This window comes from Streptomyces sp. SID12501 (assembly GCF_010550245.1).
Classification (GTDB): Bacteria; Actinomycetota; Actinomycetes; order Streptomycetales; family Streptomycetaceae; genus Streptomyces.
In genome coordinates this window covers 56746-112884 of sequence record NZ_JAAGLU010000002.1, presented here as the reverse complement: position 1 = coordinate 112884, position 56139 = coordinate 56746, and the positions used below count along the sequence as shown (strand labels likewise).

General features: G+C 69.9%; 53 protein-coding genes and 2 pseudogenes (2 of these 55 cut by a window edge). 26 read left to right on the top strand and 29 right to left on the bottom strand.

The window, feature by feature from the left end; translation table 11 throughout:
* The 5 genes from G3I71_RS02205 to G3I71_RS02185 form a co-directional block, all read right to left on the bottom strand.
* A protein-coding gene (locus G3I71_RS02205; RefSeq protein WP_164312163.1) for a hypothetical protein crosses the window boundary here: on the bottom strand, window positions 1-621 show its 5' portion. The gene continues 78 nt to the left of window position 1, outside the view; 621 of the gene's 699 nt are visible here — the first part of the coding sequence; its start codon is at window positions 619-621; its stop codon lies beyond the left edge, outside the window.
* Window positions 618-1232: an RNA polymerase sigma factor gene (locus G3I71_RS02200; protein WP_203729107.1), complete on the bottom strand. Its 615-nt coding sequence runs from the start codon at window positions 1230-1232 to the stop codon at window positions 618-620. Before G3I71_RS02200 ends, G3I71_RS02205 begins: the two co-directional genes overlap by 4 nt.
* Window positions 1233-1307: 75 nt before the next feature.
* The gene (locus G3I71_RS02195; RefSeq protein WP_164312161.1) at window positions 1308-2102 is read right to left on the bottom strand and encodes a TIGR03943 family protein; all 795 of its coding nucleotides are present in this window, start codon (window positions 2100-2102) and stop codon (window positions 1308-1310) included.
* Window positions 2099-3094: a permease gene (locus G3I71_RS02190; RefSeq protein ID WP_343242812.1), complete on the bottom strand. Its 996-nt coding sequence runs from the start codon at window positions 3092-3094 to the stop codon at window positions 2099-2101. Before G3I71_RS02190 ends, G3I71_RS02195 begins: the two co-directional genes overlap by 4 nt.
* Before the next feature lie 141 nt (window positions 3095-3235).
* A complete protein-coding gene (locus G3I71_RS02185) occupies window positions 3236-4579 on the bottom strand; it encodes a helix-turn-helix transcriptional regulator (RefSeq protein WP_164312160.1) in 1344 nt (447 codons plus the stop codon).
* A gap of 102 nt (window positions 4580-4681) precedes the next feature.
* Between G3I71_RS02185 and G3I71_RS02180 the strand changes: the two genes are divergently transcribed.
* Window positions 4682-4846: a hypothetical protein gene (locus G3I71_RS02180; protein ID WP_164312073.1), complete on the top strand. Its 165-nt coding sequence runs from the start codon at window positions 4682-4684 to the stop codon at window positions 4844-4846.
* A 51-nt stretch (window positions 4847-4897) separates the two neighbouring features.
* Here the strand turns inward: G3I71_RS02180 and G3I71_RS02175 are convergent, their stop codons facing one another.
* Window positions 4898-5458: a Uma2 family endonuclease gene (locus G3I71_RS02175; protein ID WP_164312373.1), complete on the bottom strand. Its 561-nt coding sequence runs from the start codon at window positions 5456-5458 to the stop codon at window positions 4898-4900.
* Window positions 5459-5683: 225 nt separating this feature from the next.
* Window positions 5684-7189, bottom strand: a complete 1506-nt coding sequence (locus tag G3I71_RS02170) for an NCS1 family nucleobase:cation symporter-1 (RefSeq protein WP_164312159.1) — start codon at window positions 7187-7189, stop codon at window positions 5684-5686.
* A 359-nt stretch (window positions 7190-7548) separates the two neighbouring features.
* Here G3I71_RS02170 and G3I71_RS02165 point away from each other — a divergent pair, with 359 nt between their 5' ends.
* The 3 genes and pseudogenes from G3I71_RS02165 (at window position 7549) to helR (ending at window position 10271) form a co-directional block, all read left to right on the top strand.
* On the top strand, window positions 7549-7725 hold the full coding sequence (locus G3I71_RS02165) for a hypothetical protein (RefSeq protein ID WP_164312158.1): 177 nt from the start codon (window positions 7549-7551) through the stop codon (window positions 7723-7725).
* Window positions 7726-7884: 159 nt separating this feature from the next.
* Window positions 7885-7992, top strand: a pseudogene (locus G3I71_RS02160) (glycosyltransferase); the annotation flags it as partial.
* Between the two features lie 59 nt (window positions 7993-8051).
* Window positions 8052-10271: an RNA polymerase recycling motor ATPase HelR gene (gene helR, locus G3I71_RS02155; RefSeq protein ID WP_164312157.1), complete on the top strand. Its 2220-nt coding sequence runs from the start codon at window positions 8052-8054 to the stop codon at window positions 10269-10271.
* A gap of 210 nt (window positions 10272-10481) precedes the next feature.
* On the opposite strand, the gene G3I71_RS02150 is transcribed toward helR, so the two are convergent.
* Complete coding sequence (locus G3I71_RS02150; RefSeq protein ID WP_203729103.1) at window positions 10482-11372, bottom strand: NAD-dependent epimerase/dehydratase family protein; 891 nt, start codon at window positions 11370-11372, stop codon at window positions 10482-10484.
* A gap of 71 nt (window positions 11373-11443) precedes the next feature.
* Here G3I71_RS02150 and G3I71_RS02145 point away from each other — a divergent pair, with 71 nt between their 5' ends.
* Window positions 11444-12385, top strand: a complete 942-nt coding sequence (locus tag G3I71_RS02145) for a GlxA family transcriptional regulator (protein ID WP_164312156.1) — start codon at window positions 11444-11446, stop codon at window positions 12383-12385.
* A 235-nt stretch (window positions 12386-12620) separates the two neighbouring features.
* On the opposite strand, the gene G3I71_RS02140 is transcribed toward G3I71_RS02145, so the two are convergent.
* From G3I71_RS02140 to G3I71_RS02130, 4 genes and pseudogenes are all read right to left on the bottom strand, one after another.
* A complete protein-coding gene (locus tag G3I71_RS02140) occupies window positions 12621-12872 on the bottom strand; it encodes a CPCC family cysteine-rich protein (RefSeq protein ID WP_343242811.1) in 252 nt (83 codons plus the stop codon).
* A 79-nt stretch (window positions 12873-12951) separates the two neighbouring features.
* Window positions 12952-13101: pseudogene (locus G3I71_RS52180) on the bottom strand (hydrolase); the annotation flags it as partial.
* Between the two features lie 61 nt (window positions 13102-13162).
* Window positions 13163-13441, bottom strand: a complete 279-nt coding sequence (locus tag G3I71_RS02135; protein ID WP_164312155.1) for a DUF397 domain-containing protein — start codon at window positions 13439-13441, stop codon at window positions 13163-13165.
* Window positions 13416-14249 (bottom strand): helix-turn-helix transcriptional regulator, encoded by an 834-nt coding sequence (locus G3I71_RS02130; protein WP_164312154.1) that lies wholly within the window; start codon window positions 14247-14249, stop codon window positions 13416-13418. Before G3I71_RS02130 ends, G3I71_RS02135 begins: the two co-directional genes overlap by 26 nt.
* An 83-nt stretch (window positions 14250-14332) precedes the next feature.
* Here G3I71_RS02130 and G3I71_RS02125 point away from each other — a divergent pair, with 83 nt between their 5' ends.
* The 3 genes from G3I71_RS02125 (at window position 14333) to G3I71_RS02115 (ending at window position 15806) form a co-directional block, all read left to right on the top strand.
* Entirely contained in the window at window positions 14333-14785 is a 453-nt protein-coding gene (locus G3I71_RS02125) for an ATP-binding protein (RefSeq protein WP_343242810.1), read from the top strand.
* Between the two features lie 57 nt (window positions 14786-14842).
* The gene (locus G3I71_RS02120) at window positions 14843-15154 is read left to right on the top strand and encodes a DUF6401 family natural product biosynthesis protein (protein WP_164312153.1); all 312 of its coding nucleotides are present in this window, start codon (window positions 14843-14845) and stop codon (window positions 15152-15154) included.
* A gap of 100 nt (window positions 15155-15254) precedes the next feature.
* On the top strand, window positions 15255-15806 hold the full coding sequence (locus G3I71_RS02115; protein WP_164312152.1) for a DinB family protein: 552 nt from the start codon (window positions 15255-15257) through the stop codon (window positions 15804-15806).
* Between the two features lie 15 nt (window positions 15807-15821).
* On the opposite strand, the gene G3I71_RS02110 is transcribed toward G3I71_RS02115, so the two are convergent.
* Complete coding sequence (locus tag G3I71_RS02110; RefSeq protein ID WP_164312151.1) at window positions 15822-16193, bottom strand: VOC family protein; 372 nt, start codon at window positions 16191-16193, stop codon at window positions 15822-15824.
* 332 nt (window positions 16194-16525) lie between these two features.
* Between G3I71_RS02110 and G3I71_RS02105 the strand changes: the two genes are divergently transcribed.
* Entirely contained in the window at window positions 16526-17734 is a 1209-nt protein-coding gene (locus G3I71_RS02105) for a glycoside hydrolase family 64 protein (protein WP_164312150.1), read from the top strand.
* A gap of 1 nt (window position 17735) precedes the next feature.
* Here G3I71_RS02105 and G3I71_RS02100 read toward each other — a convergent pair whose 3' ends face one another.
* Window positions 17736-21533: a hypothetical protein gene (locus G3I71_RS02100; RefSeq protein WP_164312149.1), complete on the bottom strand. Its 3798-nt coding sequence runs from the start codon at window positions 21531-21533 to the stop codon at window positions 17736-17738.
* Window positions 21534-21806: 273 nt separating this feature from the next.
* On the opposite strand from G3I71_RS02100, the gene G3I71_RS02095 reads away from it, so the two are divergent.
* Window positions 21807-22619, top strand: a complete 813-nt coding sequence (locus G3I71_RS02095) for an NPP1 family protein (protein WP_164312148.1) — start codon at window positions 21807-21809, stop codon at window positions 22617-22619.
* A 112-nt stretch (window positions 22620-22731) separates the two neighbouring features.
* On the opposite strand, the gene G3I71_RS02090 is transcribed toward G3I71_RS02095, so the two are convergent.
* A complete protein-coding gene (locus G3I71_RS02090) occupies window positions 22732-23535 on the bottom strand; it encodes a hypothetical protein (protein WP_164312147.1) in 804 nt (267 codons plus the stop codon).
* Window positions 23536-23676: 141 nt separating this feature from the next.
* On the opposite strand from G3I71_RS02090, the gene G3I71_RS02085 reads away from it, so the two are divergent.
* From G3I71_RS02085 to G3I71_RS02075, 3 genes are all read left to right on the top strand, one after another.
* Window positions 23677-24966 carry an amidohydrolase gene (locus tag G3I71_RS02085; protein ID WP_164312146.1) on the top strand — a complete coding sequence of 430 codons (1290 nt, stop codon included), beginning with the start codon at window positions 23677-23679 and terminating at the stop codon, window positions 24964-24966.
* 185 nt (window positions 24967-25151) lie between these two features.
* Entirely contained in the window at window positions 25152-25661 is a 510-nt protein-coding gene (locus G3I71_RS02080; protein ID WP_164312145.1) for a hypothetical protein, read from the top strand.
* A 23-nt stretch (window positions 25662-25684) separates the two neighbouring features.
* Complete coding sequence (locus G3I71_RS02075; RefSeq protein WP_239148807.1) at window positions 25685-27739, top strand: tetratricopeptide repeat protein; 2055 nt, start codon at window positions 25685-25687, stop codon at window positions 27737-27739.
* Between the two features lie 196 nt (window positions 27740-27935).
* On the opposite strand, the gene G3I71_RS02070 is transcribed toward G3I71_RS02075, so the two are convergent.
* Together G3I71_RS02070 and G3I71_RS02065 are read right to left on the bottom strand one after the other, a co-directional pair.
* Window positions 27936-28160 (bottom strand): DUF397 domain-containing protein, encoded by a 225-nt coding sequence (locus G3I71_RS02070; protein ID WP_164312144.1) that lies wholly within the window; start codon window positions 28158-28160, stop codon window positions 27936-27938.
* Window positions 28160-29026: a helix-turn-helix transcriptional regulator gene (locus G3I71_RS02065; protein ID WP_164312143.1), complete on the bottom strand. Its 867-nt coding sequence runs from the start codon at window positions 29024-29026 to the stop codon at window positions 28160-28162. The genes G3I71_RS02070 and G3I71_RS02065 overlap by 1 nt, the downstream gene beginning before the upstream one ends.
* Window positions 29027-29235: 209 nt before the next feature.
* On the opposite strand from G3I71_RS02065, the gene G3I71_RS02060 reads away from it, so the two are divergent.
* From G3I71_RS02060 to G3I71_RS02050, 3 genes are read left to right on the top strand one after another with little or no spacing between them, the layout of a single operon-like run.
* On the top strand, window positions 29236-29670 hold the full coding sequence (locus G3I71_RS02060) for an ATP-binding protein (RefSeq protein ID WP_164312142.1): 435 nt from the start codon (window positions 29236-29238) through the stop codon (window positions 29668-29670).
* Window positions 29667-30053 (top strand): hypothetical protein, encoded by a 387-nt coding sequence (locus G3I71_RS02055; protein WP_164312141.1) that lies wholly within the window; start codon window positions 29667-29669, stop codon window positions 30051-30053. Before G3I71_RS02060 ends, G3I71_RS02055 begins: the two co-directional genes overlap by 4 nt.
* Complete coding sequence (locus G3I71_RS02050) at window positions 30017-30655, top strand: ATP-binding protein (protein WP_239148804.1); 639 nt, start codon at window positions 30017-30019, stop codon at window positions 30653-30655. Before G3I71_RS02055 ends, G3I71_RS02050 begins: the two co-directional genes overlap by 37 nt.
* Here G3I71_RS02050 and G3I71_RS02045 read toward each other — a convergent pair whose 3' ends face one another.
* The gene (locus G3I71_RS02045; RefSeq protein WP_164312140.1) at window positions 30656-32089 is read right to left on the bottom strand and encodes a hypothetical protein; all 1434 of its coding nucleotides are present in this window, start codon (window positions 32087-32089) and stop codon (window positions 30656-30658) included.
* Between the two features lie 96 nt (window positions 32090-32185).
* Complete coding sequence (locus G3I71_RS02040) at window positions 32186-33439, bottom strand: PP2C family protein-serine/threonine phosphatase (protein WP_164312139.1); 1254 nt, start codon at window positions 33437-33439, stop codon at window positions 32186-32188.
* A gap of 99 nt (window positions 33440-33538) precedes the next feature.
* On the opposite strand from G3I71_RS02040, the gene G3I71_RS02035 reads away from it, so the two are divergent.
* Complete coding sequence (locus G3I71_RS02035; RefSeq protein ID WP_164312138.1) at window positions 33539-33979, top strand: hypothetical protein; 441 nt, start codon at window positions 33539-33541, stop codon at window positions 33977-33979.
* A 44-nt stretch (window positions 33980-34023) separates the two neighbouring features.
* On the opposite strand, the gene G3I71_RS02030 is transcribed toward G3I71_RS02035, so the two are convergent.
* Window positions 34024-34500 carry an SH3 domain-containing protein gene (locus G3I71_RS02030; RefSeq protein ID WP_164312137.1) on the bottom strand — a complete coding sequence of 159 codons (477 nt, stop codon included), beginning with the start codon at window positions 34498-34500 and terminating at the stop codon, window positions 34024-34026.
* Between the two features lie 165 nt (window positions 34501-34665).
* Between G3I71_RS02030 and G3I71_RS02025 the strand changes: the two genes are divergently transcribed.
* Window positions 34666-35613 (top strand): hypothetical protein, encoded by a 948-nt coding sequence (locus G3I71_RS02025; RefSeq protein ID WP_164312136.1) that lies wholly within the window; start codon window positions 34666-34668, stop codon window positions 35611-35613.
* Here G3I71_RS02025 and G3I71_RS02020 read toward each other — a convergent pair.
* Window positions 35519-36898: a PLP-dependent aminotransferase family protein gene (locus tag G3I71_RS02020; RefSeq protein WP_164312368.1), complete on the bottom strand. Its 1380-nt coding sequence runs from the start codon at window positions 36896-36898 to the stop codon at window positions 35519-35521. The genes G3I71_RS02025 and G3I71_RS02020 overlap by 95 nt on opposite strands.
* A gap of 86 nt (window positions 36899-36984) precedes the next feature.
* Here G3I71_RS02020 and G3I71_RS02015 point away from each other — a divergent pair, with 86 nt between their 5' ends.
* The 3 genes from G3I71_RS02015 to G3I71_RS02005 all read left to right on the top strand — a co-directional run bounded on the left by G3I71_RS02015 (window position 36985) and on the right by G3I71_RS02005 (window position 41602).
* Window positions 36985-37767, top strand: a complete 783-nt coding sequence (locus G3I71_RS02015; RefSeq protein ID WP_164312135.1) for an alpha/beta fold hydrolase — start codon at window positions 36985-36987, stop codon at window positions 37765-37767.
* Between the two features lie 63 nt (window positions 37768-37830).
* Window positions 37831-39780, top strand: coding sequence for an FUSC family protein (locus G3I71_RS02010; protein WP_164312134.1), 1950 nt, complete (start codon window positions 37831-37833; stop codon window positions 39778-39780).
* Window positions 39781-40651: 871 nt separating this feature from the next.
* Window positions 40652-41602, top strand: a complete 951-nt coding sequence (locus G3I71_RS02005; RefSeq protein WP_164312133.1) for a LysR family transcriptional regulator — start codon at window positions 40652-40654, stop codon at window positions 41600-41602.
* 23 nt (window positions 41603-41625) lie between these two features.
* On the opposite strand, the gene G3I71_RS02000 is transcribed toward G3I71_RS02005, so the two are convergent.
* A complete protein-coding gene (locus G3I71_RS02000) occupies window positions 41626-43716 on the bottom strand; it encodes a PhoX family protein (protein WP_164312132.1) in 2091 nt (696 codons plus the stop codon).
* 332 nt (window positions 43717-44048) lie between these two features.
* On the opposite strand from G3I71_RS02000, the gene G3I71_RS01995 reads away from it, so the two are divergent.
* The 3 genes from G3I71_RS01995 (at window position 44049) to G3I71_RS01985 (ending at window position 47824) form a co-directional block, all read left to right on the top strand.
* On the top strand, window positions 44049-45677 hold the full coding sequence (locus G3I71_RS01995; RefSeq protein WP_164312131.1) for a VWA domain-containing protein: 1629 nt from the start codon (window positions 44049-44051) through the stop codon (window positions 45675-45677).
* A gap of 133 nt (window positions 45678-45810) precedes the next feature.
* On the top strand, window positions 45811-47418 hold the full coding sequence (metG, locus tag G3I71_RS01990) for a methionine--tRNA ligase (RefSeq protein WP_164312130.1): 1608 nt from the start codon (window positions 45811-45813) through the stop codon (window positions 47416-47418).
* Window positions 47419-47545: 127 nt separating this feature from the next.
* Window positions 47546-47824 carry a hypothetical protein gene (locus G3I71_RS01985; RefSeq protein WP_164312129.1) on the top strand — a complete coding sequence of 93 codons (279 nt, stop codon included), beginning with the start codon at window positions 47546-47548 and terminating at the stop codon, window positions 47822-47824.
* Window positions 47825-47854: 30 nt separating this feature from the next.
* On the opposite strand, the gene G3I71_RS01980 is transcribed toward G3I71_RS01985, so the two are convergent.
* Both G3I71_RS01980 and G3I71_RS01975 read right to left on the bottom strand, forming a co-directional pair.
* A complete protein-coding gene (locus G3I71_RS01980) occupies window positions 47855-48310 on the bottom strand; it encodes a PIN domain nuclease (protein WP_164312128.1) in 456 nt (151 codons plus the stop codon).
* The gene (locus G3I71_RS01975) at window positions 48307-48516 is read right to left on the bottom strand and encodes a type II toxin-antitoxin system VapB family antitoxin (protein WP_164312127.1); all 210 of its coding nucleotides are present in this window, start codon (window positions 48514-48516) and stop codon (window positions 48307-48309) included. Before G3I71_RS01975 ends, G3I71_RS01980 begins: the two co-directional genes overlap by 4 nt.
* Window positions 48517-48639: 123 nt before the next feature.
* Between G3I71_RS01975 and metG (G3I71_RS01970) the strand changes: the two genes are divergently transcribed.
* Window positions 48640-50364 carry a methionine--tRNA ligase gene (gene metG, locus G3I71_RS01970; RefSeq protein ID WP_164312126.1) on the top strand — a complete coding sequence of 575 codons (1725 nt, stop codon included), beginning with the start codon at window positions 48640-48642 and terminating at the stop codon, window positions 50362-50364.
* Between the two features lie 21 nt (window positions 50365-50385).
* Here metG (G3I71_RS01970) and G3I71_RS01965 read toward each other — a convergent pair whose 3' ends face one another.
* Window positions 50386-50841 carry a hypothetical protein gene (locus G3I71_RS01965; RefSeq protein WP_203729101.1) on the bottom strand — a complete coding sequence of 152 codons (456 nt, stop codon included), beginning with the start codon at window positions 50839-50841 and terminating at the stop codon, window positions 50386-50388.
* Between the two features lie 226 nt (window positions 50842-51067).
* On the opposite strand from G3I71_RS01965, the gene G3I71_RS01960 reads away from it, so the two are divergent.
* On the top strand, window positions 51068-51802 hold the full coding sequence (locus G3I71_RS01960; protein ID WP_239148800.1) for a VCBS repeat-containing protein: 735 nt from the start codon (window positions 51068-51070) through the stop codon (window positions 51800-51802).
* On the opposite strand, the gene G3I71_RS01955 is transcribed toward G3I71_RS01960, so the two are convergent.
* The 4 genes from G3I71_RS01955 to aspS all read right to left on the bottom strand — a co-directional run.
* Complete coding sequence (locus tag G3I71_RS01955) at window positions 51792-52964, bottom strand: RNA-guided endonuclease TnpB family protein (RefSeq protein WP_164312124.1); 1173 nt, start codon at window positions 52962-52964, stop codon at window positions 51792-51794. The two genes, G3I71_RS01960 and G3I71_RS01955, sit on opposite strands and share 11 nt — an antisense overlap.
* Window positions 52965-53361: 397 nt before the next feature.
* Window positions 53362-54348, bottom strand: a complete 987-nt coding sequence (locus G3I71_RS01950; protein WP_164312123.1) for an intradiol ring-cleavage dioxygenase — start codon at window positions 54346-54348, stop codon at window positions 53362-53364.
* 172 nt (window positions 54349-54520) lie between these two features.
* Window positions 54521-55471 (bottom strand): intradiol ring-cleavage dioxygenase, encoded by a 951-nt coding sequence (locus G3I71_RS01945; RefSeq protein ID WP_239148799.1) that lies wholly within the window; start codon window positions 55469-55471, stop codon window positions 54521-54523.
* Window positions 55472-55590: 119 nt separating this feature from the next.
* Window positions 55591-56139 carry the end of an aspartate--tRNA ligase gene (aspS, locus tag G3I71_RS01940; protein ID WP_164312122.1) on the bottom strand. It continues 1215 nt past the right edge of the window, so the window shows 549 of its 1764 coding nt (coding positions 1216-1764); the start codon falls outside the window, past its right edge; its stop codon occupies window positions 55591-55593.

Genomic DNA, 56139 nt, shown 5'->3' with positions numbered 1-56139 from the left:
CGGGACGATGCCGCCGTCGGCGGTGACGAGGTAGTGGACGCCGATCCGGAAGTCCGGGGCCTCCGAGAACGCCCCGCTGTTGCTGAGGCGGACTTGGTCGGAAGGGTTGGCCAGGTTGGGGTCGAGCCGGTACCAGTGGTCGACCCGGAGAATCACGCGGTCGTCGCCCTCTTCGGCCGTCACCGTGCCCTCGAAGGCCATTTCGTGGCCGCGCAGGAGGTCGGGCGTGGGTGCCACGCACTTCGCCGTCCCCGGGTTTCCCTCCGGGAGCATCAGGGTCAGGGGCCCAAGCTGGGGCACCCGACCGACTCCCGCCGCACCTGCCCCCGCTTTGTCCGCCGGACCCTCTCCGCCCCGTGCGACACCCCAGCTGACACCACCTCCCACCAGCAGCAGTGCCGTGAAGGCCAGTGCCGGTACGAGGCGGCGACGCGGCCGTGCGCCCTGAGTGGCTTTGGTTGTGGCTGCGGCTGTGGCTGTGGCTGTTTTTGTGGTTGTGGCTGTGTTCGTGTTCGTGTTCATCGTGGCCTCCACAAGACGGGTGACGTCGGGTCGCGGAGCCTTCGAGGTCAGTGCCGGGTCCGTGGCCTTCAGGTGGGCCAGCAACTCGTCGTCGTTCATCGACTGCTCCTTCCGTTTCCGTTTCCGGTACCGGTTCCTTGTCCTTCGTCTGTCTCATGTCCGGGGCGCGGGCCGGTCTTTCGCTCCAGCTGGGCCGCCAGTCTCTTCTTCGCCCGGTGCAGCCGGATGCTCACGGCGTTCGCGCTCAGCCCGGTCACCTCGGCGATCCGGCTCGGGGTCAGTTCCTCGTACGCCCACAGGAGCACCACCTCGCGGTCCAGCGCGCGGAGTTGGGCGAGCGCCGAGTGCAGGGCGGTGTGGTCGGGGTCCTCCGTCTCCCGCGTCGGGCCCGCCGCCGTCCACGTCAGGCGTTCGAACAGCGAGCGTCTACGCCGGTCCGCGCGACGGGCGTTGGCCAGGCAGCCACGGGCCACGCCGTAGCACCAGGGCAGTACGGCGTCGGGGTCGGGGATGTCTTCCGACGCCTCCAGGCCCGGTACGTCCTCGATACGGCGCCACAGCACCAGCAGCGTCTCCGAGAGGATGTCGTCGACCTGGTCGGGCTCGGCGCGCCGCAGCAGATAGCGGTGCAGCGGCTCCGTCACGACGTGCGCCAGTGCCTCGAAGCGGGCCCGCTGATCCCGGGTGGCCCTCTGTTCCGTCTCCGTCATGGATTCCACGCCCTGCCTTGTCCGGCACCCGTGGAATCCTTTCACCCTCGCTCAGTTACGAGTGCCCGTCACCGTTCAACGTTTCTCGTACGGATTCGACGGCTCCGCGACCTTCTTCACCGACCGCGCGTCCAGCACGGGCGGCCAGGCCGCGTCCGAGCCCAGCTTCCCCTTCGGCACCCAGGTTCCGGTGACCGTGATCCAGGTGTCCGTGACCGGGGCGTCGGCGTCGCGGATCTCGACCTTGCTCGTCGAGGCGTCGGCCGCGCAGCAGGAGACGAGGAGGCGGGTGACGTACCAGGCGCCGTCGTCCCCGTGGGTGACGAAGCCGGTCAGCCGGACGGTACGGCCCTTCAGGGACCGCCCGCTGTCGAAGATCGCGCGCGAGCTGAACTCGCCGACCGTCAGCTCCAGCGGATTCCCGGCGGCCAGCGCGGGGAACGTACCCACGCCCTGCGCGGCCCGCTGAGCCGCCTCCCGGTCGGCGCTGTACGAGCCCAGGGCGGGCGGCGGGAAGAGGAGCAGCGCGAGGGCGGGGAGCGTGAGCAGCCAGGCGACCCGGGGCCCATGCCCATGCCCATGCCCATGCCCATGGCTGTGACCATGACCGTCATCGCCACCGTCGTAGTCGTCACCGTCGTGGTAGCCACCGTCGTGGTCGTCACCGTCGTATTCGTGGTCGTCCGTCTCGCCCCGCCCCCGCGCCACGGCGGCCACCACCCCCAGCAGCACCAGCACCACCCCGGACACCACCAGGTACGGCCGCAGCCCCTCCTGCACGTACCGCAGATACAGCTCGCTGAACAGCGCGATGCGCAGCACCGCCCCGCCCGTCAGCAGCAACAGCACGGCAGGCCCGTAGCGCCTCACAACAACCACCACCCGACGACGACGCTGCTGCTCACCGCGACCACCCATGTCACCGACGAGAACCGGACGGCGAAGGACCGGCCGAAGGTGCCCGCCTGGAGGGCGATCAGCTTCAGGTCGACCATCGGGCCGACCACCATGAAGGCGAGCCGGGCCGTGGGGGAGAAGCCGCTGAGCGAGGCCGCGACGAAGGCGTCCGCCTCGCTGCACACGCACAGTACGACCGCCAGTACGGCGAGCAGCAGCACCGACAGCCACGCCGAGCCGGTGAACACGTCGAGCACGGACCTCGGTACGACGATGTTGAAGGTCGCCGCAGCCCCCGCACCCAGCACCAGGAAACCGCCCGCGTGCAGGAAGTCGTGCTGGAGCCCGGCCGTGAACCCGCGCCAGCCGGAGGACTCGGAGGCCGACGACCCGCTCCCCGACGTGGGCTTCCGCATCCATTCCTCCCGCCCGAACCGTGCCCACAGCCAGCCCATGACCACCGCCGTGGCCAGGGACGCCACCAGCCGGCCGAGCACCATCTTCGGCTGGCCGGGGAAAGCGATCGAGGTCGCCACCAGCACCACAGGATTGATGGCCGGAGCAGAGAGCAGGAAAGCGAGCGCGGCGGCCGGGGCCACTCCCCGCCGCATCAGACTCCCCGCGACCGGCACGGACGCGCACTCGCACCCCGGGAGGACGACCCCCGCCGCGCCCGCGATCGGCACGGCGAGCGCCTGGTTGCGCGGGAGCAGCCGGGTGAACACCCTCTCCGGTACGAACGCCCCGATCGCCGCCGACACCACCGTGCCCAGCAGCAGAAACGGCACCCCTTGCACCACCACCGCCGTGAACACCGTCCACCAGGCGGCCACGGCGGGCGTGTACAGGTCCAGGGCGACGGTCGGCCCGAGTACGGAGGCGACGGTGACGATCGCGATCAGCGCGACGCCCCCGACGACGACGTACACGAACGCGCGTACGACGAGCCTCAGCCCGTCGGCCACACTCCGCCCGCCACCGCCGTACTCTCCCCTGTACTCTCCGCCGTGCTCGCCGTCCAAGCGCCCGTACCGTTCCGATCCGGTCAAATGTTCATAGTTCCGGCCGAAGGCTAACCGCCCGTACTGTGCGCCGCCTCCGAATCGTCAAAGAGGAGGCTGTGCGGGCGCAGGGCCCAGGGTGGTCGTCCCAGGGGCCGTACGATGCCCCAGCCCCGTCCGGTAGGCGTCGAGCGCGGCCTCCACCCGGCCCGTCCGGCGCAGCAGATCGCCGAGCAGCCGGCACAGGTCGGCGAGGTCGCCGGCGGCGCCCGCGCGCTCCAGGACGCTGAGGGCGCGGACGTAGTGCTCCTCCGCCCGCTCCGTGTCGCGGGCGTCCTCGGCGATGATGCCGAGCAGGCGGTGGGCGGCTGCCGAGTGGACGGCGCCGCGCTCCGAGGACAGGTCCCCGAGTACGTCGTGCAGCAGGGCCGCCGCCTCGTCCGACTTGCCGCGCCGGTGCAGTACGTCGGCCAGCTCGACCGTGACCTGGCTGCTGTAGAGGGCGGCGCGCTTGGCGGACAGCATGGCGTGCGCCTCCCGCAACTCGGCTTCCGCGCGCGCGAGTTCGTTCTGCTGGGCGTACAGATAGCCGCGCATCCAGTGGCAGTTGGCCAGCTCGGTACGGATCTGCAGCTGCCGGTAGAGCTCGGCGGCCTTCGCCAGTGAGGCGTCGGCATCCGCGTACCGCCCCTCGGCGAGCATCGTCCGGGCCACCTGCCGGTGCATCCGGGCGACCAGCGCCGGATCGCTCACCTGCGGGGCGAGCGCGAGGGCGAGTTCGGCCGCCTGGGCCGCGCGCGCGTGGGCGCCCATGTCCATGTAGGGGGCGATGGAACTGGCGTAGAGGGGGAGAAGAGCGTCCGGGTCGTGCAGCCCGCTGCGGTTCAGCTCGTCGATCGTGGACTCGAGAAGGTATACGGAGTAACGGAGTTCACCGGCGAGATAGTGCGCGACGGCCCGCCCGCGCAGGGCGGGAACCCGGCCGGTCAGGGGCTCGTCGGCCAGGCACCGCTCGGCGAGCTCGAAGTACTCCTGGGCGGCGGCGAGATCCCCGGTGTCCACCCCGCACTCGCCGAGCCCGAGCAGTGCGGCGGCCTCCTCCGCGAGGAACCCGAGCCGCGCGGCCTCCTCCCGCAACTCCCCGTACTGCTTGGCCGCCGCCTCGGTCTCGCCGGTGGCGAGGGTGCGCTGGGCGTCGGTGAGGCGCAGCCGGAGGCTGGTGGCCAGATGGGCCGGCCGTCCGGTCACCACCTCCTCGTACGCCACCCCGAGCCGCTCGGCGATGTGTCGCAGCGCCTCGTCGGAGGCCCGTACGCGTCCCGCCTCCAGGGTGGATATGTAGGCGGGGGTGTAGGCGGGCTCCGCCAACTGCCGCTGTGTCAGCCCCTGCTCGATACGCAGCCGTTGCACCCTGCGCCCGATGACTTCCGGGTCGTCCCGCTCAGCCATCGCCCAACTCCCCTGTGCCTACTTGCCGTTGAGGTGCGTCAACCTCTACGTTAAGCCACGGGTTAAGCGTGCTTAATACGTCGCTGTTGTTGCGAGGTTGCCGTGCTCTCACACTTCAGAGCGGTCTGCGCGGCGATCGTCGCCGCCGCCACCCTCATCATCGCAGCGAACACGGGCCCGGCACGGGCGGCGGAGCCGCATCATGCCGGGCCGATGAGCCAGGAGACGAGCCAGGAACTGGGGCAGGCTCAGGGCCGGCCGGGGTAGGGAAGCGTCAGTTCCCGTGGACCATCAGAACCGCCGGAACCTCGCCCGCGCTCAGAACTCCGCCGTGTCCAGCTCGAACCCCAGGGGCGCGGGCAAGGGCACAGTCAGGCCCAGTTTGTGCTTCAGGCTCTTGGCGTAGTCGTCGCCCGACGGTTCGGAGTACACCAGCACCTCACCCTCCTCCCGGTCGATCAGCAGATAGACGGGGATGTCGGCACGGGCGTAACCGCGGATCTTCTTGTCACGGTCGCGGGCGGCGGTCGACTCGGAGGTGACCTCGGCCACCAGGAGTACGGGGGCCGAATCGTGCCACTCCTCCTGGTCGTCGAAACTGCCCTTGGGCGCGACGACCAGGTCGGGGATGACATGGCCGGTCTCGGATGCTCCGGGAACGTTCAGGCCGATGCCCGTGTAACTGCGCAAGGCACGATCGGTGCGGCGCGCGGCCACCTGATCCACGACCTCCGACACGATCTCCTCGTGCTCCCCATTCGCCGGTGGCACCACGTAGATCTCCCCTTCGACCAGCTCTACGCGCCAGCCCTCGGGGGCCGCCGCACTGAACAGCTCGAAGGCCTGCTCGACGCTCGCGCCGCCCAGGTACTCGCGCATACGCCTCTCGTAGCGCTCGCCATCGGGATCGTCAGGATCGTCGTACGGGCCGTGAATGGCCTCGCCCTGGTAACCCGGCATGATGATCGGCTCCGCCGTCGCCATGTCAGACCTCCTTCGCTCAGCGCGACAGGACCAGAGTAGACCGGCGGCCCGAATACGGAATCCTGAACCATTCACTCGAACGAGCGTGCTGTTACGTTTCCGCACGCCGCCCACCCACTGTCAGGCTGCGGGCTCCGCTGAACCCACCAGCCGGCTCTTCCCCCCGCTCACCCCGAAGTAGATCGTCCCGGCGACCAGCACCCCGACGAACCACGAGTACGGCCCCATCGCGGCCCCGTACCCCGAAGGCCCGTACGTCGGGAGGATGCTGGAGAAGATCGCGCCGACTGCCGCCGCCGCGAAGGCCCGTATGTTCCAGCCGCCCTGGAAGCGGAACTCGCCGTCCTCCTTGTAGAGGTCGGAGACGTTCAGCTGGGCCTTGCGGAGAAGGTAGTAGTCGACGACCACCACGCCGAAGATCGGGCCCATCGTCGAGCCGATGGCGTTGACGAAGCTCGGGGCGTTGTCCCAGGGGTGGAGGGGGTAGAGGAGCAGCGCGATGACCGCCGCGATCAGGCCGCCCCGCTTGAACGAGATGTGCTTCGGGGCCATGTTCGCGAAGTCGAAGGCCGGGCTGACGAAGTTGGCGACGACGTTGATGCCGAGGGTCGCGACGGCGAACGTCAGGGCGGCCAGCAGGACGAGGAACGCGCTGTCGAACTTCGCCGAGATCGCCGCCGGTTCGAGGATGACCTCGCCGTACACCTTGCTGGCGGAGGCAGTTGTCATCGCCGCCACCAGCGAGAACAGGATCAGGTTGACGGGCAGACCCCAGACGTTGCCCTTCTTCAGGGTCTTCTCGTCCGGCGCGAAGCGGGCGAAGTCTCCGAAGTTCAGGAACAGCGCGGCGAAGTACGTCACCCAGGTCGCCGCGATGGCCGCTATCGCGGCGAACGAACCCGGCGTCACGTCCAGGCCGGTCGCGTTCTTCGCCAGCGCGGCCAGGTCCTTGGCCGGCATGTCCACCGCGAAGGACAGCGTGCCCGCCTTCACGGACAGGGCGACTGCCAGCACCAGCATCATCAGCCACACCGCCGGACCGGCGAAGTCCTGGAACCGGCGGACCGTCTCCATCCCCTTGCTGATGATCAGCAGTTGGGCCGCCCACACGGCGAGGTAGCAGATGACCTCCAGGCCGCTGTGGTCGAAGAGGTGGGTCGTCTCGTGCAGTTTCTTCGGGCCGTCGTAGCGGATCAGGAAGGCCACGATCGCACCCGCCGCCGCGCTGGTCTGGGCGCCGTACCAGAACGTGGCGACGATCGCCCGGACCAGCGCCGGTACGTTCGCGCCGAACGTGCCGAAGGAGGCGCGGGCCAGGACGGGGTACGGGACACCGGTCCGCACGCCCGCCTTTCCGATCAGCGTCATCAGGTAGTAGATGATCAGCGATCCGACGCCGATGCCGATCAGGAACTTGAAGGTGTTGCCGGCGACCAGGAACAGGCTGGCGGCGAGGAAGTAGCCGTACAGACTGTGTACGTCCGAGGTCCACACGTTGAAGATGCTGAACGCGCCCCACTTGCGCTCGGTGGCCGGGGCGAGGTCCTCGTTGTAGAGGCGGGGGGAGTAGCCCTCCCCTCCTGCGATCTCCGTATCTCCGCCTGGGTCTCTGGCCGTGTCCGTCATCGCGTTCTCTTCCTGCGCGGGTCGCCACGATGGCGCCGGATGGCGTAAAGAGAACGTGCAGGATGTTTCTCCCAAATGCCGCATGCGTAACCGGCCCGTCAACGGAAGTTCCCTTCCACTGAGCGAAACCGGGCCGTATCGATCAGCCCCCTGGAGGTCACGGATCGGCACAGAGCCTTTTCCACTCGCCTTTGCCTGGTCTTGGCGAAATACGCAGCTTCCCCATGTATGGCTATAGGGCTGCTGTACAGATCTGCTGGGACCGAGAGACGAGCGAAGAGATGCATGACGGAGAACGAGACGGAAAGCGGGAGCGGGCCAGGAAGAAGCTCAGTATTCCCCTGACCCTTGTTGCCCTCATGCTCTATGCCAAGGCCCTCACCGACTTCCTGACCAGGCTGATCTTCCACTTCTCCGTCGACAACCTGATCGACGCCCTGTTGGACCTGGTCATCAGCACAGGGATGACCACCGCCCTCGTCCTGATCGTCGTCATGGTCAGGGAGAGAAGGAAGCGGAAGAGCACGGAGGCCTGAGCTTCGCCGTCCGGGCCCCCACAAAAAACAAAGGCAAGGAGTTCTGCACCCCTTGCCATGCTCAAGATATAGCGCACCGGGGGGCTTGCGGCAAGGCCCCCGTCGTGCCGCAGAATCTCCGGCCTAGGGCCTGGAACTGCGGAAACGGGGAGTCTCGAAGTGCGTGTTCTGTTGTCGGCCTACGGGTCGCGCGGGGATGTCCGGCCGATGGCCGCCCTCGCGGTGGCATTGCGGGAACTCGGGGCCGAGGTGCGGGTGTGCGCGCCGTCGCCCGGACGGGAGTTGACGCATTGAACCCCCGGACCACCACCACGTCCATCACCGCCATGTCCACCACCAGCGCGTCCACCGCCAGTACATCCATCACCAGCGCCTTCGACCTCCCCGACCGTCTCTCCGCCAAGGCCGACCCGAGGCTGATCGGCCGCGACGAGCAGCACTTCGCCGCCCTCGCGGAGTGCCTGGAGCAGTCGATCGCCGAACTGACCGACCGTCTCGACGCCGAGCGCAAGGCACCCGGTGGCACCGGCCGGGAGGCCATGGACCGGGACACCGAGATCCATCGGCTGACCGCCCGCCTGCGCGCACTGCGCCGCTTCGGGCTCGACCTGTGTCTCGGGCACATGGTCAGCGCGGACGACCCCGAGCAGGCCGTGTACGTCGGGCGGCTCGGCCTCACCGACTCCACGGGCCGTCGGCTGCTGCTCGACTGGCGTTCCCCCGCCGCCGAGCCGTTCTTCGGCGCCACCCACGGCAACCCGATGGGCCTGGCCAGCCGCCGCCGGTACCGCTGGACCGACGGCCGGATCAGCGACTACTGGGACGAGGTGTTCGCCTCGGACGGGTTCGACGGGCACGCCGCCGCCCTCGACGACCAGTCCGCCTTCATCGCCAGCCTGGGCAGCAACCGCTCGCCACGCATGCGGGACGTGCTCGGCACCATCCAGGCCGACCAGGACGCCATCATCCGCGCGGGTTCGCGCGGCGCGCTCGTTGTGGACGGCGGTCCGGGCACTGGCAAGACCGTCGTCGCCCTGCACCGCTCCGCCTACCTCCTCTACGCCGACCCCCGCCTCGGTCACCGCCGTGGCGCCATCCTGTTCGTCGGCCCGCACCGGCCCTACCTGGCGTACGTCGCCGATGTCCTGCCCAGTCTCGGCGAGGAGGGCGTGCAGACCTGCACCCTGCGGGACCTCGTCGACGAGGGTGCCTCGGCGGCTGTCGAGGCCGACTCTGACGTGGCCCGTCTGAAGTCGTCCGCGGACCTGGTGAAGGCGGTCGAGAAGGCCGTCGCGTTCTACGAGGAGCCGCCCACCCAGGGGATCACGGTCTCGACCCCCTGGTCCGACGTCCGGCTGACCGCCGGCGACTGGGCCGTCGCCTTCGAAGCGGCACCCGGTGTGCCCCACAACGAGGCCCGCGACCAGGTCTGGGAGGAACTCCTCACGATCCTCGCGGACAAACACGACAGCGACGACCATGACGGCGACCGCGGTGTCTCACCCGCCCGGCTCCGCAAGTCCCTTGTGCAGGACCGGGAGTTGGTCACCGCCTTCAACCGCGCGTGGCCGTTGCTCGAAGCGGCCGACCTCGTCGGAGACCTGTGGTCCGTGCCCGCCTACCTGCGGATGTGCGCGCCCTGGCTGAACCCCGACGAGGTACGGAAGCTGCAGCGCGCGGACGACGTTCACGCCTGGACCGTGTCCGACCTGCCGATCCTCGACGCGGCACGCCAGCGGCTCGGCGACCCGGAGGCCGCCCGACGCAGGCGCCGGCACGAGAACGTCCTCGCGGCCCAGCGCGAGCGGATGACCCAGGTCGTGGACAACCTGATCGACGCCGTACGCGACTCCGGCGCCGACGGTGACGAAGGCGAGGGCCTGGTGCGGATGCTGCGCGGCCAGGACGCCAAGGTCAGTCTGGTCGACGAGTCCGAACTGACCGTCGCCGAGCCCGACTTGCTCGCCGGGCCGTTCGCGCACATCGTCGTGGACGAGGCCCAGGAACTGACCGACGCGGAGTGGCAGATGCTGCTGCTGCGGTGCCCGTCCCGGAGTTTCACCATCGTCGGGGACCGTGCCCAGGCCCGGCACGGGTTCACGGAGTCATGGGAGGAACGGTTGCAGCGGATCGGGCTCGACCGGATCAACCTGGCCTCCCTCAGCATCAACTACCGCACGCCGGAGGAGATCATGGCCGAGGCCGAGCCGGTCATCCGGGCCGCCCTCCCCGACGCCAACGTGCCGACCTCGATCCGCAGCGGCGGGGTTCCTGTTGTCCACGGTTCGGTGTCGGAGCTGGATGCCGTCCTCGACACCTGGCTCGCCTCACACGCCGACGGCGTCGCCTGCGTCATCGGCGACCCCGGGTTCCGGGCGACGACGTCACGCGTCCGGTCGTTGACCCCGGAACTGTCCAAGGGGCTCGAATTCGACCTGGTCATCGTCATCGACCCGGAGTCGTTCGGCGAGGGTGTCGAGGGGGCGGTGGATCGCTACGTCGCGATGACTCGGGCGACCCAGCAACTCGTCGTCCTCGCCGGCTAGTGGCTTGTCACGTGGCCTTGGCCAGGTAATCGACCTCCTGGTCGTTGGGGGCAGCAGACTGCCCCCAACATCTTCGGCCTCCTCAAGGCCGCCATCGCCGCCTACGTCCGCTGGCGCAATGCCCGCGCCAGCCCGAAGACGAACTTCGCACCCGCCTCGCCGATCCGTTCGTGGACCGAATACCCGGCCAAGGCCGCATGACGAGCCGCTCTAGATCACTTCCCGGAGCACGTCGTCCACCGGAGTGGCGCTCATGCCGAGGATCTTCTCGGTCTCGGAGTAGTCGATGACGAACGGGTCACCCGGCTTGGTGAGCACTTCGTGCATTTCTGCCCAGAACGGCTCGGTGAACGCAAGCAGGGTCAGATCGCGTTCGGTCATCTCTTCCATCCGCGGTTCCGGTGCCCCTGCGAGTTCGGCGAGTCGCACGGCCAGTTCCCGCACCGGCAGGGTCGAGGTGGGTACGTGCCAGGCGCGGCCGTACGCCTGCTCGTTGCGGCTCGCGGCGACCAGCGTGCGCGCGGTGTCGCTGATCGCCGAGTAACTGTGCGGCACGTCGAGTTCTTGTGGCACCAGGACCAGCGTGCCTTCCATGACCTGCCGCTGCACCATGAGACTGAACACCGAGACGGCGCCGGAGCCGTAGAACTGGGCAGCCCGCACCTCGGTGACCTTCATCCCTGAGGCGGCGGCCTCCTCCCATACCCGCGCCCTGGCCCGCCCCTTGGGGCCGGTCGCGGCCAGGGGGAGGGCCGGCGTTATCGGCCCGCTCACCGGCCCATACGCGTAGTGGTTTCCGAGCATCACGTACGCGACACCGGTCCGCCTTACCGCGCTGAGGAGCGACGCCGACAAGACCGGAAACTGCTCGGGCCAGAGGTGGTACGGCGGCGCGGCGGTGGTGAACAGCGTGTCCGCCCCCTCCGTCAGGTCGGTGAGCCGATCGGTGTCGGTCGCGTCAGCGGCGACCTTGTCGATGAGCGGGTGCTCGGGCCCACCGCCGGTCCGGCTGATCATTCGAACCCGCTCGCCATCCTCAGCCAGCAGTAGAGCGGTCTTCGACGCAGCGGCCCCGCGACCGACGATCACATGAGATTTCATGCCGACAACGCTGCCGTTCCGTGTCCTCGTAGGATAGTGGCCTGATTGACACCCTTCCGGAGGTTCTGGCCATGCACCGTGTCACCTCAGTCATCGTGCCGCCCGTGCTGAGCTTTGACGTCTCGATCCCGCTGATGGTGTTCAACAGCGTCCCGCACTACGACGTGCGCATCTGCGCGGCGCGGCCCGGCCCGATGCCTACCGTCGGCGGCCCCGACATCGTGGTGCTGGACGGCCTGGACGCGGTCGAGGGCGCCGACACGGTGATCGCCGTCGGCAGCGGCGGCGAGCAGGCGCCCACGGAGGTCCTCGACGCCCTGCGGAAAGCCGCGGCCGCCGGCGCGCGGATCGCCTCCCTGTGTACGGGTGCTTTCGTACTGGCCCAGACCGGCCTGCTCGACGGGCTCCGCGCCACGACCCACTGGGGGCTGGCCGACGACCTCGCCACTCGCTTCCCGTCCATCGATGTGCAGCCCGACCTCCTCTTCGTCGAGGACGGCGGCATCTTCACCTCTGCGGGCGCAGCCGCCGCCATCGACCTGTGCCTGCATCTGGTCAGAATCGACTACGGCGCGGCGGTCGCCAACACGGCCGCGCGGCTCGCGGTCGTCCCTCCCGTACGGCCGGGCGGCCAGTCCCAGTTCATCCAGACACCGCTACCGCCGGAACGCGGCACCTCGCTCGCCCCCACACGCGTCTGGGCGCTCGAACACCTCGATCGCCCGCTCACCCTCACCGACCTGGCCGGTCACGCCAGGACGAGCGTGCGCACCCTCACCCGGCGCTTCCACGCAGAGACCGGGCTGAGCCCGCTCCAATGGTTGCTCCACCGGCGCATCGACCGGGCCAAAGAACTGCTGGAGACGACCGAACTGCCCATGAACCAGGTAGCCCAGAACAGCGGCCTGGGCAGCGCGGACTCCCTCCGCAAGCACATGGCCGGCCGGGTCGGACTCACTCCCACGGCCTATCGCGCGAGCTTCAACCGAGCGCCCACTGGTGCCTCCTGCTGAGACTGGCAGCATGACCACGCCGCCACGCCGCGGTAGGGCACCCCGTCTGCACTACGACGGCCACAATCTGTTGCACCGTCCGCCTTCTGGATCCGTCGACCAGAGCAGTCCTGCCGAGGGTCAACGTCCCACGCCCGTCTCCGAGATCAGACCTTGAAGACCGTCTGCTGGCCGACGCGCAGCAGGTCGATTACCCGGCCAAGGCCGCGTGACAAGCCACTAGTTCGCGGGTGACTCAGTCCTGCAGTGCGGAAGGGGGTGCCGCAGGACGCTCGTCGGCCCGCCAGTACGATGCGCGCCACCAGTACAGAAGTGTCGGATCCACTTGCCATTCGCCATCACTTCCCGGCTCGGCGAAGGAGTCTCGCGACGGATCGATCGGGCGCCACCCGGGATCCAGCGGCTCGTTGCTCGCCGGAGGCCGTACGTCCTTGAGGAAGCGCTCTTCCATAGCCCCGAAACGCTGGTAGTTGACCTGCGCCTCCACCAGGCACACCGCGTTGGCGCCCCAGCCCCCACGGCCACCGCAGCTGGGACAGATCGTCCTCCCAGAAGCAGACGTCGCAGACCTCATAGCCTCCCTGCTCGCCGAAGGTCTGATGCCCGCAGCAGGGGCACGGGAACCAGCCCCCGGGAGGCGGCGGGACAGTACTCGCGGGCCTCACCAGTGACTCCCCTCGCGCCTCGGCTGCCTCCAACCTCTTCAGTTCAGCCATCTCGGCCCGAAAATGCCGCTGCCGCCAATACGAGAGGAGGCGACCGACAAATCGCATGCGCTCAGGCCAAGCCGGTACGCGCCGTCGCCCCCACGAACGCGGCGAAGGCCTCCGGCGTGAGCGTGAGAGCGCCCAGGTCGGGGGCCTTTGAGTCGCGGATTGCGATGTGGGGGGTGAGGGGGGCGACTTCGACGCACTCGCCGCCGTTGGAGCCGCTGTACGACGACTTACGCCAGGCGGCGGTGCCGAGGGGGGCACACTCGACGCACTCGCCGCCTGTGTTGCCGCTGTAACTGGACTTACGCCAAAGGGCGTTAGCCAGTCCCGGGGTGCTGCCCATAGCGTTCCTCCAGTACGTGCTTGATCAGTTCCGCCGAATCCTCCACTGCGAGAGCGGCGGCCTGCAAGCTAGCGTAACGAAGGGTGGCCTCACGGATGGTTTCCGTGTCGGCGGTCATATGGCCCGAGATCAGGTCCTCCGTATAGACGATGTCCGGGTCGTCGTCGAAGCGCAGCAGGCTGAACGAGCCTGCCAAGTTCGCGTGTTCACCCACCCCGAAGGGGAGCACCTGGAGGCGGACGCACCGAGCGTCCCGGAAACTCAACAAGTGCTGGAGTTGCTTTCGCATCACCTGCCGGCCACCCACCGAGCGGTGCAGCGCCGCCTCGTCGAGCACCACCAGGCTCACCGGCGGCTGGTCCCTGCGCAGGATGCGCTGACGTTCCATGCGCGCGGCGACCTGGTCATCGAGGTTGTCCGGCTTGCCTGTTGCCAGGACCGCCCGGGCGTACGCCTCCGTCTGGAGCAGGCCGTACACCATCTGACACTGGAACGTGGAGATGTACGTGGCCTTGGCCTCCATCTCCGCGAACGGCTGAAACCAGTGCGGAAGTTGGCTTCGCAGTACCAGTCCCACCAAGCGCGAGAACGTCCCGCCCGTTCCCAGCGCAGCATCCACCCGTTCCGCGAACTCCCTGGTGGGAACCTTCCTCGCCGTCTCGACCTGGCCCACCAGTGATCCCGTACAGAAGATGCACGCACCCAACTCCCCCTGGGTGAGCCCCGCTTCCTCTCTCTTTCTCCGCAGCTCGAAGCCGAAGTAGTCCAGCGGCGACGCACTCGGGTCGAGTTCGCGGATGTTGGGCACGGCGGGCCACCCCCAAGCTGACGCTTCGCGTCGTTGGATTCGTTCTGTAGCCCAGCGTAATCACGCGACTCCACCCTGGTGACGTGAATCACGCAACTGACGCAACCGACCTGGACGAAAGCCCACTCGGCCCGAGGTACGGCTTGAACTTCACCCTCGGTGACCATTCCGCCCGACACCTGCGCCGCATCCTCAGGGCGTACCTCAACTGCTGGGGCATGCCCGACCTCGCCGACTCCGCCACCCTCGCCCTGACCGAGCTGGTGTCGAACGTCGTACGGCATGTCCCCGACCGGCGCGCCACCGTACTGCTGCTGCGGCAGCCCGCCGGGGTCCGCGTCGAGGTCGCCGACACGGAACCGCGGGTCCCCGAGTTTTCCACAGCCGTGGACGGAGAAGGCGGGCGCGGACTCCTGATCGTCGAGGCCGTCACCGACCGCTGGGGCTGGCACCGCACACCCACGCACCCCACGCACACCGGAAAGACCGTCTGGTTCGAGTGTGACGCCAAGAACGACAACGAAGGCTCAGTGTGATGGAAACCATGACATACACCCCTCCTCTCGCCCCCGCGCCCCACATACCGTGGGGGAATGTCCCTCTTGGTCAGAATCAGCAGCGCGTTCGCGCCCCGTTTCGCGGAGTTCGCGTTCGAGCCTGCCTTCACGGCCGCCGTGGACCAGCACGTCGCCGAGATCAGGGAACGCATCGCGGCCGGTGGCCCCGGGCTCATCCCCCGGCAGCCGCACCGCGAAGACCTCGCCGACTACGCCCTCGGGTTCCTCGACGCGCTCGACGAACTCGACTGGCGCGAACCCGTCGGGCACGACTACGCGGTGTGCCGCCTCACCGCCATCAGCTGGCTGGCCCATCGGCACGACCTCCTCACCGAGCGCGCCGACTAGGACCTGACCTGTCCGGCGGATCCTGTGGTTCGAGGGACCGGTTCGTCGCGGTTCACCCGCCAGGCCGCGCTGTCGGAGCCGTTCGCTAAGGTCTGCGGCCATGACTGAGATCACTGCGGAACCGTGGCCCGAACCTCCACTCGCCGGTACCGAGGCAGCAGCCGTCCTCGGTGCCCTCGAGCGCCAGCGGGCCACGTTGGGCTGGAAGTGCTCCGGCCTGGACTCAGTTGGCCTGCAAGCCACCGTCGGCGTATCCACCATGACTCTGGGCGGCCTGCTCAAGCACCTGGCGCACGTGGAAGACAGCCACTTCGCCCGCCTGTGGCTCGGCTCTGCTGTCGGCGCACCCTGGAACGCCATCGACTGGGACAGCGACCCCGACTGGGACTACCGCTCCGCCGCCGAGGACACCCCCGAGCAACTACTCGCCCTTTGGCGGGAGTCAGTCGCCCGCTCCCGTGCCATCGTCGACGAAGCACTCGGCGCGGGCGGGCTGGACCAACTCGGCGCCTACATCACCCGTAGCGGCGAACACCCCAATCTCCGCCGCATTCTTCTGGACCTCGTCGAGGAGTACGCCCGCCACGCCGGTCACGCCGACCTCATCCGTGAATCCGTCGACGGCCTCACGGGCGAGGACCCACCGAAGTGAACAGGGGTTAGGCGACTAGCCGACCAGCGTCTTCTTCGGGCGGACCACGCAGAACTCGTTCCCCTCCGGATCGGACAGCACGGTCCACGACTCGCTGCCGCTCTGTCCGACGTCCGTCCTGCGGGCGCCGAGTGTGAGGAGGCGCTCGATCTCCGCCTCCCGGTCCTCCGGAGCGGACGTCAGATCGAGGTGCAGGCGGTTCTTGACGGTCTTACCGTCCGCCACGGGCATGAAGCAGATGCCCACCGGCGCGGTCTCGTCCGGCCCGATCACCACCTCCCGCTCCCGCTCGGAAAGGATCCGCCAGCCCAGCGCCTCGGCCCAGAACCGGGCCAGCGCGGGGAGGTCGTGGGCGTCGATGACGATGTGATGCAGCGATAAGGGCATGCCGGCCAGTGTGCCCGGTGATCGCCCGAACAGATCCTGGCCGCCAGCGCCCTGGCAGATCCTGACCACCAGCGCCCGAGCAGATCCTGGTCACCGCCACCGGGCAGGTCCCTGCCACCAACCCCGACCCCGGCCTCACCCCTCACCCCGGGCACTCAGCCTGCGCATCCCCGCCGCAACCCATCTTGGTCTAGACCTTGACGTGTCCCGTTCACGAGAGCAGCCTGAGAGCGCTCTCAGGGAAACGACGAGCAAGGCAACGAGCAAGCGACTCGAGGAGGACCAACGTGTTTGCCAAACGGAAAGTGCGGCGGGTTCTGAAGGCGCGGACGGTGCGGAAGGTGCAGGGGGTACGGCAGGTACTGGTGCCCCTGGTCGCCGCCGCGGTCGTCGCCACGGGGCTGACGGTCGCGGGCCCGGCGTCGTCCCGCGCCGAAGCAGCCGTGCCCACCACCATCCCGCTGGAGTTCAGGAACAACTCCGGGCGCGCCGACGAGATCTACGTCTACAACATCGGGACCCTGCTCTCGACCGGTCAGCAGGGCTGGGCGGACGCGAACGGCACGTTCCACGCCTGGCCCGCCGGTGGCAACCCGCCGAGCCCGGCGCCCGACGCGTCGATCGCCGGGCCGGGCAACGGGCAGTCGATGACGCTCCGGATGCCGAAGTTCTCCGGCCGCGTCTACTTCTCCTACGGCGAGAAGCTCGTGTTCAAGCTGACCACCGGCGGTCTGGTGCAGCCGGCCGTGCAGAACCCCTCCGACCCCAACGCGAACATCCTCTTCAACTGGACCGAGTACACGCTGAACGACGCCGGTCTGTGGCTCAACAGCACGCAGGTGGACATGTTCTCGGCCCCGTACGCCGTCGGCGTCAAGAACACCTCGGGCGCCGTGAAGAACACCGGCCATCTGAAGGCGGGCGGCTACGCCGGGTTCTACAACGCCCTGAAGGGCCAGCCCGGTGGCTGGGCCAACCTCGTCCGGACCCGGTCCGACGGCACGATCCTGCGCGCCCTCTCGCCCGGCCACGGCATCGAGTCCGGCGCCCTGCCGAGCACCGTCATGGACGACTACGTCAACCGCGTGTGGAGCAGATACGCGGGCTCGACACTCACGGTGACACCGTTCGCCGACCAGCCGGCCACCAAGTACTACGGCAGGGTCTCCGGCAACGTCATGAACTTCACCAACAGCTCCGGCGCCGTCGTCACCACCTTCCAGAAGCCCGACGCCGACAGCGTCTTCGGCTGCCACAAGTTCCTGGACGCGCCGAACGACCTGGTGCGCGGCCCGATCTCGCGCACCCTGTGCGCCGGTTACAACCGTTCCACGCTTCTGACCAACTCCAGCCAGCCCGACACGAGTTCGGCGGGCTTCTACCAGGACGCGGTGACCAACCAGTACGCCCGGAACATCCACGCCCAGATGGCCGACGGCAAGGCGTACGCCTTCGCCTTCGATGACGTCGGCAACCACGAGTCGCTGGTCGACGACGGCTCCCCGCAGACGGCGTACATCACGCTCGACCCGTTCAACTGATTCAACTGACGCACACCCGGCGGTACTTCACCTCAGGTATGTACGTCCGCCACTGCTCCCGCGAGAGGTCCGCCCTGGTGCCCGCCCGGGCGCACACCAGGGTGACCGCCCGTTCCGGGTCGACGGCGTACCGCTGGAGCGGGACATGCGCGCTGCCCGCGAACAGGGTGCCGCTGTCGGGGCCGAAGGCGAGGGTGTCGACCGGCTCGCCCGGTGTGGTCAGCGGGCCTCCCAGGGGCTGTTGGGTGGCGATGTCCCAGAGCTGGAGGGTGCCGGCGCCGCCCCCGACGGCCAGGGTGGCGCCGTCGGGGCTGACGGCCAGCGCGCTCACCGCCTCCGCCTCCGCCTCCGCACTCAGGGGAGCGGGGAAGACATTGCGCAGGATGCCCGTACGGTCGCTCAACTCCCCGTCCCACAGGGCTACTCGGCCGGTCAGGTCGCCCGCGGCGAGGCGTGAGCCGTCGGCGGTGAAGGCGAGGGCGCCGATCTGTTCGCCCTGGACCAGGCCCTTCCTGGTGACCCCGGCGGCTGTTCTGTTCGTGGTTCCGTTCGTGGTCCCGTTCGAGGTTCCGTTCGTGGGCAGGGTCGCGGTGCGGTTGTCACCGACGAGGAGGCGGCCGTCGGGGCGCACCGCCAGGTGGGTGCTGGAGAGCCCGCTGAGGACGGTGGCCCTGCGGCCGGTTCCGGTGTTCCACGCCTCGTCGCTCACGTCGCCGAGGACCGGCAGCCGGGCCGCGTACAGGGTGGAGCCGCCGGGGCCCAGGGCCAGGGCGACCACCGGGGCGGCGGACCCGGGCGGCGCGAGGTCCAGGGTCGCCCGGGGCCGGTCCCGGCCCGTGTCCCAGACCGTGAAGCGTTGCGGGGCCGCCTCCCTGCCGGGCGCCGAGACACCGTACGAGAGCGCGTGGCCGTCGGGGCTGAACGCGAGCAGGGCCAGCATGTCCTCCGGGATCACCGGTTCGGCGGGGTCGGCCGAGACGGGCGGGGGCGGGGTGGGGAGGGTACGCAGGAGACGGCCGTCGGAGGTGGCCCGGAGTTCGAAACGGTAGCGGTCGTCGACGAGTCGGGCGGTGGCGTACGTACGGGCGTCCGGGCTCACGCGTACCGCTGTCAGGGGGTCCGCGCGCCAGGCGGGTGTGACCGCCATCCCCAGGTCCAGGCAGTGGACGGCGCCGCCTTCGAGGTAGCGCAGGGTGTTGCGGCGGGTGGGGTCCCAGGAAATCCCGTACAGGTGCTGGTTGTTGAGGGAGTGGCGGAACACGGGGGCCGCCGGGTCGGACAGCCGCCACACCCGGATCTCCGCGCCGCCGGCGGTCGCGAGGAAGGCGCCGTCGGGGGTGAACGCGGCCCGCTGCGCGCCCGGTTCGGAGAGGTGGGCGACCTCGCGGGCGGACGTGGTGTCCCACGCCGTCACGCCGGACTCGGAGAGCGCGGCGAGCCGGTCGCCGCCGGCGCCGAACACCAGAGCCGTGCGCTCCGCCTCGTCGCACAGGCCGTGGGTCCGGTCCCAGGGGCCGGGCAGGGTGCGGTGGCGGGCGATGTCCCGGACCTGCGGGGACCCGCCCTCCGGGCAGACGGCGACCAGACGGCCGTCGTCGCTCACGACCGGGGTGACCAGGCCGCCGCCCGCCACCCGTTCCTCGAACAGCACCCGGCCGTCGGTGACGGACCGCAGGCGTACCCGGTCGTCGTCGATGTCGCTCACGACGTAGGCGCCCGCCGCGATGTCGGTGACGGAGGTGAAGGGGAGAGGGCGTGGGTCGCCGGTCCAGCGCGCGGTGGCCGTGTCCCACAGTCGGATACCTGCGGCCCCGGCGACGGCGAGGACCCGGGCGTCGGGGCCTGCCGCGACCACTTTGCCGACCGGGAGCCGGCCGGAGGCGATCGGGCGGACGCCGGCCACGTCCCAGGTCCGCCAGGTGCGGCCGTCGACGGTGAGGAGCGTACGGCCGGAGTCGACGAGGAAACGTACCGGGCCGTCGCCCGGCGCCGGGTCGGTGAAGACGGCGTGTTCCGGCTGGGCGAGGGAGCCGAGCAGCGCCCGGCGGGCCTCGGGCAGCGGGGAGATGCGCCAGGCGGCGACGCTCAGCAGCATCGCGGTGCGCGGGTCGGTCGTCCGCATCGCGTCGGCGACGTCCGCGACCCGGCGCGCGGCGGTGTCGGTGTGGTGGCGCGCGTTGTCGGCGCTCAGGTGCCAGGCGGCCAGGCCGCCCATCAGGGCCACCGCCAGTACGGTGGACAGAGCGGCGACCAGGACGCGGGAGCGGCGGGTCGCGCGGGCGGCGGCCCTGGACTCCGCCACCCGGGCCGCCAGCGCGGTGTCGAGGAACTCCCGCTCGGGCGGGGTCAGCCGGCCCTGTTCCCCGTCCGGCTCACCGGCGAACAGTTCCTCGGCGCGGGCCAGCCTGCTGCCCCGGACCAGCGCGCCCGGGTCGCGGTCGTTCTCCAGCCAGAGCCGGGTCTCCTCGGCCAGCCGCCGATGGTGGCTCAGCCACTCCCGGTCCTCCTCGATCCAGTCGCGCAGCCTCGGCCAGCAGGTGATCAGCGCCTCGTGCGCGAGCTGTACTCCGTCCTCGTCGACGGTCAGCAGCCGGGCGCGGGCCAGCCGTTCCACCACCACGGGCACCTGGTGGTCGGTCGCCGACTCGGCCAGTTCGGCACGGGTCAGCGGGCGCCGGGTGTCCGCGCTGCCCTGCCCCGGCTCGACCATCCGGAGCAGCAACCGCCGGGCGCTGCGCGCCTGGGCGGGGGTCAGCTGCCCGTACACCTCCTCGGCGCTCGCCGCGATCGCCCCGCGCACCCCGCCCGCCGCCTCGTACGCGGCCAGGGTCAGCAGCCGGCCCCGGCGCCGCCGCCAGATCTCCAGCAGCACGTGCGACAGCATCGGCAGCGCGCCCGGCCGGTCGAGGACCTCCTCGACGATCCGCGCGGTCAGCTCCCGCTCGACCAGCAGCCCGACGGCCGCCGCCGGCCGGGTCACCGCCTCCCGCAGTTCGTCCGCCGTCATCGCCCCGACCAGCAGCCCGGCCCCGCCGAGCGCGTCCGCCAGTTCCCGGTGCTCGGCGCAGCGGGCGTAGAAGTCGGCCCGTACGGACACGAGTACCCGCAGCCGGTTGTCCGGGTCCCGGGCGGCCAGCAGGAGGCCGATGAACCGGGCCCGCTCGGCGCGGTCGTGGCACAGGGTGAAGACCTCCTCGAACTGGTCGACCACCACCCAGCTCTCCGGGTCGTCGTCCTTCGGAATCAGCAGGTGCCCGTACGTCTCGGCGGGCCGCTCGCCGGGGGTGAACACCCGCAGCACGGCGGGGCCGCACTCCTGCTGGAGGCGGGGTATCAGCCCGGCCCTCAGCAGCGAGGACTTCCCGCTGCCCGACGCCCCGAACACCACCGCGAACCGGTGCTCCCGGACCAGCCGCAGAAGCTCGCCGACCAGTCCGTCCCGCCCGAAGAACAGCTCCCGGTCGCCCTGCTCGAAGGGGGCCAGCCCCCGGTACGGCGCCGCGGTGTCCCCCTCGTCGCCCCGGGCGGCGGACGCGACCTCGTCCTCGGCGTCCTTCCAGCGCGGCTCCCACTCACCCGGGTCGCCCCCGCACGCCCGGACGTACCCCTGGACCACCGCGAGCGACGGCAGCCGCTCCCCGCGCGCCGCCTCGGACAAGGTCGCCGCGGAGAACCCGGCCGCCTCGGCCATCAGCCGGTACGAGGGTCCGCCCGCCGTCCGCCGCAACTCCCGCAGCTCATGCGCGAGCCGCTGCACCGGACCGGCCTGCGGGTCCACAGGTCTCTCGGGACGCCCCATGAGCTCCACCCTCCCCATTCCCGTACCGCGTGCACCGCACAGGAGCCGCATCACACAGGAGTCACATCACAGGAGAAAACGATCCGAGCGCCATACCTGTTCACAAGGAAAACGGGCGGGGCGGTGAACACGAACTCCCGACGACGGAATTGAACGGCCCGGTGAGAGGGGTGCCAGTCAACTTTCCGGGTGCCAGTGTCGGTCCCGCCACGCCGGACTTCACGGCACGACCGAGCCGTATTCCCGGCACGACCAAGTGGAGAGCACCCGCACATGTTCAAGGCATCCACGCATGGCAGCAGGACGTACGGCAGCAGGACGTCCCGTCTCGGCCGGGCCGCGCTCATCGCGCTCAGCGCCGGCGCCCTGACCGTCGGTATCTCGACGAGCGCGTCCGCCGCGATCCTGAACCCCCTGCCGGAGAACGCGAGTACCTTCCAGAAGAAGTACCAGCCGGTCTGGGACTACGACACGGACAGCTGCTTCCCCGCGGCGGCCGTCGACGCGAGCGGCAAGCTCAACGGCGGTCTCAACAACAGCGGGTCGATCACCGGCGGCTGCCGGACCGACCACCTCGGCAAGGCCAACACGTACTCGCAGAGCTGGTGCAAGAACGGCTGGTGCGCATACGTGTACGGGCTCTACTTCGAGAAGGACCAGACGCTGAACGGCGCCGACGCCTTCGGTCACCGCCACGACTGGGAGTCCGTCGTGGTCTTCCAGAAGCAGGGCGACGAGCGTCCGAGCTACCTCGCGGCCTCCCGGCACGGCGGCTACAGCACCCACCCGATCAACGAGGTGCCGATGGACGGCAACCGCGTCAAGATCGTCTACCACAAGGACGGCGCGAGCACCCACGCCTTCCGCTTCGCCAAGTGGGACGAGGTGGCGCACGCCTGGGGCGACGGCGGCTGGGACCGGCCCGCCCTGGTCACCATGGAGAACATGGCCGACGCGCCGCGCAACGCGCTGTGGAACTCCACGTGGGGCAAGGCCAACTTCCCGCTGACCGGCAACCTCCAGAGCAACATCAACAAGGCCCGGGACGCCGACAGCCGCGCCGCGGCGGCCATCCCCGCGTTCTGACACCCGGGTCCATGACGCCCGGGTCCGTGAGACCCGGGCCCTCCTGAGCAGCCGCCGGTGGGACCAGAACTCCCCCGTCGCGTCCCACCGGCGGCACCATCTTCCGTACCGGCTACATGTCGGTCGTGCGCGGCGGCAGGTCGGTCCGCTCCCGGACCGGCTGGTTGCCGAGGGCGTCCGCGTGGCCCGCCTGATAGGCGCTGACGCTCCCCTTGGCGGTCACGGTCTCCCGCTCGGCCGCCGTCAGCATCCGCTCCCAGCGCTGCCGCATCGGCGCGATCATGCCGCCGCCGACACCGACGACCAGGATGCCGACGACCACGGCGAGCGCCGCGTACAGCACCGGCCGGGTCACGTCACGGGCGATGCCCGCCTGGCCGAGGGCGGCGATGACGCCCAGCGCCAGGATGCAGCCCCAGACGACGGTGGCGACCGTACGCCCGTACGAGACGGACGAGAGCGCGCCGGCGACGATCCCGCGCACGGCGTTGGCGATGGCCATCGCCACGACGATGAGGACCACGGCCACGATGCCGCGCGGCAGCCAGGCCACGATGCCGTTGATCATCGTGCTGACCGGGTTGGCGCCGAAGACACCGAGCGCGAGCTGGAGCGTGATCAGCATCAGCGCGTAGTAGACGATCTTGCAGACGATCCCGGTCAGGTCGTACGCGGAGTCCCGCAACAGCTGTGCGGTACCGGCCCGTTCGGCCAGTTTCTCCGAACCGACCTTGCGCAGGACGCGGTCCAGGACGCGGGCGACCAGCTTCGACACGAACCAGCCGATGGCCAGGATGATGAGGAACGCGACGAGTTTCGGCACGAACGTGGCGATCTTCGACCAGGCGTCGTCGAGCCCCTGGGTGAAGTCGATGGCGAGACTGGTGCCGCTGCCGGCACGGGTGATGGTGACCATGGGTGGTCTTCCTTCGGTAGGTGATCAGGTGCTACCGGCCCCCCTCCGTCGTGGATATCAGCGACGGCGCCCGACGGCCGTGGGTGCGCGGCCGAACGGGTGACCGGGCCGCACATCACATCGGAGGCATACGCTGCCGCCGTGACCTCTCCGACCTCTCCGACGTCTCCCGCCGCCCGCACCGCGCTCGACCTCACCGCCGACCTCCCGGTCCCGGCCCTGGAGGACCTCTACCGCGACCTGCACAGCCACCCGGAACTGTCCCTGGCGGAACACCGCACGGCGGCTCGGCTGGCGGACTCCCTCCGAAAGTCCGGCTACGAGACGACGGAGGGCGTCGGCGGCACAGGCGTCGTGGGCGTCCTGCGCAGCGGCGACGGCCCGACGGTCCTGCTCCGCGCCGACATGGACGCGCTCCCGGTGAGCGAGGGGACCGGCCTGCCGTACGCCTCCACGGTCCCAGGTGTGATGCACGCCTGCGGCCACGACCTGCACGTGACCTGGCTGGCCGGGGCGGCCCAGGCCCTGGCAGCGGGCCGGGACACCTGGCGGGGCACGCTGGTGCTGGTCGGCCAGCCCGCCGAGGAGACGGGCGAGGGCGCGCGGGCGATGCTGGCGGACGGCCTGTACGAGCGTTTCCCCCGCCCGGACGCGCTGCTGGCACAACACGCGGCGCCGGGCCCCGCAGGCCTCTACCCCCACATACCCGGCCTGATCATGTCGGCGTCGACGGACGTCGACATCGTCGTACACGGCCGGGGCGGCCACGGCTCCCGCCCGGAAACGACGGTCGACCCGGTGGTGACGGCGGCGTACATCGTCACGCGCCTCCAGACGGTCGTCTCGCGCGAGATCGCGGCCCGCGACTCCGCCGTCCTGACGGTCGGCGTGATCGAGGCGGGCACCCGGCACAACATCATCCCGACGACGGCCCGTATCGCCCTGAACCTGCGCACCCAGTCGGACGGCGTACGCGACCGCATGCTGGCCGCGATCAGGCGTATCGCCCAGGGCGAGTGCCTGGCGGCGGGCTGTCCGCGCGAGCCGGAGATCCGGGTCGGCGCGACCTTCCCGGTGACGGTCAACGACGCGACGCTCGACGAGCGGGTGGCCTCCGTCCACCGGGAGGTCTTCGGCGCGGGCACGGTCCTCGACCCCGGCCCGGCCATGGGCAGCGAGGACTTCGCCCACCTGGCCACGGACCAACTCCCGTACGCCTACTGGTTCGTGACGACCACACCGGGCGAGGTGTGGAACGCGGCGGAGGGCGGCGACGACCTGATGGCGAAGCTCGCGGCGGTACCGAGCAACCACAGCCCGCTGTTCGCCCCGGACCTGTCGACGGTCGCACCGGGGGTGCGGACGCTGGTGTCGGGGGCGCTGGCTGTGCTGTCGGCGGGGACAGACGGGGCGCGGGTCGCCGGGGGCTGATGGCGTGCGGGTTGCCCGGGCTGGTGACCTGCATGGTGGCCCGATCCGCTTAACCTCGCCGACGTGTTCGGCGTGACTGCCGGCGCATCGGCGCGGCCAGGTCCGTATGCGCGATCAGCCTCCAGGGCACGGGAGTTACTGCCATTGTGGTCGCGGATGGGACGGTACGCGTCGAGGGGGCAGGCATGCGACGAAATCTCCGGTGGGCGGCTGCGGGACTGGTCACGGCCATGGCCTTCGCGCTACCCACGTGGCTGTGCGGTGCCGTGTTCCTGCCATCGACGGTCACAGATCCCGCGATCCGCTGGTCGCTCTCGTCGACGCTCGGGGTGGTGCTGGCCACGCTGGCCGCCACATGGGGGCAGGGCTTCGCCACCCGCAGCCAGCAGGAAAACACACCGGCCCCGCCGCCCGACGGCCCGGTCACGGCATCCGGCGAGCGCAGCATCGCCGTCAAAGGCAGCCCGGTCGGCAATATCTCCACCGGGGACTCCGGGACACGCAATGCTCCGGCCCGTCCGGCGACCGCGACTCCGGCCGCCCCGGCACCGGATTCGGCACAACCTCAGCCCGAGCCCAGGCCCGAGTCCGCGCCGGGCTCGGTGACCGCGTCCGGAGAACGGTCGATCGCCGTCCACGGCAACCCCGGGGGCACAGTCTCCACCGGAGACCAGTTCGGCGAGGACCCTGCGTGAAGCGGCCCTTCACGGAAGAGCCCATGGAACCGCAGGCGCCTGAGCCCGATGCCCTCCCTCACACCGAAGCCCACACCGAGGCATCCGGGACGCGGTCCATCGCGATGAACACCGGCGGCGGCGATTTCCTGGGGACCGCCATGACAGGGGACAACGCCACGGCCGTTCAGCTGCCGCGCGAGGCGCTCGTCCCCGCGGCCGAGGTGCAGGCCCCACCAGGGCTGGACAACCTGCCAGTACGCCCGGCCACGTTCGTGGGCCGCGCCCGCGAACTGGAGCGGCTGGACACCGCGCTCTCCTCCGGGGGCCAAGCGGTCATCCAGGCGGTGCACGGGCTGGGCGGGATCGGCAAGAGCACCCTGGCCGCGCACTGGGCCGCCACCCGTCCCCACGGCCACGCCCTCGTCCGGTGGATCAGCGCCGACGGCCCCGCCGCCGTCCAGCAGGGCCTGGCCGACCTCGCCACCGCCCTGCAACCGGCCCTGGCCAAAGCCCTGACTGCCGAGGCGCTCGCCGAACGCGCCGCGCAGTGGCTGGCCACCCACACCGGCTGGCTGATCGTCCTGGACAACGTCAACGATCCCGCCGACATCACCGGCCTGCTCGCCCGCGCCCGGGACGGACGCTTCCTGATCACCAGCCGCCTCGCCACCGCCTGGACCAACGCAACCACCGTGCTCCGCCTGGACATCCTGGACCCGGACGAGTCCCTGGACCTGTTCACCCGCATCACCACCGACCAGCACCCCGGACGGGACCTGGACGGCGCCGCCGACCTGTGCGAAGAACTCGGCCACCTGCCCCTGGCCATCGAGCAGGCGGCGGCCTACCTCGCCCAGAACCCGCTCACCACCCCCCGCGCCTACCTGGCCCTGCTCGCCGAGTACCCGGCGGCGATGTACCGCAACGGCGCGGCCACCACCCCGGCCGAGCGCACCATCGCCCGCATCTGGAACATCACCCTGGGCCGCATCATCGAGCTCCAGCCCGCCGCCGCCGACCTGCTACGGACCCTGGCCTGGTACGCCCCCGACCACATCCCCACCACCCTGACAGGACCCGCCGACCCCCCTACGCAGAACGCCGCGCTCGGCCTCCTGACCGCCTACAGCATGATCACCCCCGACCCAGCCACCGGCACCTTGTCCATCCACCGGCTCGTCCCCCCCCCCGCCCGCACCCCCGACCCCGAACCCGACGACCCCCACCGCACCCTCCACCACGTCGCCCAGGCCCGCGAACAGGCCACCGCCAACCTGCGCACCGCCCTGCCCAACACCTGGGACACCCCCGCCACCTGGCCCACTTGGCGCACTCTGCTCCCCCACATCGACGCCTTCGCCGACCGCGCCACCCACGAGACCGACACTGCCACCACGGCAGACATCCTCAACCGCACCGGGAACTTCCTCGACAACCAGGGCCAGCACGCCCGCGCCATCAGACACCTTCAACGCGCCCTCGCCAACCGCACCCGGGTACTGGGCGAAGACCACCCCTCCACCCTGACCTCCCGCAACAACCTCGCCTACGCCTACCAGTCGGCGGGGAACCTGAGCCGCGCAATCCCGCTGTACGAACAGACCATCACCGACATGGTGCGGGTGCTCGGCGAAGACCACCCCTCCACCCTGACCTCCCGCAACAACCTCGCCGGCGCCTACGAGTCGGCGGGGAACCTGAGCCGCGCAATCCCGCTGTACGAACAGACCCTCACCGACCGCACCCGGGTACTGGGCGAAGACCACCCCGACACCCTGACCTCCCGCAACAACCTCGCCGGCGCATACCAGTCGGCGGGGAACCTGAGCCGCGCAATCCCGCTGTACGAACAGACCCTCACCGACCGCACCCGGGTGCTCGGCGAAGACCACCCCTCCACCCTGACCTCCCGCAACAACCTCGCCAGCGCCTACCGAGCAGCGCGGAGACTACTGGAGGCGATCGCCATGTACCAGCGCACGCTGCAGGACATGGTGCGGGTGCTGGGCGACAACCACCCCGACACCCGCACGACACGCAACAACCTCGCTTCGGCGTTGGAAAAGCGGGCGGTGGACGGGCCGAAGCTCTGGTGACCGGTGTCTCACAAGCCTGGATGTGACGCAGGCTGTCGGGGCCGCGCAGTGATCACGTCCCCGCAGGTCGGCCTGTGTCAGACGGACTCGGTGACGCCGCACTCTGCCCTGGCCCCCAGAGGACCAATGGCATCGCCGGTCTCTCAGCCCGACCCACGGCAGAGGACCGGGCACGCTCGTTCGGTGAATCCAGCTACTACGCCTGGCCGAACTCGCCTATGCCAGCACCAGCGCCGGCTATGAACTCGGCGAACTCCGCGCCGGAGAACGTGAGCACCGGCCCCGATGGGTTCTTGCTGTCACGCAGCGCCCGGCTGCCACCGGGCAAAGCGGCAATCTCTACACAGTTGCCGTTGTTTCCTGAGTACGACGACTTCACCCACTCCAGTGGGGCCGAAGCGGGTTGAGTGGTTGGCTTCATCAGCCCTGTTCCATTTCTTGAAGGGCGTTCTGGATGAGCGCCCGGGACTTGCTGACGTTGGCTGCGGCCATGTTGAGGCGACGGAACAACGTCGTGTACGTCTCCACGTCGGCCGCCTCCTCGTAGTAGAGGGTGCTGGTGGGTGACTCGGTGTAGACGACGTCCGTCTCCGCCGAGGTGGGGAAGCTCATGATCACGTACGGACCGAAGAGGCAGGCGTTCATGGGGTCTTCGCGCGGCAGGATCTGAAGCTCGATGTTCTGCTTCCGGCTGTCCGCGGCCAGGGCCTCGAGCTGAGCCTTCATCACCTCGCGGCTGCCGACCCGGTGGTACAGGACGTTCTCGGCGATGACAACCCACAGTTGCAGCGGGCTGTCCCGGGTCAGGATGGTCTTCCGCTCGCGACGCACGCTGACCTGAGCTTCCACGTGATCCGGCGTGGCTTCCGGCACCTGCAACCGGATCAGCGCTTCGGTGTATTCCGGCACTTGCAGCAGACCGGGCACCAAGTTGGTCTCGACGTTGTACAGCTCCGACGCGTCCCATTCCACGGCTGCGTATGCCGCGTACGCCGGATCGACCACGTTGACGTACCGGCTCCACCATCCCTTTTGTCTGGCCTCGCGCGACAGCTTCTCGATCGCGGCCCGTTCGGTCGGGTCGGTGACGTTGTACGCGTCCATCAGGGCGCGCAGGTCGGGCAGCCGGATGCCTGACTGGGAGTTCTCGATCCGGCCGACCTTTGATTCCGCCGAACCGAGCACCTTGGCGGCGTCGGCATGCGTCAGCCCGGCCGCCGTCCGCAGTTCGCGCAGCGTCCGCGCCAACCGCCTCTGGCGGAACGTCGGGTTGTTGTTGATGGGCACTGGTCGGCCGCCTCCCTTCTCCTTCTCGCAGGTCAAGTGTGCCGCTCACGTCACGGTGAGGGCAACAGGCATTCGGGCCCTCTCAAAGTGGGTACTTGACACTTTGCTGTACTCATAGTGCAGAGTACTCACCACGGAGGTTCATCTGCTCACGCTATGCGGAGCCTCCCAGGCCCGTCCGCCCGCGAACCCGTCCGAGGGGACCGAGTATGGCTGAAACTATGAACTTGCAGGTGCGGTACAGGAGATACCGCCCATCCGTGCCGGTCGCCCGCGCCCAGGCCAGAGCTCTCTCCAGGCAATGGCGCTTACCCGATTCCGTCGCTGACTCACTGGAGTGGGTAGTCACCGAGTTGGTGACAAACGCGGTAATCCACGGCCGAGCAACACGAGGAAGTCGCGTAGCAGTGACCTACCACCTTGACGGTGGTCGTCTGCGCGTTGACGTCCGTGACGCGGCCAGCGGCATGCCGAGCGCCGGTTCGCCCACCCCCGAGGACGGCGACGAATCCGAAGGCGGCCGAGGACTTCAGGTCGTGGCAGCGCTCGCTGACGACTGGGGTGTGACGCCGAGGGTGATTGGAAAGAGCGTGTGGGCGGAACTGGCAGTTTCCCCGAAGGGCTCGAAGGAGGGGATGGCGTGACCGTTGACACGAACCGTCCCCGTCCCCCGTGCGCCGGTTACCTGCGCCGACTCGATGGTGTCGACGAGCAGGAAGAACTGCGCCTCGTCGCGGCCATGGCGGACTTCGCAGACCGAGCGGGACTCGTGCTGACGTTGGTGGCCGTCGAGAAGCGACCGGGATACGTCGTGGCCCTGCACGCCGTGACCCGCTACTGCCAGAACCACGGCGTCCGCAACGTGGTCGTGCCGACTTACGAGCACCTCAACCAGTTGCCGCCGCTCGCCCATCTCGCGAAAGAACTGCTGCAACAGGACATCAGCGGCCTGGTGTGGATCGCCACTTCCGCCGGAGAGGAAGCCTCAACATGCACGCTGACCACCAGGAACGGCGGGCCAACGTGACCACCAAGGACATCGTGACCCCGATTCCCCTCTTGGCCGCGTCACTCCGTCTGGTCGCCGTCCCCACGGCGGTCCCGTGCTCACGGATCTTCGTCCGGCACACGCTGGCGCACTGGCACTTCGAAAAGCACATCGACACGGCTGCGCTCATCATGAGCGAACTCGTCACCAACGCGGTCAGGGCTGGCGGCATCATCGACGATCAGCTGAAGTCGGGGCAGATCACTTCGGAGCATGTCATCGGGATACAGCTCCGGGCGCTGGAAACCAGCCTGTACGTCGAGGTCTGGGACAGGACAGAAGCGGTGCCCGTACGGAAGAACCCCGGTGTTGAAGCGGTCGGCGGGCGGGGGCTGCTGCTCGTCGAGGCGTTGGCGGAGCAGTGGGACATCTTCCGCCCCATCATCGGCGGCAAAATCGTGTGGGCGAAACTGCCACTCGATGTGTCGATCGAGTCGGGCACCCACCAGCAGCGTCCGCCGCTTGTCCTGCCACCGGGCATCCGGGCATCGCGAGGTTCAGGAGCAGACCAGGCACGTTCGGCACTGCTGGACCAGCTGTTGACCACAACGATCACTGCACGGACCAAACGTGCGGCCTAGTCAGCCGGGCACGTGCTGGGCGGTCCGCGCCTTCCCCGGCTTCCCCGGCTTCCCCAGCTTCTCCAGCTGCCGCTCGGCATGCCGTACGGCCCCTTCGCGCCGGCCGGGCACCCGACGCCTCAACTCGACGACCACCGGGCCGAGTTCACGCGCGTCGGCGCTCTCGCCGAGGCTCGTCCACTGGTGGTGGGCCCGGTCGACGGCCGCCTCGACGGCAGGCTCGTCCGGTGCCTGCCCGGCCCTGAGCCGCGTACCGGCGACGGTCAGCCAGGCCCGGCAGCTGCGGGCCGGGTCCCCGGCGAACATCGCGAGATCGGCCCGGACCTCGGTCCAGTGCAACGCCTCCTCGGAGGCGGGGCCGTGCGAACGGGAGGCCGCCTGTTCCCGCTCGGCAGCGAGCGCGTCGGCGTCGGCGTGCCTCCCCGCCTGGACGGCGGAGGTGATGAAGGAGTGTGGATCACTGTCCTCGACGACGTTCTTGACAACGTTCTCGACGACGTTCTTGACGACGGCGAGTCGACGCGGTGCGACCGCAACAGGCGCCGGCGGTTCGACCGGGGCCAGTGGTTCGGCGGGGACCGCCGGTTCGGCGGGGACCGCCGGTCCGGCCGGCCCCGCCTTCGCGGCTTCGCCGGGCACCTCTTCGGCGCCGACCGGCCTTTTCAGCCCGTCCGGGGGTCTGGGGGCGGAGCCCCCCTGGGACGGTACGGGCAGGCGCGGCGGGGGCGGAACGAACCCGGCGTGCACACCGGCCCCGGTCACCGCGTCCCACTCCAGCACCACATCCCCGTAAGCCGCGCCCTCCGACGACAGCCGTCCGAGCGCCTGCTGATGCAACCGCCCCGACTCGGGCCGGTACCCGCTGCGCAGGATCGTCGCGACCGTCTTCATGTACGTCGGCACGGCCACCGCCCGCCGGGGCGGCGGCGGAGCCACCCTCCCGTACACGCTCACTCCCCGCCCCGCACCGAGCCCCCGCCCCGTGAGGTACTGCCACGCGGCGGCATCGGCGTGCAGGTCGAGGAACAGGGTCGTCGTCCCCGGCGCCCGCAACCGCAGCTCCTCCGCGATCCAGTGCCAGGGGAAGGCGGTGTAGCGGACCGTCGCGGGGGTCGTGCGGGCCAGGGCGAGATGCGGAAGGTGCTGTTTGCGGTCGAGTTGGAGCTGCCCGGTGAGGAAGACGGTGAGCGGCCCGGGAGTCATCGCGGCGGCGCGCAGGCGGGTGAGAACGGCCTGCGGCTCCAGCGGGTCGGCGAGTTCGACGACGTTCGCGGTGTCGGTGCCGGCCAGCACGGCGGGGGCGACGGCGTCGAGGACGGGCAGCACGGACGCCGCGTCCACGAGACAGCCCTTGCCAACGGGCGAGGCGGCAAGCAGCAGCGCGGTCCCGGTCGTCGAGCCGATCGAGCCGATCGGACCCGTTGCCCCAGCCATGGTCCCTCCCCTCACGTCCGTCACACCGTCACATCCCTAGGCAGCACCGTAACCGGTGCGACTGCGAAGGGGGATTGGCGGTACGGCTATGACCCCCTATGGACGGCTTGTACCTGACCCTGGGTCAGCCGAACCGTCAGCCTCACCGTCGACCGCGCCGTCAGCCACACTGTCATCCGCGCGCACCGCGAACACCGTCGTGTCGTCGGCGAGACGCCCACCGCAGTGCCGCAGCGTGCCGTCCCGTACGAACTCCACCAGGCGCTGCGGATCGGCGGTGCGCGGGTCGGCGGCGACGGCGTCGGCGACCCGTTCGCGCAGCGGGAAGAAGGTGCCGGCGGCGTCCCGGGCCTCGGTGACACCGTCGGTGACGAGGAGCAGGGTCTCCGCGGCGCCGAGGGGCACCCGGACCACGGACGGCAGCCCGCCCTCGCCCGAGGTCAACTCGCTGAGCCCGAGCGGGAGTCCGTCCCCCGGCGGCAGGCTCCGTACGCCGTCGCGCGACACGATCAGGGAAGGCTCGTGCCCGAAGTTGACGACCTCGACCACGACCTCGCCGACGAGCCCGGTCCCCTCCTCCCGGGGGAAGCCGATGAGGACGGCCGTGGCGAACCGGTCGCCGTCGTCCCGCCCGACGGCCGCCCGGTAGCGGATGTGCCGCAGCATCCGTACCTCCAGGCGTTCCGCGACCGCCGCGAGCACCGGTTCGTGGTACCCGGCCTCCCGGAACGTGCCGAGCAGGGCCGCCGCAGCCTCGACCGCGCCGAGCCCCTTGCCCTGGACGTCACCGATGAGGACCCGGGTGCCGTGCGGGCCGGGCTGGATGTCGTAGAAGTCGCCGCCGACGCGGGCGAAGGCGTCGGCGGCGAGATACACCGCCGCGTGGTCGAGGCCGCCCCAGCCGGGCGGCAGCGGGCGCAGCACCGTACGCCGGGTGGTCTCGGCGACGTCCCGCATGTGCAGCATGCGCCGTTCACCGCGCAGCCGGACCACACAGGCGAGGACGGCGAGCACCCCGCCGAGGCCGACGAGGATGAAGTCGGGCAGCCCGGTCTGGTACTGGTGCGGCCAGGCACCGTCGACGAAGACGTAGGTGCCGAGGGACAGGCCCGCGAAGACGACGGTGCCGGTCACCCGGCAGAGCGCGGCGGCGATCCCCGGCACCAGCACGATCCAGGAGATGATCCGGAACTCGCCGGTGGTGTTCCAGTCGAGGACCGCGATCACCACGAGCAGCACCAGCGGCGGCACCCAGCCGGCGCCGCGCCCGGCGGAGAGGGGCGCCGAGAAGGCGGGGCCCTCGTCCGTGCCCACGGCGCCCACCCGGCTCACCCGGCCCACCGGCTTCATGGCACCCAGCGAAACACGGCCGATGTCCGCTGTCGACTTGCCAGGGGACCTCTCCAGGTGTGCTCTGGAGGGCGGGGGCGAGGAGAGAGGAACACTCTCATGGCTCAAGCAACGTCCGGGATCCCCGGCAAGGCGGGAAGAACCGCGCTTCCCGACGTCTTCGGCGCCAGGTCCCACCTGGCCGCGAACCGGGCACTGCCCGTCGTGCTCGGGCTGGTCTACGGCTTCTGGGCCGCGGCCAACCGGCGCGACGGCGGTCCCATCACCGGCTGGAACGTCCTCTTCGGCTTCGTGAGCGCGCTGGCGTTCATGGCGGTGCTGGTCGGCGTGCGGGCGATGGCGCCGCGACTGGCGCGCGAGCCGCACGCGGTGGCGTGGGGCGCGTTCGCCGGGGTCGCGTTCGGGTTCCTGTACAGCCAGACCGGGGCGAGTGTGCTGCGGTCGTGCGGCAACTCACTGGTGGTCGCGGCGTCCGTGTCGGCGGTGCTGTTCTACCGCTACTACACGCGCGAGGACGCGGCCGGGCACCGGGTGAACTGATCCCGGCCGAAGCTGATCCCGGCCGAAGGTGATCAGAAGCGATCTCAGCCGAAGGTGACGTTCCAGCTGAAGCTCCACGTCCCCGAGGCGCTCCACTGGCCGTGATCATGGCCGTGGCCGTCGTCCTTCCACTCCGGGCACGGATCGCTGCAGCTGGGCACCGACCGACCGCCGGTGTCGATGAAGACGGCGCTCGCCCAGGCGTCGACGCCTGGCAGCCAGTACCAGTGCGGGTTTCCGCGCACGGTCTGTCCGGTGACCGCGCACTCGACGCGGCCGTGGCTGCCCGGTGACAGCGACCCGACGACGGGCGAGTCGGTGGTCGGCTGCTCCCGCAGGTTCAGCTCACCGGCGGAGACGACGGTGCCCCGGACCCCGGAGCCGTCGGAGCGGTCGGAGCCGTCGGAGCCGTCGGAGCTGGAAGGCACGGCCGCCATCGCCGTGCCGATGGGTACGGCGGCCAGGATTCCGCTGGTGAACAGGGCAGCGGTCAAGGTCCGCAGGGCCGGAATGGTGGGCATGATCGGCCTCCTTCTCCCCAAAACCAGGAAACACCCGTTCGGGTGAACGCTCCACCGGAGGCTCCATCACGGAGGCTTGTCCCGCACAGCCATATGCAGTCATATGCGGTCGACCGGCTCGCGTTTCCCACCCCCGGGCCTTTGCCTTGAGGGGTGTCTCACCGTGTGTCTCACCGTCTCCGGAGCGTCCTGTCGGCCGTCCTCACCGCCCTCGCGTGCTTCCTGCTGCCCTTCGGCGCGCTCTCGGCGTGGGCGGCGTACGGGCTCGCCGACACCGGCCGGTACGTCACCACGATGGCGCCGCTCGCCGAGAACCCGTACGTCCAGGACGCCATCGCGGACAACGTGGGCGCCGGGATCGTGCACGCGGTCGACGTCGGCCCGCTCGAAGGCACCGTGAACCACTTCGTGCAGGACGCGGTGCACTCGTTCACCCGCACCGAGGCCTTCCGCACCGCCTGGGACACGGCGAACCGCGCCACCCACGAGGCGGTGCTGCACGCCCTGCGGAACGACCCCGACAGGCAACACCCCGGCGACCGCTACGGCAGTTACGGCGGCGAGGGCGCCGTCACCATCGACCTCGCCCCCGTCACCGCCCAGGTCAAGCGTCAACTCACCGCCGACCACGTGCCGTTGGCGAGCCACATCCCCGTCGCGCACACCGAGGTCGCGGTCCTGCCCGCGCAGGATCTCGTACCGCTCCGGAAGGGTTTTCGCGTGCTCGAAGTCGCCGGTTTCTGGCTTCCGGTGACGGCCGGTGTCCTCGCCGTCGCCGGCATCGCACTCGCCGTCCGGCGCCGCCGGGCGATCACGGCGACCGCGCTCGGCACGGCGCTCGGCGGGGCGCTGCTCGGCGTCGCGCTCGTGATCACCCGCCACCTGACCCTCACCGACCTGCCGCCCGGCGTCTCCGCCCCCGCCGCGGGCGCCGTCTACGACGCCCTGACCGCCACCCTCCGCACGGTCTCCTGGCTGCTCCTCGCCCTCGGCCTCGCCGTCGCCCTCGGCATGTGGGTCACCGACCGCTACGGCCCCGCCGGGCGATCGCGGCGAGCGTCCGCAGTGCCCGCTCCAGGTCCGCTTCCGGCGCCGACGCGAGCCCGAGTCTGACGGCGTCCGGCGCCCGCTGCGGACCCACGGCAAAGGCACCCCCGGGCGTGACGGCGATGCCGTGCACCGCCGCGGCTGCCGTGAAGGTGTCCGCCCGCCAGGACGCGGGCAACTCCCACCAGGCGTAGTAGGCGTACGGATCCGACCGCACGGCGCCCCCGAACTCCGCCAACTCCCTTGCCAGCAGCCGCTGTCGACGCGCCGCGTCCAGCCGCTTGGCGGCCACGAGCCGCGCCACGGTCCCGTCCTCGACCCACCGCACCCCGGCCTCCAGCGCGAACCGCCCCGCATTCCACCCACCCGACCGCACAGCCGCCGCCACAGCTTCCGCCCGGTCCGGCGGTACGACGAGAAAGCCGACGGTGAGCCCGGGCGCGACCCGCTTGGACAACCCGTCGACGACATGGGCCAGTTCGGGGACGTGGGCGGCGAGGGGCTCCCCCGAGGTCGTTGTGCCTGCCGCGTCCGTGAGGAACGACCAGATCCGGTCCTCCACCACCGGCACGCCCAACTCCCGGATCACACCCGCGAGTTCGCGCTTCCTCTGCTCTCCCGTCGTCACCGACGTCGGGTTGTGCAGCGTCGGCTGGACGTACAGCGCGGACAGGGGAGCGGTGCGGTGGGCGGCGGTGAGGGCGTCGGGGCGCAGACCGTCCCGGTCCATGGCGAGGGGGACGAGGGTGATGCCGAGGCGGACGGCGATCTCCTTGACCAGCGGGTACGTCAGCGTCTCGACGCCGACCCGGCCGCCCGGCCGGACCAGGGAGGCGAGGGAGGCGGCGATCGCCTGCCGGGCGTTGCCCGCGAAGAGGACGCCGTCGGGGTCGGGCCGCCAGCCCGGGGTGGCGAGCAGCCCGGCGACCGCCGCCCTGGCCTCGGCCGTACCGGTGGCGGGCGCCGGACGCAGCGCCTCGGTGAGCACGTCGGGGCGCAGGAGAGGCGCGAGCGCCGGGGCGAGCAGCTCCGACTGACCCGGCGCGGAAGGATAGTTGAGCTCAAGGTTGACCGCCTTGTCACCCCTCGTGGCCATGCTGCCCAGCGCCGGCTCGGCGAGCGCGCGCCCGCCCGGCTCGTGCGCCGCGGCCCGGACGAACGTGCCGCGTCCGACCTCCCCGACGACCAGTCCACGCCGCACGAGCTCGCCGTACACCCGCCCGGCCGTCGACCCGGCGATGCCGCGCCGACGCGCGAACGCCCGCTGCGGAGGCAGCCGTTCACCAGGACGGAGCCGTCCGGTGGCGATGTCGTCGGCTATCCGGTCGGCGAGGCGTCGGTAGTCGTCCATGAATCCCCCGTACCCGTTCTCGTACATTGCACCGAGCGCAAAGATCCTATTGCACCGAGGAGTTGGATGGACCTAGGGTCGTCCACATGCCCCCACTTACCCCTCTCGTACCTCTTGTCCCTCTCATCCCTCTTGTCCTCGTCCACGGCCATCCCTTCGACCACACCATGTGGAACCCGCAGATCGAGGCGTTCTCGGCCACCCGCCGGGTCATCGCCCCCGACCTGCGCGGCTACGGCGCCTCCCCGGCGGCCGTGGACACCGCCACCCCGCTCTCGCGGTTCGCGCAGGACATCGAGGAGTTGCTCGACGAGGCGCGGGTCGAGTCGTGCGTGCTCGCCGGGCTGTCGATGGGCGGCCAGATCGTCATGGAGTGCTGCGACCGGTTCCCGGAGCGCGTCCGGGGCGTCGTCCTCGCCGACACCTTCCCCGCACCCGAGACGCCGGAGGGCCACCTCGCCCGGAACGCGATGGCGGACCGCCTGCTCTCAGAGGGTATGCGCGGGTACGCCGACGAGGTGCTGGAGAAGATGGTGGCCCCGTACGCCGACCCGAGCGTCAAGGCCCACGTCCACCGCATGATGACGGCCACGGACCCGCGGGGCGCGGCGGCGGCGCTCCGGGGCCGCGCGCAGCGCCCCGACTACCGCCCCCTGCTGACCAGGCTCACCCTCCCGGCCCTGGTCGTCGTGGGAGCCGACGACGAATACACCCCGGTCTCCGACGCCGAGGCCATGCACGCGGCCCTCCCCGACTCCACGCTCCACGTGATCGAACACTCGGCCCACCTGCCCAATCTGGAACGCCCTGCCGAGTTCAACAGGGCCCTGGCCGACTTCCTGGCGACGCGGATCGACCCGGCCCCCTGACCCGGCCCTCCACCAGCGCGGATGAGCCCGTCCCGGAACACGCTGTACGGCGATAATGGGCCCATGTCCCGCGAGTTCCCCATCGGCCTCACACCTCCCGACTGGCTGGTGCGGAATCTCCGACCCCAGCCGGCCCCGCCCGTCAACCGCCCCGCCGTGGCCCGCGCCGCCATCGCCATGTCGCTGCCCCTGGCCGTCGGCCTCGCCACCGGCCACGCCGCCTACGGCGCTCTGGCCTCGATGGGTGCCCTCTCGGGCGTCATCGGGGACACCGCCGACGCGTACCGGATGCGCATCCTCAACATCGCCATCCCCCAGTTCTTCGGCGCGCTCGGCGTCACCCTCGGCTCGCTCGTGTACGGCCGGGGCTGGGCCGCCGTCGCCGCCGTCACCTGCGTGGCCCTTGTCTCCGGGATGATCTCGACGATCGGCGCGGTGGCCTCCGTGTCCGGACTGCTGCTGCTCCTCAACTCCGTGATCGGCGCCGGGCTGCCGCTGCCCGGGGCCTGGTGGCTCGCACCGGCGCTGATGTCCGGCGGCGGGCTGCTGGTGCTGGCCCTGGCCCTGCTCGCCTGGCCGCTGCGGTCGGGGGTGCCGGAACGGGCGGCGGTCGCGCAGACCTACCGTACGGTCGCCGAACTGCTCGCCGCCGGCACCACCGACGGCTACGAGGACGCCCGGCAGGCCGTCACCCAGTCCCTCAACAAGTCGTACGACCTCGTCCTCGCCCGGCGCGCCCGCCACCACGGACGCAGCCCCGAACTCGTGCGTCTGCTCGCCCAGTTGAACGCCATCACCCCGGTCGTCGAGGCCGCCCCCGCCGCCCACCAGGCCGGCCGCCCGCTGCCGCCCGAGGTCCCGGAGGCGGTCCGCCACCTCGCCGACGCCGTCGAGACGGGCTACACCGGCCCGACCGGGCTGCACATCCCCGCCCCGGCCGACCACACCTCACGCGCCGTCGAACAGGCGCTGCGCCACGCCGCCGACGTGGTCGGCAGCCGCTCCCCCGACCTGCGCACAGCCGCCGCCGACGACGACCGCCTCGGCCGACCGGCCACCCTGCGCGCCCGCGCCGTCCGCGCGGCCCGGGACGTCGTACTGTCCGGCGACTCCTGGCGCTACGGACTGCGCCTCGCGCTGTGCATCGGCCTCGCGCAGGTACTGGTCTCGACCGTCCCGGTGCCGCGCTCGTACTGGGTCGCGCTGACCATCACCTTCGTCCTGAAGCCCGACTTCGGCTCCGTCTTCTCCCGGGCACTGCTGCGCGCCCTCGGCACGGTCGTGGGGCTGGTGATCGCGGCGGGGGTACTCGTCCAGGTACCGCGCGGCTGGTGGGACGTACCCGTGGTCCTTCTCCTCGCCACGCTGATCCCGGCGCTCACCCCACGCGGGTACGGCTACCAGACAGCCGCCATCACCCCGGTGATCCTCCTTCTCTCCGACGTCCTCAACCACCAGGGCGCGGCCCTACTGCTGCCCCGGCTCCTCGACTCCCTCATGGGCTGCGGAATCGCGCTGGTCGCGGGCTATCTCCTCTGGCCCGAGAGCTGGCACACCCGCGTCGGCGACCGCCTCGCCGACGCGGTCGCGGACACGGCACGCTATGTGGATTCGGCGTTCCGCCCTGACACCGAGGGTGCGGCACGGGCACGGATGCGACGGCGCCTGTACCGCGATCTCTCCGTCGTCCGTACGGAGTTCCAGCGGGCCCTGACCGAACCGCCGCCCACCGGACGGCGGGCGGCGGCCTGGTGGCCCCTGGTCGTCGCGGTGGAACGCATCGTCGACGCGACGACGGCGGCCCGGGTCCACATCAAGCAGGGCGCCAAGCCGCCGTCCGACGCCGAGATCACCCAAGTCGTCGCACAGCTGCGGGAGTTGTCGGACGGTCTGCGCCGGGTCGAGACCCTGTACGCGGTGCGTACGGACCTCAGCGGACCGGCGGACAGTGTGCTGGAGCCGCTGCGCCAGGAGGTTGCGGCGGCGAGGGCGGTCACGTCACCGCACAAGTAGACGGCGGCGCGGCGAAGGGGGCGCGGGCCGTCCCTGTGCAGAGGGACGACCCGCGCCTGTGGGGGGGGGTGGGCTACTGGGGTACCGGGAAGCCGCCGAGGGGCTACTGAGGGATTACGGAGGGACGACGGGCGGACTCCCGCGTGACTAACGCAGTGCCTTCGCGAGCCCGTTGGCCCAGAGCTGCTTCACGCGGGAGCGTTCGGGGTGGCGTTTGCCGGATTAGCGACTGTCTCTTTGGCCGAACCGGCATACGCAGCCTGTGTATTGGGTGGGGGAGATAGGAACTGACGTACCTAGAGCAAGCGTTGTCAAGCTGAGGCCCAACGCGGGACACTTGAGGGCGGTTTACCTCGATCGGGTGATGGTTGGCTCCTGGGCTTGCGGTGCTCTGGGCCATCCGGGTTAGCGTGGCTATGCGATCTGGGACGCGAGGTGCGGTGTCAGCGTGCGGGGCCCCTGCTCCACCGGTGTGATGGTTCAGGGCCTCCTCGTCGCCTCTGGCCGTAACCAATTGGCCAGGTCGCGTAGGGAACCGACCTCCCGGGCCCGGACCACGCACAGGATGCGTGTCGCCGCCCCGGGGCTGAGTACGCCGGGGACCAGTGCGCCCAAGACCGTTCGGGGCGTGCGGCTGAATGGGGTCACTCCCTCTCGGTCCACAGGAACGGTGAGTCGATCGTTCGTACGGTGAGTGTCGGCGTCTGTGCGGCGGCTGTGATGATGGCAAGTCGCGATAGCGCGGCCCTATCACCGGGGGGCGGGGCCGCCTGTGTGCGTCTGTCGGAACGCACGGATCCGGCTTAGGGTGCGATGGCATGGACATGTACATGCGCATGATTCGCGACGCGGAGCCGGCGGAGCTGGTCGCATGGAGCTAGAGGTCAGGCACCTTCGGGCGCTGTGCGCCATCGCCGACACCGGCAGCCTGCACCGGGCCGCCCGCCAACTGGGCGTGGCCCAGCCCTCGTTGAGCACCCAGCTGCGCCGAATCGAACAGGAGCTGGGCGGCGCGCTGTTCACCCGGACCCGGATCGGCTGCCGTCCGACGCCGCTCGGCCGGGTCGTGCTGAGCCGGGCCCGTCCCCTGGTGGCGGAGATGCGCTCACTGGTCACGGAGGCGCGGGCCGCGGCGGCGGACGAACCGCAGCTGCGCATCGGCTCGACGGCCAGCCGGGCCCTGTCGGGCTGGCTGCGCCGGCTCCGTCAGCGCCAGCAGGAGCCGACCCTGCGCATGGACGTCTCCGCGAACGCGCTGCTGCGCATGGTCGCCGACGGCCAGTTGGACGTGGCGTTCGTGCACGAGGTGGAGGGCTGCCCGCTCCGCATCCCGGACGGCCTGTGCCTGCGCGTACTGGCCGACAGGGAACCCCAGTTCGTGTCCCTACCCGCCGACCATCCGGCCGCCGCGAGACCGGTGGTCCACCTCTCCGAGCTGGCCGGCGACCGCTGGATGGTGGACGAGACGGTCGACGGCGAGTTCGACGCCGTACTGCGCATGCTGCACACCGCCGGCCTCAACCCCCGCGTCCTGCACGGCGATTACCACACCGCGGCCTCGCTGGTGGCGACCGGCGAGGTCGTCACCGTCTGCCAGCCGACCTGCCTGCCGCGCCCCGAGATGGCGGTACGCCGGCTCCACGGCGACCCGCTCGGCGTACGGCTGCTGCTGGCGGCCCGTACGGAGACGGAGCTGGACGGATTGCATCCGGCGCTGGCGGAGGCGTACGAGGAGGTGTCGCGGCAGGCACCGGCGTACCAGGAGTGGCTGGAACAGAGCACCGGCGCCGCGACGCCAGCCTCCGTCCCAGCACTCCCGTAAGCCGCTCACCGAACCCGACCGGCTCAGACGCCGATGTCGCAGCCGTCCGTACGCCACACGGCGACGACCGCCGGGCGGACGATCTTCCCCGGTCCGTCGGGCCACGTGCTGGCGGGCTTCTCCACCGAGGCGCCGTCGATCTCGCCCGGGTGCTGCACGGCGACGAGCACCTGGCGCTCCCCGATGACCGGACCGCAGGTCTCGGCGCCGGTCGGCACGGTCAGGAACTGCTTGAGCTCACCGCGCCGGGCACCCTTCGTCGCGACGCCGAACAGGCCGTCGTGGGAGCCGAGTTGGCTGCCATCCGTGGAGATCCACAGGTTGCCGTGACGGTCGAAGGCGACGTTGTCGGGGCAGGAGATCGGGCTGACGTCGTCCTTCGGGAAGCCCGCGAAGTAGGTGGCGGGGTCCTTGGGGTCACCGGCGACGAGGAAGAGCGTCCAGGCGAACGAGGTGCTCTCGGCGCGGTTCCAGCGCTCGGTCAGCTCCAGGATCTGCCCGTGCTTGTTGGAGTTGCGCGGGTTGGCCTCGTCGGCGGCGGCGAAGCCGGCCTTGCCCCGGTTGCTGTTGTTGGTGAGGGCGACATAGACCTTGCCGGTGACCGGGTTGGGCTCGATGTCCTCGGGCCGGTCCATCTTGGTGGCGCCGACCTTGTCCCCGGCGAGCCGCGTGAAGACGAAGACCTCCTCGGCGGTCATGCCGTCGACGTGCGAGACGGCGCCCTTGGCGGTGGCGGTCGCCAGCGGAATCCACGTACCGCTGCCGTCGAACTCACCGTCGGCGGGCAGCTTCCCGCTCCCGTCGATCTCGATGGCGGGGGAGTCACCGGTGAGCTTGGCGACGTACAGCGTGCCCTCGTCGAGAAGGGAGAGGTTGTGCTCCCGGACGGAGCGCGAGTCCCCGTGCCGCATCCGCTTGCTGCCGACGAACTTGTAGAAGTAGTCGAAGCGCTCGTCGTCGCCGGTGTAGACGACGGGACGCCCGTCCGAGGTCATCCGGATGGTGGCGGCCTCGTGCTTGAAGCGTCCGAGGGCGGTGTGCTTGCGGGGTGTGGAGGAGGGATCGTAAGGGTCGAACTCCACGACATACCCGAACCGGTGGACCTCGTTGGGCTCCTGCGCGACGTCGAACCGCTTGTCGAACCGCTCCCACTTGCGCTCGGTGGCGCCGGTGCCGATGCCGTACCGCTTGTCGGTGTCGCGGGAGGAGTTGGCAAAGTACTGGTTGAAGTTCTCCTCGCCGTGCAGGGTCGTCCCCCACGGCGTGGTGCCCCCGGAGCAGTTGTTGAGCGTGCCGAGGACCTTCCGCCCGGTCGGGTCGGTGGAGGTCCTGAGGAGATCGGACCCGGCGGCCGGTCCCGTGATCCGGAACTCGGTGGTGGCGGTGACACGGCGGTTGAGCGGGTGGCGGAGTACGGGGGTGAGCTTGCCGGTACGCCGGTCGCCCTCGACCACGACGGCGGACAGCCCGTGCGCCGCCCAGGCGACCTCGACCTGCTCGCGGGTGGGGTTGGCGGCGTCGTAGCCGCGGAACATCAGGATCTCGTCGGTGTACTCGTGGTTGGCGACCAGGAGCTTCTGGTTCCCGTGGAGGGGGAGCAGCGCGAGGAAGTCGTTGTTGTACCCGAACTGACCGGCCTGCGCGGCGGCGGTCTGCTCCTCCGGGTCGAAGGCGGGGGCGCCACGGAGGATGGGCTCGCCCCAGCGGATGACGACGTTCTGGCCATACCCGCCGGGGACGGTCACAGCGTCGGCGGTGTTGGGCGCGACAGGGGTGAAGCGCAGGCCGCGCGGCACGGAAGAGGAGGAGACGGAGGAGGAAGGGGAGGCGGAGGGGTGAGGGTGGGAGGCTGCGGTGGCTGCTTCCGCGCCCTCGGCGCCGACGACGTTCACGGCGGTACCGGCCGCGGTGGCCACGGTGACGACGGCGGCGGCGCGCATCACGGAGCGGCGGCTGAGAGCACCGGCGATCACATCGCCGAGGTACTCGTTGGCGCTGGTGTTGGGAACCTCGTGGAAACAGGCGTCACCGCACCGGAAACGGCAGGTCATCGCTGACCGGCCGCCAGGATGCGATCCGGACGACGATCCGATCAACGGCAGCAGCTTTCGCACTTTACTCTCCCCATGGTGTCCCTATACGTGCCTTTGGTGTCAGCGTGACGCTAGGCGGACGGAAGTGCGACGGTGGGGACGCCAGGTGAACGAAGGGTGAACCCGTGGGAGCGGTAGGGGTATTGGGGTGCGGGGAAGATGCGGACGGGACCTGCCGCAGGCCCGGCCCATGCCTGCTGGGGGGCGGGGCGCGAGGTTGGCGAAGTGGCGCCCTTGACGCCCGCCGGGTTCCGTGAAAGACCCTGCCGAAGATCGTCAATCCGGACCGCTAACCTTACGTGTCCGTCCTGGCCAGGGATTGACGGCTACAACTCACGTGAAGGGTTGCGCACATGGGCATTCTCACTCTCCTGCGGAACGCGTTCGGCAAGTCACGCAAGGGGCGTGACGCCGAGGCGGCGCCCGCGCGGGAGGCGGAGTCGGTTCCTCAGCAGGGGGTCGCCGAGCCGAAGATTCCGGCACCGTCCCCAGAACCGACCCTGACCCAGTCCCCGACACCGAAGCCCGCAGAGGCCCCCTCGGTGGTGGACGACCTCGTCTCGGCAGCCTTCGACAACGTAACGGTCCCCAAGCCGTCCAGGCCGGTGGACGAGCCGGTGAAGCCGGTGGCTGAGGCGACTGAGCCGGTGGCTGAGCCAGTGGCTGAGGTGGCTGAGCCAGTGGCTGAGGTCGAGGTCGAGCCGGAGACCGAGGTTGCGGCGGAGACCAAGCCGGAGCCGGTGGCCGAGGCGGAGCCTGTGGCCGAGGCGGAGGTCGAGGCAGAGGTTGAGACCAAGGCAGAGGTTGAGCCTGAGGTGGAGGCGGATCCTGAGCCGGTCACCGAGACCGCGCCGGAGGCCGAACCGGTCGCCGAGGTGACACCGGAACTGGAACCGGAACCGGAACCGGAACCTGTCGTCGAGGCGGCACCGGAGCCGGAACCGCTGGCCGAGGTGACCCCCGAGCCCGAGGCCGAGCCTGTCGCCGAGGAGCCGGCTCCGGCGCCCGAGCCTGCCGCCGAGGTGACCGAGGTCGCCCCGGAGCCGGAGCCCGAGGTCGAAGCGGTCGCCGAAACCGAGCCCGAACCCGAACCGATCGTCGAAGCAGTCCCCGAGCCCGTCGCGGAGGAGCCCGCTCCCGAGCCGGAGGCCGAGGTGACGGCGGAACCGGAACCGGAACCGGAGTCTGCACCCGAGGTCGAGTCCGAGGAACTGGAACCGGCAGCCGCCGACGCGGAGGAAGCCCCACAGGGTCCACCCGCACCCGAAAACGAAGGCGCCACGGATGGTGCGAGTGGTCCGGGTGGGGAAACGGACACGGCCGACGGCGAAGCCGAGGCCGAGACCGAGGCCGTACCCGCAAGCCTCCTCACCGCGTACAACTCCGCCGCCACCACCCTCACCGCCCTCAACCTCAACAACACCCCCGCCAAGGTCTACCTCGTCCTGGACCGCAGCGCGTCAATGCGCCCGTACTACAAGGACGGCTCCGCCCAGGCCCTCGGCGAGCAGACCCTCGCCCTCGCCGCCCACCTCGACCCCGAGGCGACCGTCCACGTCGTCTTCTTCTCCACGGAACTGGACGGCACCGGCGAGCTGACCCTCTCCGACCACGACAACAAGATCGACGAACTCCACGCCTCCCTCGGCCGCATGGGCCGTACGAGCTACCACGCGGCCGTGGAGGAGATCGTCAAGCACTACGAGAAGTCCGGCACCGAACACCCCGCCCTGATCGTCTTCCAGACGGACGGCGCCCCGGACGCCAAGACCCCCGCCACCCAGTCCCTCACGGACGCGGCGGCGAAGCACCCCGCCCTCTTCTTCTCCTTCGTCGCGTTCGGCGAGCCGGAGAACAAGGCCTTCGACTACCTCCGCAAGCTCAAGACGTCCAACACGTCCTTCTTCCACGCGGGCCCGACCCCCCGCGAGCTGACGGACACGGAGCTGTACGAGGGCGTACTGGCCAACTGGCGCCCGTAACACCCGTAACGCTCGTAAAACCGAACACACGACGACCGACAGGGCCCGGGGGCATACCCCGGGCCCTGTCCCCGTAATCCCCTCAGCCGAAATCGCAGTGAGCCAATCCCCCCTCGGCCAGTAGGATTTCGCCATGGTGGCCACTGGATCCGAGAAGCAGGGCGGGAAGGCGTACTACGTCTCCACCCCCATTTATTACGTCAACGACGCTCCTCACCTGGGCCACGCCTACACGACCGTCGCAGGCGACGTGCTCACGCGCTGGCACCGTCAGCGCGGCGAGAGGGTGTGGTACCTCACCGGCACGGACGAGCACGGTCAGAAGATCATGCGCACCGCGGAGGCGAACGGCGTCAGCCCGCAGCAGTGGGCGGACAAGCTCGTCGACGAAGCCTGGAAGCCTCTCTGGGAACACCTGAACATCGCGAACAACGACTTCATCCGTACGACGGAGAAGCGGCACACGGACCGCGTCCAGGAGTTCGTCCAGGATCTGCACGACAAGGGCGAGATCTACAAGGGCGGCTACGAGGGCCCGTACTGCGTGGGCTGCGAGGAGTACAAGCTCCCGGGCGACCTCATCGAGGCCGAGGACGGCACGAAGCTCTGCCCGATCCACAAGAAGCCGGTGGAGCTCCTCAAGGAGGAGAACTACTTCTTCAAGCTGAGCGAGTACGGCGAGAAGCTGCTGGCCCTCTACGAGGCCAACCCCAACTTCATCCAGCCCGAGTCCGCCCGCAACGAGGTCGTGAACTTCGTCAAGCAGGGCCTGCAGGACCTGTCGATCTCGCGGTCGGCCTTCGACTGGGGCGTCCCGATCCCGTGGGACGACAAGCACGTCATCTATGTCTGGGTCGACGCGCTCCTCAACTACGCGACGGCCGTCGGTTACGGCGCCGACCAAGCGAAGTTCGAGGAGACCTTCCCGGCCGATGTGCACCTGGTCGGCAAGGACATCCTCCGCTTCCACGCGGTGATCTGGCCCGCGATGCTGATGGCGCAGGGCCTGCCCGTACCGGGCCGGGTCTTCGGTCACGGCTGGCTGATGGTCGGCGGCGAGAAGATGTCCAAGTCGAGCCTGACCGGCATCAAGCCGCAGGACCTGACCTCGCACTTCGGTGTGGACGCCTACCGCTGGTACTTCCTGCGTGCGATCGCGTTCGGCGGCGACGGCTCCTTCTCGTGGGAGGACTTCACCGCCCGCTACACGAGCGAGCTCGCCAACGACTACGGCAACCTCGCCTCCCGCGTGGCCGCCATGGTCGGCAAGTACTTCGGCGGTGCGCTGCCGGAGGCCACGGCCGCAGGCGACGCGGAGAAGGCGGTCCAGAACGGCCTGGCGAAGGCCGTCGCCGAGGCCGACCGGAAGATCGGCGAGGAGCTGGACTTCCAGGGCGGAATCCTCGCGATCTTCGACTTCGTGAAGCAGGTCAACGGCTACATCACTGAGCAGGAGCCCTGGAAGGTCGCGAAGGACGAGTCGCCGGAGGGCAGGGCCCGCCTGGCGACGATCCTCTACACGGCCGCGGAGTCGCTCCGCGCGATGGCGGTCCTGCTCAACCCGGTCATGCCCGACACCTCGCAGAAGCTCTGGGACTCCCTCGGCGCGGACGCCGTCCTCGGCGCGCTCCCCGACCAGCGGATCACCGACGCCGCCACCTGGGGCCGGCTCCCGGCGGGCGCGACGATCACCAAGGGCGCGGTGCTCTTCCCTCGCCTGGAGGAGAAGCCGAACGCGTAGTCCGAACGCCCAGCACGTACGCGAGCACATGAGTACGTGGCGGGGCCCTGGGAACAAGCCGTTCGTTCCCGGGACCCCGCACAACTTTCCGGGTGCGGCTGCGTGCCGCCCGGGGGACCCTGCGTCCATGGCGTACAAAAAGCTGGAGATCTGGGCCACGGGCGAGTGGCACGGCGTTCGGGGAGCCCGCCCTCTGGGGCGACCCTTCGGGGCGAAGGGCGACTTCACGTGTGGCCGCAGGCAGGCCACGGACACGACGCGTCAATCACTTGAGGCCGAACTGAACAGGCTGCTGCAAGTGAGCGACCCCATCGAGGTGGTCGTGGAAGACGGACTCACGCTGTACTTCGCTCCCGGAACAGCGGGGCCGTTCCGCATGGCCACCGGCGAGGACGAGGAGTCCTGACAGCACGAGGCCACGGGGCCACGCCCACGTTCAGGACTCTATGGACTCTATGGACTCGGGGGACTCGATGGTCTCGGGTTCGGCCAGCCAGACCGTCGACTGGCCCGTGCGGCGGGCGACGGTGTCGAGGTCCCGGTCGTGGTGGAGCAGGGTCAGGCCCGACAACTCGGCCGTGGCGGCCACGAGCAGGTCGACAGGTCCGGCCGAGCGGTGCTCGCCGTTGTCGGTGAGCAGCTGCTGCACCTCGCGAGCGCGCTGATAGATGCCGTCGGGCATCAGCGTCCAGCTGAACAGCTGGCGCAGCTCCTCCTGGACACCTTCGCGGTCCGACCGCCCGCGAGCGGAGAAGAGGATCTCCAACTCGGTCAGATCACACAGCGCCACCAGCCCGTTGTCGAGCACTTGACCCCAGTTCTCGTCGTACGCATCGCTGCTGAGCAAGCGGACGGCTGCCGAGGTGTCGATCAGATACGAGAGATCACTCACCGGCGGTAGTTCCTTTTGTCCAGAAGGATGTCGAAGTCGCCGCGCGCTCCCCTCTCACGGAGCTTGGCCAGCGCTATGGCCCGGCTGCGCCGCTTGGCGACTTCCAGCAGCGCGGTGTTGACGGTGTCCTTCTTGGTCTTGGTGCCGAGCAGGACCTGAGCCTCCGCCAGAGCCTCGTCGTCGACCTCGATGAGCAGCTTCGACATGACAGACCTCCCAATATAGATATGCGACTCACGTAGTATATACCGGCGCCGCAGGTGTCCACTCACGGCTACGATTTCAACGTTCGCGAAGCAGCAGGAAACCAACCTGGGAGCAGCACCCCGATGGCTCGACACCTCATCACCAGCGCCCTTCCGTACATCAACGGGATCAAGCACCTGGGCAACATGGTGGGGTCCATGCTCCCGGCGGACGTCTACTCCCGTTACCTCCGCCAGCGCGGGCACGACGTCCTCTACATCTGCGCGACGGACGAGCACGGCACGCCGGCCGAGCTGGCCGCGAAGGAGCAGGGCATCCCCGTAGCGGAGTTCTGCGCGCAGGCGCACGACGCGCAGAAGGCGGTGTACGACGGGTTCGCGCTGGCCTTCGACTACTTCGGCCGGAGTTCCAGTCCGCAGAACAGGGAGATCACCCAGCACTTCGCCCGCCGCCTCCACGAGAACGGCTTCATCGAAGAGCGTGCGATCCGCCAGGTGTACAGCCCCACCGACGGCCGCTTCCTGCCGGACCGCTACGTCGAGGGCACCTGTCCCCACTGCGGCTACGACAAGGCGCGCGGCGACCAGTGCGAGAACTGCACCCGGGTGCTCGATCCCACCGACCTGATCGACCCCCGGTCCGCGATTTCCGGCTCGACGGACCTGGAGGTCCGGGAGACGACGCACCTCTTCCTGCTCCAGTCGAAGCTCCAGCACGAGGTCGAGGAGTGGGTGACCGCCCACGAGGGCCAGTGGCCCCACCTCGCCTCCTCCATCGCCCGCAAGTGGCTCACCGAGGGCCTGCACGACCGTGCGATCACCCGTGACCTGGACTGGGGCGTGCCCGTCCCGGCGGACACCTGGCCGGAGCTGGCGGCGGAGGGCAAGGTCTTCTACGTCTGGTTCGACGCCCCGATCGAGTACATCGGCGCGACGAAGGAGTGGTCGGACGAGCAGCCGGAGACCAGGGACTGGAAGTCCTGGTGGTACGAGGCCGACGCCGGCGACAACCCCGTCCGCTACACGGAGTTCATGGCGAAGGACAACGTCCCGTTCCACACGGTGATGTTCCCGGCCACGGAACTCGGCGTCCGCGAACCGTGGAAGAAGGTCGACGTCGTCAAGGCCTTCAACTGGCTGACGTACTACGGCGGAAAGTTCTCCACGTCCCAGAAGCGGGGCGTCTTCACCGACCAGGCCCTCGCCATCCTCCCGGCCGACTACTGGCGCTACTTCCTGATCGCCAACGCCCCCGAGTCCGACGACTCCTCCTTCACCTGGGAGCACTTCACGGCCACGGTGAACAAGGATCTGGCGGACACGCTCGGCAACTTCGTCAACCGCGTCCTCTCCTTCTCGAAGAAGCGCTTCGGCGACGAGGTCCCGGCGGGCACGGCGGCCGGCGAGGCGGAGGCGAGGCTGGGCGAGCAGATCGCCGAACTGCTCGCGGAGTACGAGAACCAGCTGGAGGCTCTCCAGTTCCGCAAGGCGGCGGCAGCCCTGCGCGCCCTGTGGTCGGCGGGCAACTCCTACCTGGAGGAGAAGGCCCCCTGGCTGGAGGTCAAGACCGACCAGGACGGCGCGGCCCTGACCCTCCGTACGGCGATGAACCTCATCCACCTCTACGCGGTGGTCTCGGAACCCTTCATCCCGGCGACCGCGGCGACGATGCGCGCGGCGTTCACGCTGAACGGTGACACGAAGACGTGGGTCACGGCCGACGAGGCGAAGTCGCTGTCCGCCGTCCCCGCGGGCACCGCCTTCACGGTTCCGCCGGTGCTGTTCGCGAAGCTGACGGACGAGGACCTGGAGACGTACAAGGAGCGCTTCGGCGGCGCACCCGAGTGATCCGGGCCCCGTGCCCGCGCCTTACACGGTGACACCGAACCGCCCGTCAACTCCCAGGAGTCGACGGGCGGTTGCTTCGTTCGGGTCGTCGGCGCCCGCGCCCGCGTCGGCGCCCGGCGGACCGGACGCGAGCCCGAGGGCGCTGCGGGCGGCGCTGACGTACTGGAGACCCTCCACAGCGGTCTGCCTCGCGAGCGCGTACTCGGCGGGCGTGCGGGCGGCGGCCAGTTGGCCGCGGGCGGTGTGATGCCGTCCGGTCGCCTCGGCCAGCGCCTGCGCGGCGGCTTCGTCGGCCCCCGGCCGCAGACCGGCCAGACTCCCGCCGAGCCGCACCACCCACCGGTTGGCCTCGACCTCGGCGTCCAGCCCGGACAGGCCGGACGCAGCCGTGTACATCCCCGCCTGCCTGCGCAGAAGGACGACGGAAGCGACCGCTCCGACGATCAGCAGCAGCGTGAGCGGAACGACGATTCCCATGACTTCCTCCAGCGAGCGACAAGCAGCGAATAACGAACAGCGAACATCGAACGTGAGTGGAACGTGCCGTGGGGTGCGGTTACCCCACTCCGACAGTTCCCATCAAACGCCCCGCCACTGTGCCCTCCCGGCGAGAAGTCTGTGCGTTACCTGCGAACCTCCCATGTGCGTGGAGGACGGATCCGCCGATCACGGCCTGCCCCAAGCCCTGGTAAAGTCCGCTCACTTGTGCGAGGGCTGTGACCCTCCGGGGGAGGAAACCTCACGTGGGCAGACACGCCCTGGGACAGGGCGGGCCGACCGCGCTCGTCTCGGCTTTCGCGGTCGCCGTCGCGGCCGGAACCATCACTCTGTTCGCCGCGACATCCGACGGCGGTGGCGCGGCGCAGGCCGCCACGGTGGCCGGGACATCCTCCCCCCCGGTGACGTCTCCGGCGACGGCCGCCCCGACCTGATCGCCCGCAAGGCATCGACAGGCGCCGTCTACCTCTATAAGGGCACCAGCGCCGGCAAGCTCTCCGCGCCTGTCACCCTGTACGCGAACTGGAAGGGCTACAAGAAGATCGTCGGCGCCGGGGACCTCGACGGCGACGGCATCGGCGACCTTCTCGCCCAGGACAAGGCAAACAACCTGTACCGGTTCAACGGCACGGGCCGGGGCACCTTCACCGCCCGTACGAAGCTGTTCGGTTCATGGGGAGCCTCGTACAACGCGGTCGTCGGCATCGGCGACCTCAACGACGACGGCCACGCGGACCTGGTCGCCCGCGACACGGCCGGCAACCTGTACCGGCAGAGCGGGGACGGGAAGGGGTCGTTCGGGGCGCGTACGAAGATAGGTAGCGGCTGGGGCGGCTACAAGTCCCTCTCGTCAACGACCCGGCCGTGGACGACCGGGCTTGCTGCTCGGGTCATCGATGGCTTCGATGGGTCTCGGCTGCGTCCAGCTCTCACGCGATGAGGGTGAGGGCAGGGGCCGTTGACTCGGCCCCGCGAACCCACGTCATCCAGCCTCGGGCCGCGATGTTGTGGGACGAGTTCAGATCCGCGTGCTCGACGAAGCCGCAGACTCTGCAGGTGAAGACGGCCTGGGACGGCCGGTTGTGCCGGTGGGTGTGGTGGCACTGGGAGCATTCCTGGCTGGTGTACGCCGGATTGACGTACACCACAGGGACGCCGGAGCGCTTCGCCTTGTAGGCGATGAAGGTGCCCAGTTGGTGGAAGGACCAGGAGTGCAGGGTGGCGCGTTGGGGCTTCCTCAGCCGTACCCGTTCGCGGATGCCCGTCAGTTCTTCCAGGGCGATGCCGCGTCCGGTGCGTTGTGCCGCCGCCACGATGGACTTACTGATCTTGTGGTTGATGTCGCGGGCCCGCCGGGCTTCCTTGCCCGCGTGCTTCCTCGCTCGCCTCCTGGCGGACTTGGTGCCCTTCTTCTGCAGCTTGGTGCGCAGCTTCCGGTCGTTCTCGCGTCGCCGGTTCATCCGGCGCCCGCTGTGCCGGGTGCCGTCCGTGGTGGTGGCGATGTTCACGATGCCCAGATCCACCCCGAGGAAGGCGACGGGGTGGGTGTTCGGCTCGGCCTCGGCGATCTCACAGGTCGCCAGGAGGTACCACTGCCCACCGGTGCGGATCAGGTCCGATTCACCCTGACGGCAGCGGGCCACCACCGCCAGCTGCTCCGCCTGGCCGGTGAAGGCCACCTCTTTCATCCGCCCGCCGGTTGTCCAGATCGACACCGTGCGCTCCTGGTGCTGCCAGGACAGCATCCGGTCGTCGAAGGGCTGCGCGGACTCGGCCCGGAAGGCGATCGGCTCGCCTGCCGCCTTCTCGTAGCGTTTGGTGCCGGGGCGGCCGTAGTTGCCCGCCTTGAGGTTGGCCCGCAGGGTGGTGTAGGCGTCGGCGGTCTTCTTGATGCTGTGCTGGGCCGCCTGGGCACCCAGTCCCCACCGCTCCTTGACCACACGGTAGGTGCGATCCCGCAGCGCCCGCTTGGAGGTCGGTTTCTTCGCGAATGCCTCTGCCGACACCCAGTTCGCCGCTTCGTTGCAGGCGGTCAGGGTCGCTTCAAGTGCCGCCGCCTGTGCGGGCGTCGGCAGGAGCTTCACCCGCACCACCAGCTTCATGACCACCGACTTTAACCAGCTCACCGCCCGCACCACACCATCCGCTCATCGGATCACCCGATCGAGTGAGGTGCCGGTCGGCCGGGGTAGGTGTGGCCGCCTCCGGCGGCAAGGGAACTCGTCCGGCTCCGCAGGATTTCGCCGCACCCGGCTCCGCCGGGCAAGATGCTGTGACGCTCCGCGTCACGGTCCTGGGATGCGATTCCTCCCGGGCGTGAACGCCCGGGGTTCCTCGCAAGATCACGCTGAACCGCACCTTGTGGATCGAGCCGCCCAGGGCGCACGTACTCCGGGCGCCTCGGCGTCGCGCAGAAGCCAGTAGGCGCGCACCCGCCGACGAAGGCCCGGAACCTGGGAGAGGGTTCCGGGCCTTCGCCCTTCGCGGGCCGTACGTTCGTCAGCTCGCCGTGGCCGACGCCGACGCGCTCGCCGTCGTCGAGGTGCCCGTGCCGTCGTTGGTGGCGTCCGGGTCGACGCCCATCGTGATGGAGCCGATGACACCCTTCGCGATGTTCTTCTTGTTGTACTTCAGCTTGAGCAGACCGCCCGCGGTGCCGCTCTGGTCGTAGATCGTGTCCTCGGTGAGCGTCGTGCGCTCGGTCGTCGACGTCGAGTACGGCTCGACGGTGGCGGAGAGCAGCACCGACTCCTCGTCGAGGAAGAACTGACCGGTGTGGCAGGTGGTGCCGCCCTCGTAGCCGGCGTCCGTCCAGGTGCCGTCCACGTGCACCTTCGTGTGGATGTGGACGGTGCGGCCCCGGTACCAGCCCGGGAAGACCGTCTTGAAGGTGACCCGGCCCTGCCGGTCCGTCTTCCAGGTGCCGCGCAGGTAGCGCTTGTCGTCGGTGGGCTCCTCGTGCACACCGCCACCGCCCGTGCCGCCCGAGGGGGCGCCGGAGGGCGCGTCGGTCGGCGGCTCACCGGTCGGGGTGCCGGACGCGCCGTCGGTCGGGGCGCCCGACGGGGCATCGCCGCCGCCACCGCCGGTGGAGAGGCTCTCGTAGCCGGAGTACAGGCCCAGGGCGTCGCAGTGCCAGATGTCGACGGCCGCGTTGACGATCGGCCTGCACGTCTCGTTGTCGATCACCCGGAGGCTCAGGGTCAGCGGGATGCCTTCCTTGTCCTCGGTGATGTCCTGGCGGAGCTTGTCCGCGTCGATGTAGTACGGACCCTCCGTGGTCTCCGAGGTGAGCGTGTAGCAGACCCCGGCGCTGCCGGAGGCCTTGGGGGTGGGGGTCTTCTTGCCTTTGCCCGTCTCACCCGCGAACGCGCCCGCCGCGAGTCCGCCCGCGACGCCCACCGCGGCGACCGCCCCGGCGCCGGTGACGACAACCTTCCGACGTGTGAGATCCCGCTTGTGCTTCGGCCCTTCGTTCTCTGTCATGAGTCGGAATTTAGGTAAGACGCCTGTCAGGACCATGGGAGAGGACTGTGCTTTCCTTTGCTTTTCCTGAATTCGCGAGGAACGCATGAGAAAAAGCACGAAAGGGGCGGGAAACGGTCGCCCATTTCCCGCCCCCGCAAATGCAAATTAGGTAAGCCTTACCTAATTCAATTCATCCGGCGCTGTCGTTCGTCTCGTCCGGTGCCACGCCCATCGTCAGCTCGGCACGAACACCGCGCCCGATGTCCCGCTTCTTGTACCGCAGCCGCAGCAGGCCGCCTTCGGCGCCGTTGCCCGGGTAGATCGTGTCCTCGTCGAGGGTCGTACGGGTGGCCGTGTTCGACGAGTACGGCGCCACCGCCGCCGAGAGCAGTACCGACTCCTCGTCGAAGAAGAACTGACCGGTGTGGCAGGTGTGGCCGCCCTCGTAGCCGGCGTCCGTCCAGGTGCCGTCCACGTGCACCTTCGTGTGGATGTGGACGGTGCGACCCCGGTACCAGCCCGGGAACACGGTCCGGAAGGTGACGAAACCGTGCCGGTCCGTCCGCCACGTGCCGCGCAGGTAGCGCGTGTCGTCGGTCGGCTCCTGGTGGCCACCGCCGCCACCGCCGGGACCGCCGGACGGGGGCGCACCAGTGGGTACGTCCGTCGGCTCGCCGGACGGCGGGGTGCCGCCACCACCGCCACCGCCGCTGCCCATGTCCTCGTAGCCGGAGTAGACGCCGAGCGCCGAGCAGTGCCAGATGTCGACGGCCGCGTTCCGCACCGGACGGCACGTCTGGGCGTCGATCACCTTGAGCCTGAGGGTGAGGGGGATGCCCTCCTCGTCCTCGGTGACATCCTGGCGGAGCTTGTCCGCGTCGATGTAGTACGGACCCTCCGTGGTCTCCGTGGTCAGCACATAGCAGGCCTCGGGCGTACCGGAGGGGCTGCCGGTGGGCAGGCGTCCGGGGCCGTGCGCACCCTTGCCCTCCGATGCTCCCTGCGCCGACGCCAGTCCGGCGCCCAGAGCGACCGCCGTGGCCGTCACCGCCGTCGCGCCACCGGCTACGACGACTCTTCGGCGCGTCAATTCCCGTTCGTCCGCTGCCTGTTCGGGCATTTCCTGGGGGATATCAGTCATGGCCCCGGAGATTATGAACGTGACCTGTCAAAGGGCTGTGATTTTCCGTGTTTCCTGAGCATCACATGAGAATGGCTCGGAATCGTCGCCGATTCCGAGCCACCCGCACAAACCCTTTTCTACTTGGGCTGCGGCTTCCGCACGGAAATGTGCAGCTCCCTCAGCCGCGCCTCCTCCAGCTCCGTCGGCGCGCCCATCATCAGGTCCTGGGCGTTGCCGTTGAGCGGGAAGGCGATCGTCTCGCGGATGTTCGGCTCGTCGGCGAGGAGCATGACGATACGGTCGACGCCGGGCGCGATCCCGCCGTGCGGAGGAGCGCCGAAGCGGAACGCGCGGAGCATACCGGCGAACTCGCGCTCGACCGTCTCCTCGTCGTAGCCCGCGATGCCGAACGCCTTCAGCATGATGTCGGGCTCGTGGTTACGGATCGCGCCGGAGGACAGCTCCGTACCGTTGCAGACGATGTCGTACTGCCAGGCCAGGATGTCCAGCGGGTCCTGGGTCTCCAGGGCCTCCATGCCGCCCTGGGGCATCGAGAACGGGTTGTGCGAGAAGTCGATCTTCCCCGTCTCCTCGTCCTTCTCGAACATCGGGAAGTCCACGATCCAGCAGAACCGGAACACGTTCTCCTCGAAGTGCCCGGCACGCTTGGCGGCCTCGACCCGCAC

Coding starts and splice junctions, on each gene's coding strand:
- helR (WP_164312157.1), top strand. CDS start 8,052: ATGTCCACCACCAGCGCGTCCACCGCCAGTACATCCATCACCAGCGCC.
- G3I71_RS02115 (WP_164312152.1), top strand. CDS start 15,255: ATGACTGAGATCACTGCGGAACCGTGGCCCGAACCTCCACTCGCCGGT.
- G3I71_RS02035 (WP_164312138.1), top strand. CDS start 33,539: ATGGCTCAAGCAACGTCCGGGATCCCCGGCAAGGCGGGAAGAACCGCG.
- G3I71_RS02200 (WP_203729107.1), bottom strand. CDS start 1,232: ATGACGGAGACGGAACAGAGGGCCACCCGGGATCAGCGGGCCCGCTTC.
- G3I71_RS01995 (WP_164312131.1), top strand. CDS start 44,049: ATGGGCATTCTCACTCTCCTGCGGAACGCGTTCGGCAAGTCACGCAAG.
- G3I71_RS02090 (WP_164312147.1), bottom strand. CDS start 23,535: ATGGTCACCATCACCCGTGCCGGCAGCGGCACCAGTCTCGCCATCGAC.
- G3I71_RS02005 (WP_164312133.1), top strand. CDS start 40,652: ATGGAGCTAGAGGTCAGGCACCTTCGGGCGCTGTGCGCCATCGCCGAC.
- G3I71_RS02050 (WP_239148804.1), top strand. CDS start 30,017: ATGCACGCTGACCACCAGGAACGGCGGGCCAACGTGACCACCAAGGAC.
- G3I71_RS02100 (WP_164312149.1), bottom strand. CDS start 21,533: ATGGGGCGTCCCGAGAGACCTGTGGACCCGCAGGCCGGTCCGGTGCAG.
- G3I71_RS02010 (WP_164312134.1), top strand. CDS start 37,831: ATGTCCCGCGAGTTCCCCATCGGCCTCACACCTCCCGACTGGCTGGTG.
- G3I71_RS02120 (WP_164312153.1), top strand. CDS start 14,843: ATGTCCCTCTTGGTCAGAATCAGCAGCGCGTTCGCGCCCCGTTTCGCG.
- G3I71_RS02070 (WP_164312144.1), bottom strand. CDS start 28,160: ATGAAGCCAACCACTCAACCCGCTTCGGCCCCACTGGAGTGGGTGAAG.
- G3I71_RS02165 (WP_164312158.1), top strand. CDS start 7,549: ATGCTCTATGCCAAGGCCCTCACCGACTTCCTGACCAGGCTGATCTTC.
- G3I71_RS02020 (WP_164312368.1), bottom strand. CDS start 36,898: ATGGACGACTACCGACGCCTCGCCGACCGGATAGCCGACGACATCGCC.
- G3I71_RS02080 (WP_164312145.1), top strand. CDS start 25,152: ATGCGACGAAATCTCCGGTGGGCGGCTGCGGGACTGGTCACGGCCATG.
- G3I71_RS01950 (WP_164312123.1), bottom strand. CDS start 54,348: ATGACAGAGAACGAAGGGCCGAAGCACAAGCGGGATCTCACACGTCGG.
- G3I71_RS02150 (WP_203729103.1), bottom strand. CDS start 11,372: ATGAAATCTCATGTGATCGTCGGTCGCGGGGCCGCTGCGTCGAAGACC.
- metG (WP_164312130.1), top strand. CDS start 45,811: ATGGTGGCCACTGGATCCGAGAAGCAGGGCGGGAAGGCGTACTACGTC.
- G3I71_RS01985 (WP_164312129.1), top strand. CDS start 47,546: ATGGCGTACAAAAAGCTGGAGATCTGGGCCACGGGCGAGTGGCACGGC.
- G3I71_RS02015 (WP_164312135.1), top strand. CDS start 36,985: ATGCCCCCACTTACCCCTCTCGTACCTCTTGTCCCTCTCATCCCTCTT.
- metG (WP_164312126.1), top strand. CDS start 48,640: ATGGCTCGACACCTCATCACCAGCGCCCTTCCGTACATCAACGGGATC.
- G3I71_RS01945 (WP_239148799.1), bottom strand. CDS start 55,471: ATGACTGATATCCCCCAGGAAATGCCCGAACAGGCAGCGGACGAACGG.
- G3I71_RS02185 (WP_164312160.1), bottom strand. CDS start 4,579: ATGGCTGAGCGGGACGACCCGGAAGTCATCGGGCGCAGGGTGCAACGG.
- G3I71_RS02030 (WP_164312137.1), bottom strand. CDS start 34,500: ATGCCCACCATTCCGGCCCTGCGGACCTTGACCGCTGCCCTGTTCACC.
- G3I71_RS02175 (WP_164312373.1), bottom strand. CDS start 5,458: ATGCGCGAGTACCTGGGCGGCGCGAGCGTCGAGCAGGCCTTCGAGCTG.
- G3I71_RS02095 (WP_164312148.1), top strand. CDS start 21,807: ATGTTCAAGGCATCCACGCATGGCAGCAGGACGTACGGCAGCAGGACG.
- G3I71_RS01965 (WP_203729101.1), bottom strand. CDS start 50,841: ATGGGAATCGTCGTTCCGCTCACGCTGCTGCTGATCGTCGGAGCGGTC.
- G3I71_RS02060 (WP_164312142.1), top strand. CDS start 29,236: ATGGCTGAAACTATGAACTTGCAGGTGCGGTACAGGAGATACCGCCCA.
- G3I71_RS02170 (WP_164312159.1), bottom strand. CDS start 7,189: ATGACGGACACGGCCAGAGACCCAGGCGGAGATACGGAGATCGCAGGA.
- G3I71_RS01975 (WP_164312127.1), bottom strand. CDS start 48,516: ATGTCGAAGCTGCTCATCGAGGTCGACGACGAGGCTCTGGCGGAGGCT.
- G3I71_RS01955 (WP_164312124.1), bottom strand. CDS start 52,964: ATGAAGCTGGTGGTGCGGGTGAAGCTCCTGCCGACGCCCGCACAGGCG.
- G3I71_RS02135 (WP_164312155.1), bottom strand. CDS start 13,441: ATGGGCAGCACCCCGGGACTGGCTAACGCCCTTTGGCGTAAGTCCAGT.
- G3I71_RS02110 (WP_164312151.1), bottom strand. CDS start 16,193: ATGCCCTTATCGCTGCATCACATCGTCATCGACGCCCACGACCTCCCC.
- G3I71_RS02075 (WP_239148807.1), top strand. CDS start 25,685: ATGGAACCGCAGGCGCCTGAGCCCGATGCCCTCCCTCACACCGAAGCC.
- G3I71_RS02045 (WP_164312140.1), bottom strand. CDS start 32,089: ATGGCTGGGGCAACGGGTCCGATCGGCTCGATCGGCTCGACGACCGGG.
- G3I71_RS02040 (WP_164312139.1), bottom strand. CDS start 33,439: ATGAAGCCGGTGGGCCGGGTGAGCCGGGTGGGCGCCGTGGGCACGGAC.
- G3I71_RS02145 (WP_164312156.1), top strand. CDS start 11,444: ATGCACCGTGTCACCTCAGTCATCGTGCCGCCCGTGCTGAGCTTTGAC.